At 57.5% G+C, this 56419-nt stretch carries 57 protein-coding genes and 1 tRNA gene (2 of these 58 cut by a window edge); 29 read left to right on the forward strand and 29 right to left on the reverse strand.

All coding sequences use genetic code 11. The annotated features are described in order from the left end of the window. From eno to BM320_RS05710, 7 genes are all read right to left on the reverse strand, one after another. Positions 1–717, reverse strand: partial view of a phosphopyruvate hydratase gene (gene eno, locus BM320_RS05680; protein WP_090197503.1) — the 5' portion only. Its footprint begins 561 nt before the window's first position; only the first 717 of its 1278 coding nucleotides appear in the window; the start codon lies at positions 715–717; its stop codon lies off the left edge, out of view. A 40-nt stretch (positions 718–757) separates the two neighbouring features. Further along, positions 758–1648, reverse strand: coding sequence for a DMT family transporter (locus BM320_RS05685; protein ID WP_090197505.1), 891 nt, complete (start codon positions 1646–1648; stop codon positions 758–760). 99 nt (positions 1649–1747) lie between these two features. Continuing rightward, entirely contained in the window at positions 1748–2161 is a 414-nt protein-coding gene (locus tag BM320_RS05690; RefSeq protein ID WP_090197506.1) for a Fur family transcriptional regulator, read from the reverse strand. 68 nt (positions 2162–2229) lie between these two features. Next, positions 2230–3186, reverse strand: coding sequence for a CorA family divalent cation transporter (locus BM320_RS05695; RefSeq protein ID WP_090197507.1), 957 nt, complete (start codon positions 3184–3186; stop codon positions 2230–2232). Next, positions 3176–4027, reverse strand: coding sequence for a PhzF family protein (locus tag BM320_RS05700; RefSeq protein ID WP_090197509.1), 852 nt, complete (start codon positions 4025–4027; stop codon positions 3176–3178). The genes BM320_RS05695 and BM320_RS05700 overlap by 11 nt, the downstream gene beginning before the upstream one ends. Beyond that, a complete protein-coding gene (locus BM320_RS05705) occupies positions 4024–5274 on the reverse strand; it encodes a cation:proton antiporter (RefSeq protein ID WP_090197511.1) in 1251 nt (416 codons plus the stop codon). The genes BM320_RS05700 and BM320_RS05705 overlap by 4 nt, the downstream gene beginning before the upstream one ends. Before the next feature lie 50 nt (positions 5275–5324). Next, positions 5325–6122 carry a GNAT family N-acetyltransferase gene (locus tag BM320_RS05710; protein ID WP_090197513.1) on the reverse strand — a complete coding sequence of 266 codons (798 nt, stop codon included), beginning with the start codon at positions 6120–6122 and terminating at the stop codon, positions 5325–5327. Positions 6123–6167: 45 nt separating this feature from the next. Between BM320_RS05710 and BM320_RS16360 the strand changes: the two genes are divergently transcribed. Continuing rightward, positions 6168–6308: a hypothetical protein gene (locus tag BM320_RS16360; RefSeq protein WP_165614958.1), complete on the forward strand. Its 141-nt coding sequence runs from the start codon at positions 6168–6170 to the stop codon at positions 6306–6308. Here the strand turns inward: BM320_RS16360 and tyrS are convergent. Beyond that, on the reverse strand, positions 6305–7555 hold the full coding sequence (gene tyrS / locus BM320_RS05715) for a tyrosine--tRNA ligase (protein WP_090197514.1): 1251 nt from the start codon (positions 7553–7555) through the stop codon (positions 6305–6307). The two genes, BM320_RS16360 and tyrS, sit on opposite strands and share 4 nt — an antisense overlap. A gap of 63 nt (positions 7556–7618) precedes the next feature. Between tyrS and BM320_RS05720 the strand changes: the two genes are divergently transcribed. Together BM320_RS05720 and BM320_RS05725 are read left to right on the forward strand one after the other, a co-directional pair. Continuing rightward, a complete protein-coding gene (locus BM320_RS05720) occupies positions 7619–8737 on the forward strand; it encodes an anhydro-N-acetylmuramic acid kinase (protein ID WP_090197516.1) in 1119 nt (372 codons plus the stop codon). 184 nt (positions 8738–8921) lie between these two features. Then, positions 8922–9545, forward strand: a complete 624-nt coding sequence (locus tag BM320_RS05725) for an outer membrane protein (RefSeq protein ID WP_090197517.1) — start codon at positions 8922–8924, stop codon at positions 9543–9545. 92 nt (positions 9546–9637) lie between these two features. Here BM320_RS05725 and BM320_RS05730 read toward each other — a convergent pair whose 3' ends face one another. From BM320_RS05730 to soxR, 4 genes are read right to left on the reverse strand one after another with little or no spacing between them, the layout of a single operon-like run. Next, entirely contained in the window at positions 9638–10444 is an 807-nt protein-coding gene (locus tag BM320_RS05730; RefSeq protein ID WP_090197519.1) for an isocitrate lyase/PEP mutase family protein, read from the reverse strand. Beyond that, entirely contained in the window at positions 10441–11502 is a 1062-nt protein-coding gene (locus BM320_RS05735; RefSeq protein ID WP_090197521.1) for a bifunctional transcriptional activator/DNA repair enzyme AdaA, read from the reverse strand. The genes BM320_RS05730 and BM320_RS05735 overlap by 4 nt, the downstream gene beginning before the upstream one ends. 50 nt (positions 11503–11552) lie before the next feature. Continuing rightward, positions 11553–12728, reverse strand: coding sequence for a pyridoxal phosphate-dependent aminotransferase (locus BM320_RS05740; protein WP_090200398.1), 1176 nt, complete (start codon positions 12726–12728; stop codon positions 11553–11555). Between the two features lie 31 nt (positions 12729–12759). Next, positions 12760–13203, reverse strand: coding sequence for a redox-sensitive transcriptional activator SoxR (gene soxR, locus BM320_RS05745; RefSeq protein ID WP_090197522.1), 444 nt, complete (start codon positions 13201–13203; stop codon positions 12760–12762). Positions 13204–13278: 75 nt separating this feature from the next. On the opposite strand from soxR, the gene BM320_RS16365 reads away from it, so the two are divergent. From BM320_RS16365 to BM320_RS05770, 6 genes are all read left to right on the forward strand, one after another. Further along, a complete protein-coding gene (locus tag BM320_RS16365) occupies positions 13279–13446 on the forward strand; it encodes a hypothetical protein (protein WP_165614994.1) in 168 nt (55 codons plus the stop codon). Then, positions 13443–13832, forward strand: coding sequence for a VOC family protein (locus BM320_RS05750; protein ID WP_090197524.1), 390 nt, complete (start codon positions 13443–13445; stop codon positions 13830–13832). Before BM320_RS16365 ends, BM320_RS05750 begins: the two co-directional genes overlap by 4 nt. A 57-nt stretch (positions 13833–13889) precedes the next feature. Then, on the forward strand, positions 13890–14414 hold the full coding sequence (locus BM320_RS05755) for a DUF1697 domain-containing protein (RefSeq protein WP_165614995.1): 525 nt from the start codon (positions 13890–13892) through the stop codon (positions 14412–14414). A 152-nt stretch (positions 14415–14566) separates the two neighbouring features. Continuing rightward, the gene (gene cysS / locus BM320_RS05760; protein WP_090197533.1) at positions 14567–16000 is read left to right on the forward strand and encodes a cysteine--tRNA ligase; all 1434 of its coding nucleotides are present in this window, start codon (positions 14567–14569) and stop codon (positions 15998–16000) included. After that, complete coding sequence (gene cimA, locus BM320_RS05765) at positions 15997–17616, forward strand: citramalate synthase (protein ID WP_090197535.1); 1620 nt, start codon at positions 15997–15999, stop codon at positions 17614–17616. The genes cysS and cimA overlap by 4 nt, the downstream gene beginning before the upstream one ends. A gap of 33 nt (positions 17617–17649) precedes the next feature. Further along, positions 17650–18417, forward strand: coding sequence for a squalene/phytoene synthase family protein (locus BM320_RS05770; RefSeq protein WP_090197538.1), 768 nt, complete (start codon positions 17650–17652; stop codon positions 18415–18417). Here BM320_RS05770 and BM320_RS05775 read toward each other — a convergent pair. From BM320_RS05775 to cobA, 3 genes are read right to left on the reverse strand one after another with little or no spacing between them, the layout of a single operon-like run. After that, positions 18414–19631: an MFS transporter gene (locus BM320_RS05775; protein WP_090197541.1), complete on the reverse strand. Its 1218-nt coding sequence runs from the start codon at positions 19629–19631 to the stop codon at positions 18414–18416. The two genes, BM320_RS05770 and BM320_RS05775, sit on opposite strands and share 4 nt — an antisense overlap. Before the next feature lie 24 nt (positions 19632–19655). Beyond that, entirely contained in the window at positions 19656–20921 is a 1266-nt protein-coding gene (locus BM320_RS05780) for a cobyrinic acid a,c-diamide synthase CobB (protein WP_090197544.1), read from the reverse strand. 1 nt (position 20922) lies between these two features. Beyond that, positions 20923–21774, reverse strand: coding sequence for a uroporphyrinogen-III C-methyltransferase (gene cobA / locus BM320_RS05785; protein ID WP_090200400.1), 852 nt, complete (start codon positions 21772–21774; stop codon positions 20923–20925). A 98-nt stretch (positions 21775–21872) separates the two neighbouring features. Between cobA and BM320_RS05790 the strand changes: the two genes are divergently transcribed. From BM320_RS05790 to BM320_RS05830, 9 genes are all read left to right on the forward strand, one after another. Next, positions 21873–22916 (forward strand): cobalt-precorrin-5B (C(1))-methyltransferase, encoded by a 1044-nt coding sequence (locus BM320_RS05790; protein WP_090197547.1) that lies wholly within the window; start codon positions 21873–21875, stop codon positions 22914–22916. After that, positions 22913–23635: a cobalt-precorrin-6A reductase gene (locus tag BM320_RS05795; protein ID WP_090197550.1), complete on the forward strand. Its 723-nt coding sequence runs from the start codon at positions 22913–22915 to the stop codon at positions 23633–23635. The genes BM320_RS05790 and BM320_RS05795 overlap by 4 nt, the downstream gene beginning before the upstream one ends. After that, on the forward strand, positions 23617–24261 hold the full coding sequence (locus tag BM320_RS05800; protein ID WP_090197552.1) for a DNA-3-methyladenine glycosylase family protein: 645 nt from the start codon (positions 23617–23619) through the stop codon (positions 24259–24261). Before BM320_RS05795 ends, BM320_RS05800 begins: the two co-directional genes overlap by 19 nt. Further along, a complete protein-coding gene (locus BM320_RS05805) occupies positions 24258–24926 on the forward strand; it encodes an alpha/beta hydrolase (RefSeq protein ID WP_090197555.1) in 669 nt (222 codons plus the stop codon). Before BM320_RS05800 ends, BM320_RS05805 begins: the two co-directional genes overlap by 4 nt. A 133-nt stretch (positions 24927–25059) precedes the next feature. Continuing rightward, the gene (locus BM320_RS05810) at positions 25060–25647 is read left to right on the forward strand and encodes an HNH endonuclease (protein ID WP_090197558.1); all 588 of its coding nucleotides are present in this window, start codon (positions 25060–25062) and stop codon (positions 25645–25647) included. An 87-nt stretch (positions 25648–25734) separates the two neighbouring features. After that, positions 25735–27189: a glucose-6-phosphate dehydrogenase gene (gene zwf / locus BM320_RS05815; RefSeq protein WP_090197561.1), complete on the forward strand. Its 1455-nt coding sequence runs from the start codon at positions 25735–25737 to the stop codon at positions 27187–27189. Positions 27190–27236: 47 nt separating this feature from the next. Then, positions 27237–27908, forward strand: coding sequence for a 6-phosphogluconolactonase (gene pgl, locus BM320_RS05820; RefSeq protein ID WP_090197564.1), 672 nt, complete (start codon positions 27237–27239; stop codon positions 27906–27908). Between the two features lies 1 nt (position 27909). Continuing rightward, positions 27910–29508, forward strand: a complete 1599-nt coding sequence (gene pgi / locus BM320_RS05825) for a glucose-6-phosphate isomerase (protein WP_090197567.1) — start codon at positions 27910–27912, stop codon at positions 29506–29508. A 36-nt stretch (positions 29509–29544) separates the two neighbouring features. Next, on the forward strand, positions 29545–30003 hold the full coding sequence (locus BM320_RS05830; protein WP_242650961.1) for a prepilin peptidase: 459 nt from the start codon (positions 29545–29547) through the stop codon (positions 30001–30003). A 23-nt stretch (positions 30004–30026) separates the two neighbouring features. On the opposite strand, the gene BM320_RS05835 is transcribed toward BM320_RS05830, so the two are convergent. Continuing rightward, entirely contained in the window at positions 30027–30377 is a 351-nt protein-coding gene (locus tag BM320_RS05835; protein WP_090197569.1) for a RidA family protein, read from the reverse strand. 115 nt (positions 30378–30492) lie between these two features. Between BM320_RS05835 and BM320_RS05840 the strand changes: the two genes are divergently transcribed. Further along, positions 30493–31413 (forward strand): sterol desaturase family protein, encoded by a 921-nt coding sequence (locus BM320_RS05840; RefSeq protein WP_090197572.1) that lies wholly within the window; start codon positions 30493–30495, stop codon positions 31411–31413. Here BM320_RS05840 and BM320_RS05845 read toward each other — a convergent pair. Together BM320_RS05845 and BM320_RS05850 are read right to left on the reverse strand one after the other, a co-directional pair. Next, a complete protein-coding gene (locus BM320_RS05845) occupies positions 31410–31637 on the reverse strand; it encodes a hypothetical protein (RefSeq protein WP_090197575.1) in 228 nt (75 codons plus the stop codon). The two genes, BM320_RS05840 and BM320_RS05845, sit on opposite strands and share 4 nt — an antisense overlap. A 106-nt stretch (positions 31638–31743) precedes the next feature. Continuing rightward, a tRNA-Gly gene (locus BM320_RS05850) sits at positions 31744–31817 on the reverse strand. Between the two features lie 123 nt (positions 31818–31940). On the opposite strand from BM320_RS05850, the gene BM320_RS05855 reads away from it, so the two are divergent. Then, positions 31941–32843 (forward strand): homocysteine S-methyltransferase family protein, encoded by a 903-nt coding sequence (locus tag BM320_RS05855; protein WP_090200404.1) that lies wholly within the window; start codon positions 31941–31943, stop codon positions 32841–32843. Here BM320_RS05855 and BM320_RS05860 read toward each other — a convergent pair. Next, a complete protein-coding gene (locus BM320_RS05860; RefSeq protein ID WP_090197577.1) occupies positions 32835–34856 on the reverse strand; it encodes an ASKHA domain-containing protein in 2022 nt (673 codons plus the stop codon). The two genes, BM320_RS05855 and BM320_RS05860, sit on opposite strands and share 9 nt — an antisense overlap. A 230-nt stretch (positions 34857–35086) precedes the next feature. Beyond that, positions 35087–36412 carry a competence protein CoiA family protein gene (locus BM320_RS05865; RefSeq protein WP_090197579.1) on the reverse strand — a complete coding sequence of 442 codons (1326 nt, stop codon included), beginning with the start codon at positions 36410–36412 and terminating at the stop codon, positions 35087–35089. A 438-nt stretch (positions 36413–36850) separates the two neighbouring features. Between BM320_RS05865 and guaB the strand changes: the two genes are divergently transcribed. The 4 genes from guaB (at position 36851) to BM320_RS05885 (ending at position 42625) form a co-directional block, all read left to right on the forward strand. Further along, positions 36851–38299 carry an IMP dehydrogenase gene (gene guaB, locus BM320_RS05870; RefSeq protein ID WP_090197582.1) on the forward strand — a complete coding sequence of 483 codons (1449 nt, stop codon included), beginning with the start codon at positions 36851–36853 and terminating at the stop codon, positions 38297–38299. Continuing rightward, entirely contained in the window at positions 38299–39081 is a 783-nt protein-coding gene (locus tag BM320_RS05875) for an MBL fold metallo-hydrolase (protein WP_090197586.1), read from the forward strand. Before guaB ends, BM320_RS05875 begins: the two co-directional genes overlap by 1 nt. Next, complete coding sequence (locus BM320_RS05880; RefSeq protein ID WP_090197589.1) at positions 39078–40238, forward strand: RsmB/NOP family class I SAM-dependent RNA methyltransferase; 1161 nt, start codon at positions 39078–39080, stop codon at positions 40236–40238. The genes BM320_RS05875 and BM320_RS05880 overlap by 4 nt, the downstream gene beginning before the upstream one ends. Before the next feature lie 95 nt (positions 40239–40333). Next, complete coding sequence (locus tag BM320_RS05885) at positions 40334–42625, forward strand: hybrid sensor histidine kinase/response regulator (protein WP_242650962.1); 2292 nt, start codon at positions 40334–40336, stop codon at positions 42623–42625. On the opposite strand, the gene BM320_RS05890 is transcribed toward BM320_RS05885, so the two are convergent. The 6 genes from BM320_RS05890 to BM320_RS05915 all read right to left on the reverse strand — a co-directional run bounded on the left by BM320_RS05890 (position 42622) and on the right by BM320_RS05915 (position 48600). After that, the gene (locus BM320_RS05890; protein ID WP_090197595.1) at positions 42622–43596 is read right to left on the reverse strand and encodes a glucokinase; all 975 of its coding nucleotides are present in this window, start codon (positions 43594–43596) and stop codon (positions 42622–42624) included. The genes BM320_RS05885 and BM320_RS05890 overlap by 4 nt on opposite strands. Before the next feature lie 8 nt (positions 43597–43604). After that, a complete protein-coding gene (locus BM320_RS05895) occupies positions 43605–44927 on the reverse strand; it encodes a GH1 family beta-glucosidase (RefSeq protein ID WP_090197597.1) in 1323 nt (440 codons plus the stop codon). Continuing rightward, positions 44917–45960 (reverse strand): LacI family DNA-binding transcriptional regulator, encoded by a 1044-nt coding sequence (locus BM320_RS05900; protein WP_090197600.1) that lies wholly within the window; start codon positions 45958–45960, stop codon positions 44917–44919. Before BM320_RS05900 ends, BM320_RS05895 begins: the two co-directional genes overlap by 11 nt. 317 nt (positions 45961–46277) lie before the next feature. Then, positions 46278–47345 carry a dihydropteroate synthase gene (locus BM320_RS05905; protein WP_090197602.1) on the reverse strand — a complete coding sequence of 356 codons (1068 nt, stop codon included), beginning with the start codon at positions 47343–47345 and terminating at the stop codon, positions 46278–46280. Continuing rightward, the gene (locus BM320_RS05910; RefSeq protein WP_090197605.1) at positions 47342–48274 is read right to left on the reverse strand and encodes a methylenetetrahydrofolate reductase; all 933 of its coding nucleotides are present in this window, start codon (positions 48272–48274) and stop codon (positions 47342–47344) included. The genes BM320_RS05905 and BM320_RS05910 overlap by 4 nt, the downstream gene beginning before the upstream one ends. Before the next feature lie 29 nt (positions 48275–48303). Next, a complete protein-coding gene (locus tag BM320_RS05915; RefSeq protein WP_090197607.1) occupies positions 48304–48600 on the reverse strand; it encodes a virulence factor in 297 nt (98 codons plus the stop codon). A 288-nt stretch (positions 48601–48888) separates the two neighbouring features. Here BM320_RS05915 and BM320_RS05925 point away from each other — a divergent pair, with 288 nt between their 5' ends. Together BM320_RS05925 and BM320_RS05930 are read left to right on the forward strand one after the other, a co-directional pair. Then, entirely contained in the window at positions 48889–50001 is a 1113-nt protein-coding gene (locus tag BM320_RS05925) for a Ppx/GppA phosphatase family protein (RefSeq protein WP_090197612.1), read from the forward strand. A gap of 15 nt (positions 50002–50016) precedes the next feature. Further along, a complete protein-coding gene (locus tag BM320_RS05930; RefSeq protein WP_090197616.1) occupies positions 50017–50748 on the forward strand; it encodes an RlmE family RNA methyltransferase in 732 nt (243 codons plus the stop codon). On the opposite strand, the gene BM320_RS05935 is transcribed toward BM320_RS05930, so the two are convergent. Next, complete coding sequence (locus BM320_RS05935; protein ID WP_090197621.1) at positions 50749–51345, reverse strand: gamma-glutamyl kinase; 597 nt, start codon at positions 51343–51345, stop codon at positions 50749–50751. It lies immediately after the preceding gene. Positions 51346–51537: 192 nt separating this feature from the next. On the opposite strand from BM320_RS05935, the gene recA reads away from it, so the two are divergent. The 3 genes from recA to BM320_RS05950 all read left to right on the forward strand — a co-directional run bounded on the left by recA (position 51538) and on the right by BM320_RS05950 (position 55714). Continuing rightward, a complete protein-coding gene (gene recA, locus BM320_RS05940; RefSeq protein WP_090197623.1) occupies positions 51538–52614 on the forward strand; it encodes a recombinase RecA in 1077 nt (358 codons plus the stop codon). Between the two features lie 158 nt (positions 52615–52772). Next, the gene (gene alaS / locus BM320_RS05945) at positions 52773–55430 is read left to right on the forward strand and encodes an alanine--tRNA ligase (RefSeq protein ID WP_090197626.1); all 2658 of its coding nucleotides are present in this window, start codon (positions 52773–52775) and stop codon (positions 55428–55430) included. Further along, positions 55427–55714 (forward strand): DUF1330 domain-containing protein, encoded by a 288-nt coding sequence (locus tag BM320_RS05950; RefSeq protein WP_090197629.1) that lies wholly within the window; start codon positions 55427–55429, stop codon positions 55712–55714. The genes alaS and BM320_RS05950 overlap by 4 nt, the downstream gene beginning before the upstream one ends. 31 nt (positions 55715–55745) lie before the next feature. Here BM320_RS05950 and BM320_RS05955 read toward each other — a convergent pair whose 3' ends face one another. Both BM320_RS05955 and typA read right to left on the reverse strand, forming a co-directional pair. Continuing rightward, entirely contained in the window at positions 55746–56306 is a 561-nt protein-coding gene (locus BM320_RS05955; RefSeq protein WP_090197631.1) for a VOC family protein, read from the reverse strand. A gap of 100 nt (positions 56307–56406) precedes the next feature. After that, a protein-coding gene (typA, locus tag BM320_RS05960; protein WP_090197634.1) for a translational GTPase TypA crosses the window boundary here: on the reverse strand, positions 56407–56419 show its 3' portion. The gene runs 1805 nt beyond the window's last position; the window shows 13 of its 1818 coding nt (coding positions 1806–1818); its start codon lies off the right edge, out of view; its stop codon occupies positions 56407–56409.

Raw genomic sequence — 56419 nt, forward strand, 5'->3', positions numbered from 1 at the left:
AAGATAGATATCCTCGCCCGGTTTGTATCCTGCTTTTTCGATAGATGTCATAATGAAATCAAGCGCTTCGCGGGTAGAGCCAAGGTTGGGCGCAAAGCCGCCTTCGTCGCCGATACCGGTGTTATGACCGGCGGCAGACAGTTCTTTTTTCAGCGTGTGGAACACTTCGGACCCCATGCGCACGGCTTCGCGGATATTCGCGGCCGATACGGGCATGATCATGAATTCCTGAATGTCGATCGGGTTATCCGCATGTTCGCCGCCGTTGATGATGTTCATCATTGGCACGGGCAGGGTGCGTGCGGATGTGCCGCCGATATAGCGGAACAATGGCTGTGCTGTGAAATCAGCAGCGGCTTTGGCCACGGCCATGGACACGCCCAAGATTGCGTTGGCGCCAAGGCGGGCCTTGTTGGGGGTGCCGTCCAGTTCGATCATCGCCATGTCGATGGCGACCTGTTCGGTCGCGTCAAAGCCAAGGATCGCCTCGGCGATTTCACCGTTCACCGCAGCCACAGCCTCGAGAACACCTTTGCCCATGTAACGGGATTTATCACCGTCACGCTTTTCAACGGCCTCATGTGCGCCGGTTGATGCGCCAGACGGCACAGCCGCGCGGCCCATTGTGCCATCTTCAAGGATCACGTCCACCTCGACGGTGGGGTTCCCCCGGCTGTCAAGGATTTCGCGGGCGTGGATGTCGATGATGGTGCTCATTGGGTGCTCCGTAGCTGGTATGTTAGCGGTATCTCGCGCTCTATAGCGCGGGTTGTGACGCAAGGGAAGAGCGGCGCAGCCGTGCCTCGCGCCAAAGCGTATAAATGCCCGATGTAACAATAATTGCAGCCCCGATTAGGGTCAATGCGTCGATGGTTTCGCCAAAGACAACGATCCCGATGGTCAGCGCAAAAACAAGCCGCGTATAACGGAACGGCGCAATCAGTGACATTTGCCCGATCCGCGTGGCCGCAACCAGCATGTAATAGGCGATCACGCCCACGACAATTGCCGCAACCAGCCGCAGCGCATCAACGCCGTTCGGCACGACCATTGCCGTGCCGCTGAATGCCATGACAACCGCCCCCACAGGGACCAGCACCAAAAACGCATAAGTCGAAATCTGGCGCGAAGTGACCCCGGCAGGCACCCGTCTGGTGGCCAGATCGCGGATCGCCAGACCGATCACGCCTTGAACGGCAAACAGGGAATTTGCATCAAACCCGTCCAGCCCCGGCCGCAGTACCAGCAAAACACCGCCAAGCCCGATACAAACAGCCAGCCAGCGCCGCCAGCCCACCGTTTCGCCCAAGAACAGCGCAGCCCCGATTGTGACGGCCAAAGGTGTGGCCTGCAAAATAGCAGAAGCCGAAGAAATCGGGGTCAGCGCGATAGCGGTGACAAACCCGAAAGTGCCGATAATTTCGCCGGCGTTGCGGATCATCACGATAGGGTGCAACAAATCGCGCGACCACAGTTTGTCGCCATAGCGGTGTGCGATTAAGGCAAAGATAATGCCGCCACCCGCACCCAGCATCATCAGGATCTGCCCGACATGCAGCGCATCTGCGATCAGTTTGATAAACATGTCTTCGAAGGCAAAGCCAAGCATCGCTGCTACCATCAAAATACTGCCGCGAAAGTTGTCCATAGCTGCGCCTTAAATGGGGGTTATGGAATCGCCATACGCGTCATTGCGCGCAATGCAAAGCCACGATTGTATCAAACCGCCATCTGTATTGGTGGCAATCTACTGCTTTTTGATCGGCACCGCATAAAGTTCAAGCCGATGCCCCTTGAGCTCGTAACCCAGTTTGGCAGCGATCCGTTCTTGCAAGGCTTCGATATCGGGGTCGACAAATTCGATGACTTCGCCTGAATGCATGTCGATCAGATGGTCATGATGGTCGCGGTCGGCGGTTTCATAGCGCGCGCGCCCGTCGCCGAATTCATGCTTTTCCAGAATGCCGGTTTCTTCGAACAGCTTGACCGTCCGGTAAACTGTCGCCAGCGAAATCCCTGCATCCGCCGCCGATGCGCGCGCATATAATTCTTCGACATCGGGGTGGTCTGTCGCCGCCTCGAGCACGCTCGCGATGGTGCGGCGTTGATCGGTCATGCGCAGGCCATTGGCTTCGCAGCGGTCAAGAATTGTAGGTTTCATCGGCAACTCGAACTTTGGTCATCTGGTGATACCGCCAATCGTGGCAGGATTCCAGCCGTCGCGCGTATCTAAAACCATTTGATCCAACGCAAAATTCCGTAAACCGCCGCACCCAAGACCACCATAAGCCCGCAAAGGACCTTAAACGCCTGCGGGTGATCAACACCGGGCACGCCGCCGACATTCACCCCCAAGAGGCCGGTGATAAACCCTAGCGGCAGGAAAATCGCGGCAATCACCGACAGCGTATAGCCGTTGCGCGCGACTTTTGCTTCGTGGGTTGTGTCGATATGCGCCGAAAGCGCGCGCAGCCTGTCGCGCACTTCTTCGACTTCTTCAACGGACCGCATGACCCGATTGGCCGCATCGCGTAGCCGGTGGCGGAGCGTGTCAGGAATAATGCCACTGTGATTGATCGCCAAAGCTGTCAGCGCATCCTTGAGCGGGCCGATATGGCGGCGCAGGCGAATGGCGGTGCGCTGTGAATCATAAAGCGCCGGCACCGCCGTGACGCCTGTGTCATAAACCTGATCTTCCATTGCGTCGGCGCGTTCCTCAAGTTCGACCGACACGGTTTCAATCCGTTCAACGATGTTTTCGGTGACACGCGCAATCAAATGGCCGGGACTGGCGGGGCAATCATTTTGGGCGATCTGTTGGGCAAGGTCTTCCATTGCGAAAATTCGCAAGCGCCGCACGCTGACCACCAGACGCGGTGCCACCCAAAGTCGCAGCGACACCATATCGGCCAGCTCTTGCCCGTCGTTCAGGTTAATCCCCCGCAGCGTCAGCACAATTCCGTTGTCGTCATCATCCATGTGCGGACGCGTTTTTGCAGCCAGCAGCGCGCGCGCTGCGCGTGGCGGCATGGCGGTTTCGCACCAACCGGAAAGGGCGGGATCGGCCAGATCGAAATGCAGCCAGCGATAGGCAATTGCATCATCAATGTCGGCAGAAACTGCCGCCGCCGGTTTTGCGGTGCCGTCGGGGTAGATATCGAACCCATGCAATGCTTTAGGTAACAAGCCGCCCCTCCATCATGCGCAGGGCCGTGCCGCTGATCGTGATCGGAACGGGACGTTGGTTTTTGGTCGCTGCCATGATCAGTGACGGTCGCCCCATGTCCACGCCCTGCTGGATCGTCAGGTTTTGCGGCATGTCCAGTTCTTGGGTCAAAAGACCCGCAAGTGTCGCGGCGGCGCTGCCTGTGGCGGGGTCTTCGGGGATGTCATCAAGTGGGGCAAACATCCGCGCGTCGATCTGGTCGCCATCACGCACATAGGCATAGATCGCAAAATCAAGCCCCGCAGGGTGTGCCCGCGCCCCCTTGCGGAATGCATCAAGTTGCGGCGCACAGGCGGAAAGGCTGGCCGCGCTGTCCAGCGCAACAATGACAAACGGCAGTCCGAGGCTTGCTTGCACGGGGGCATGGATTGCTGTGTCTATTGCGGTAGCGGGCAGGCCAAGTGCGGCGGCAACCAAACCAGTATCGGGTTTGCTAATCCGTTCTAGCGGGGCGCTTGTCACAAATGATGCAACGTCGCCGTCAAAGCTGCAAGGGATCGGCCCGACGCCAAGTTCCAACACCATATCCCCGCTATGCCCTTGATCGCGCAATGCAATCGCGGTGCCAATGGTCGGGTGACCGGCAAAGGCTACTTCCATTGTCGGGGTGAAAATGCGGACCTTGGCAGTATGCGCCGGATTTTCGGGCGGATAGACAAATGTGGTCTCGGAAAAATTGAACTCGCGCGCGATCTGTTGCAGATCATCTTCGGGGAGCGCGCGCGCATCCGGGATCACAGCAAGCTGGTTGCCGCCAAAGCGGGTCTTGGTGAAAACATCATAGACAAGATAGGCGGTCATTGCGGCAGCTCCGGTTCGCGGCCTACTTTTGCGGCCACACGGGTGATCGTCAACCCTTGGACAATAATCGAAAACACCACAACAACATAGGTCGCGGTCAGGATCAGCGGCTTCCATTCGCTATCAGGCAGCGACAGGGCCAGCGCGACCGAAATCCCGCCCTTGAGCCCGCCCCATGTCATGATCGGGATCACCCCTGATGCAAAGCTGCGGAATGGTTTGAGCATCAGCACCGGCACCGCGACCGCCGCCAGACGTGCGACCAGTGCCAGCGCAATAGATGCAACGCCCGTGACGATAAAGCTGGTATCAAAAGCCACGGCAAAGACCTCGACCCCGATCATAAGGAACAAGACCGCGTTCAGGATTTCGTCGATCAGTTTCCAGAACGCATCGACATAAAGCCGCGTTTCTTCGGACATGCCGTATTTCGTGCCGACATCGCCAATCAGCAGCCCCGCACAGACCGCCATAATCGGCGCGGAGACATGCAGGTAAACCGCCAATTCATAGCCGCCGAACGCAAGGCCCAGCGTGATCAGCACCTCTAGGGAATAATCGTCAATCCGGCGCATCACGCGAAATGTCAGCCAGCCCAGCACCACGCCAAGCAAGGCACCGCCCAGCGCTTCTTGGATAAATAATTCCGCTACCGCCGCGGCCCCGCTGCCATGGCTGTCACCATGCGGGAACGCCAGTCCGACAAGGATCAAGAACACCACATAGGCAACCCCGTCATTAAACAGGCTTTCGCCCGCGATCTTGGTTTCCAGCGATTTTTGCAAATCCGCCTCACGCAAAACGCCAAGCACCGCGACCGGATCGGTGGGCGAAATCAACGCACCGAACACCAATGCGGTCAGCAAAGGCATCCCCGTCAGCCACGAAAACCCGTAACCCACAATGGCCGTCGACAATGCGATCCCGATCGTTGCCATCAGCGCGACGGGCACCCATTGGGCTTTTAGGTCGGAAATCTTGACATGCAGCGCCCCCGCAAACAGCAAAAGCCCCAACATGCCCTCAAGCAGGGCATCGGAAAAGTCGATGCTCAGCACCGTGGCGCGCACCGTGTCCTCTAGCCCGAAACCGGGCACAGCTATATCAATCAGCATCACGACAAATGATGCAAGCAAGGACACAATCAAAATGCCGATCGCGGAAGGAAGCCGCAAAAACAGATAGTTGATGGATCCGAACGCGCCCGCAAGGACAATCAGAAGCGAGGTGATTTGCAAAAGGGACATGCGGACTCCGGTATTGTTTTTCAAGTGGTAACAGGTCACCCGCCCGCCCGCTAGAATAACCTGAGCCAACTGCCCCCAAGCTGACGCGCCCGTGCGCCTGCGCCCAGTTTGAACCGTGCCAGCCCTTGCTGGTTATGCGTGTCAATCGTGCCAAGGTCGATCTGGCGCACGCCCGTTTCGGCCAATGCGCATCCGGCCGCGATTAACAGACGGTGGTGTGCCTTGCACTGTCGTCCCGCGGTGTTTGCCCAGCCCAAGTGATAGGTCGCCCCAGCGCCGTGGCGCAAGAATATCATGCCTGCGACCACAGATTTGCGCTGCATCGCGGTCCAGACCATCACGTCTTTTGGGGCTGTGTGCGCATAGGCGCGCAGGATCGCATGGGGCAGGGCGCGAAACCGCTTTTGCCTTTGTTGCGCAATGTCGGCATCCAGCAACCACTGATGTTTGGCAGCGTGAAATGGCGCCGCGGAAATCGCAAGCGCGCTGTCTTGGGCGCGCCGCCAGCTGTTGCGCCATTTGCTCCGCATTTGGGTGACCATGTCTGATTGCTGCGCAAACACGGGCAATTCGGCCACCGTCGCGGGTGTCATCAGTTGCCGGTAGCCAGCATCATAAAGCGCCTGCGCGTCGCCGCCATTGCTGTTGATCAGACGCAGATGTGCGCCACGCAGCGCATGCGGGTCGGGTTCCCCCGTCCAGACCGGACCGCGCGACACAAAACGCACCCCAAAGCGGGTGATAACCTGCACCGGTGCGGCGTCGGGCAGGGTGACGGTGTCAACCCATGTCCCCAGCCCCATAAGCGCATCGGCAAATTGCGGATGTTGTTGCAATGGCAAAATCATAGCGCTGTTAAGCCATTGGAAACCTAAAGCATGGTTAATGGCACGATGAATAAGCAAAACAAATCTGTCGCCGGTGTTGATGCACCGCCGCCCCGCCCAACCGTATTGGGGGCGGCCGTTGTGGCCGCCCTGATCGCATTTCCCGTAGGGATCACGCTATTTACGGTGGATTTACTGCTGCTTTAGTCCAATTGCACCAGCGCGTGACGTTTCTTGCCCGCGCTCAGCTTGATCGGGTTTGCCAGCGCTGCCGCGTCGATGATCAGTCCCGGGTTATCCAGCGGCGCATCGTTCAGACGCGCCCCGTTTTCACCGATCAGGCGTTTGGCGTCCTTGCCGCTTTTGGCAAGCCCAGCGCGTACGAAAAGCTGCACAACGGAAATCCCGTCACCTAATTCATCCGCCGTCAGCGTCACTGTTGGCAGATCATCGCCAATGCCGCCCCTTTCGAACACCTCGCGCGCGGTGGCTTCGGCGGCTTTGGCCGCGTCGGCACCGTGCAATAGCGTCGTGACCTCATTGGCGAGGATGATTTTCGCGGCGTTGATCTCGGACCCTTCCAGCGCGCCCAGACGGTCGCATTCTTCGACAGGCAGTTCGGTGTAAAGTTTCAGGAAACGGCCCGTGTCGGCATCGGTTGTGTTGCGCCAGAACTGCCAGAATTCATAGGGCGAAAGCATATCAGGGTTCAGCCAGACCGCGCCCGATTGGCTTTTGCCCATTTTTTTACCGTCAGATGTGGTCAAAAGCGGCGATGTCAGACCGAAAATCTGGTGATCCAACACACGACGCGTCAGGTCGATACCGTTGACAATATTGCCCCATTGGTCAGAGCCGCCCATCTGCAACAGGCAACCATAGCGGCGGTTCAATTCTAGAAAGTCATAAGCCTGCAAAATCATATAGTTGAATTCAAGAAACGACAGCGATTGTTCGCGGTCGAGCCGCGATTTCACGCTCTCGAACGACAGCATCCGGTTGATCGAAAAATGCCGCCCGATGTCGCGCAGGAAATCAAGATAGTTCAACCCATCCAGCCATTCCGCGTTATTGATCATCAGCGCGCCGTTCGGTGCGTCTGAGTAGTCAAGGTATGCCGAAAACACCTGTTTGATGCCCGCGATATTGGCGTCAATCTGTTCTGGCCCCAAAAGCGGACGCTCATCCGCGCGAAACGATGGATCACCTACCTTTGTGGTGCCGCCGCCCATCAGCGTGATCGGTTTGTGGCCGGTCTTTTGCAGCCAGCGCAGCATCATGATCTGGATCAGCGACCCGACGTGCAGCGATTTCGCCGTCGCGTCAAAGCCGATATAGGCCGGAACAACCCCGTTGCTAAGCGCGTCATCAAGCGCCTGATAATCCGTGCAATCGGCCAAAAAGCCGCGCGAGATCATTACAGACATAAATTCGGACTTTGGATGGTAGGTCATTGGCTTGTTCCTGCGGTATTCACGGTGCACTCTATAGTCAGGTCATAGCCCAAGGGAAAGCGGATGTTGAAATCTGGAATAGTGCGCGCGTTGGGAACAATGTCGGGCACCTCGCTGGACGGCGTGGATGCCGCCGTGTTGGAGACAGACGGGCAGGTGATCGCGGGCTTTGGCGCGACAGCCTACCGCCCCTATACAGATGCAGAGCGCGCAGTGCTACGCGCGCACCTGGGGCGTTGGCAAAACGATGGTGTCGCGCGTTGCGCAACGGTTGTCGAATCCGCCCATATCGCCGTGATGGCCCCGTTCGAAGAAATTGATATCGCTGGGTTTCACGGGCAAACGTTGGCCCATGATCCGGGCGAGCGCGGCACCCATCAATGTGGCAACGGACAGCATCTGGCGGATGTCTTGGGCGTGCCTGTGGCGTGGGATTTTCGCAGCCATGATGTAGCCTCGGGCGGGCAGGGCGCGCCGTTGACTCCGTTCTACCATTTTGCCTTGGCGCAATGGATCGGCGCGACGGAACCTGTCGCATTCTTAAACCTTGGCGGCGTTGGCAATATCACTTGGGTTGACCCAACGCGTGCCGATCCTGCCGATGATGGTGCGCTTTTGGCTTTTGATACCGGCCCTGCCAATGCGCCGCTGAATGATTTGATGCAGGCGCGGCTGGGGCTGGGATATGATGCGGACGGGCAGTTGGCAGCCACGGGCACAGTCGAAGATGCGATTATCCAGCGGTTCCTTAACCACCCCTATTTTGCCCAGCCCGCGCCAAAATCGCTGGACCGCGATGCATTTGCTGGGCTTTGCGCGGATGTTGCAGGCCTAAGCGATGCGGATGCGGCGGCGACGCTGACCCATGCCATTGTCGCCAGCACCGCGCAGGCGTTCCACCTGTGCCCAAGCCCGCCTGCGCGCCTGCTTGTCTGCGGGGGAGGACGCAAGAACAAAACCGTGATGCGCGGGCTTGCGCAAGTGATCGCTTGTGATGTGCAAACGGTCGAAGCCGCAGGATTAGACGGTGACATGCTCGAGGCGCAGGCTTTTGCCTTTCTGGCAGTACGCGCGGCACATGGGCTTGCGCTTTCGGCGCCCGGGACAACGGGTGTTGCTGTTGCGACCTCTGGCGGGCGCATCGCGAAACCTGCCGTCACCCACCGCGTACCCGGGTTCTAGGGGCGCCCATCGCGCAAAAGTGACAGCGCGTGATCGCGATTGCGCGATTTTTTGCACGTAGTTTCAATAATTTACGCCCGTTCCCGCCGAGCCCGTTCACAGCCGCGTGAGAGGGTATTGAACCCCGCGCAATCATGCGCAGATGTAGGCGGACGACACAAACATTAACAGGAAAGAAACCAAAATGATGAAAACATTGAAACTGGTTCAATCGAGCATGATCGCAGCGCCATTGGTATTGGCAGCAGGTATGGCCTCTGCAGGGGGGCTATCAGAACCCGTGCAGACCGTGGCCCCGACACCCGTGCCGGTGGCCGCAGCGCCAATGATGCATAGCAGCGATTGGACAGGCTTTTATGCCGGTGGGCAACTGGGCTACGGACGCGTGTCATCCGATGATCTTGTCGAAAATATCGACGGGGTGACGTATGGCGTGCACGGCGGCTATCTGTATGATCTCGGCTCTTTGGTTATTGGCGGCGAGCTGGATTTCGAAGGCACAAACGGTGAATCTGTTGCCGATGATGTGCAGGTTGACACAATCGCGCGCGCCAAGCTGCGTGTCGGCTATGACGCGGGCGATTTCCTGCCCTATTTCACCGCCGGTCTGGCACAAGCTAACGTGACCTTCTCGGGGTCTGAATTGTCTGACACAGGTGGTTTTGCCGGTCTGGGCGCTGAATACCGTGTCAGCGACAGCATCCGCGTCGGTGCCGAAGTACTGCAACACCAGTTTGAAGATTTTGACGGCACTGGCTTTGATTTTGACGCCACAACTGCCGCTGCACGCGTATCTTTCCAGTTCTAATCCCCTCGGAACTGGATATCTGCGGGCGCGGCCAATATCCCCTTGACCGTGCCCGCACAACGACAGGCCCGCAGCACATGTTGCGGGCCTTTTTATGCCATCATCGCGTCAATGGTTGCCGCATCGATACCGTTTTGCAACTGACTGAATCCCCCGCCAAACATCTGCGTCGCGGCATCATAAATCGCACGGTGCGTCACGCGGGCAAGCGCAGAGCCAAGCGAGAGGCGCGCCACGCCGAGTGCTGCAAATTCTGCGGCTGTGTAGCCTGCAAAATGCCCCGCAACCAGCGCGTTCACCGGCTTGTCCACAGCGGCACAAATCCGGCCCAGCGCCGCCATATCAGGCGGCATCGGCGCATAAAGACAATCAGCACCTGCAGCAGAAAACCCTTGTAACCGTTTGATTGCGGCCGCGGTATCGTAGCGGCCGATCATGACCCCGTCCGCGCGTGCGGTCAGGACAAAATCTTGCGGCAATGCGCGCGCGGCACTGGCGGCGGCGCGGATGCGCGCGACAGCCAGATCATAGTCATAAGGTGCGTCACCGGGCAGCGCCGTGTCCTCGATACAAATGCCCGCCAGCCCGATCTCGGCGGCCAAGCGCACCGTTTCGGCGCAGTCTTCGGGGCTATCGCCAAACCCGTTTTCAAAATCGCCCTGCACCGGCACGGTTGCGACAGACAGGATATCGCTGGCGTGGGATAATGCCTCGTCCCTTGTCAATGTCCCGCCATCCACACGGCCCAGCGTAAACGCGTGCGCGGCAGATGATGTCGCGAGCGCCTTTGCGCCCAGCGATTGCAGCATCTTTGCGCTGCCTTTGTCCCAGACATTGGCCAGAATAAACGGGTCTCCGGAAATGTGTAATTCGCGGAAAATGGTGCCTTGGTGCGTCATTGGGCTGTCCTTTGTGCATAGGTCTTTTCAAGATCAATCAGCTTTTGCTTGCGCCACAAGCCGCCCCCGTAACCGGTGAGCGATCCATCTGCGCCGATCACGCGGTGGCAGGGGATGATCAGCGCAATCTGATTGGCCCCATTGGCACGCGCCACGGCGCGGCTCGCGGTTGGCGCACCGATGGTTTGCGCCAATGTGCCATAGCTACAGGTTTGCCCTGCCGGAATATCGCGTAGCGCAGTCCAGACCTGACGCGTGAACGGCGTGCCGTGCATAACCAGCGGCACGGTAAATGCCGCGCTGTCACCGTTAAAAAACGCGGCCAGCTCATGCGCCACCTGTTCCGTTACATCCGTGCGACCGATACCAATCTCGCCTTTGACCATTTTGCGCAGGCGGGCAAGCGCGTTTGGCAGCGCCTTGCGGTCGGCGAATTCCAGCAGATGCAGCGCGCGTTTGTCGCAAACGGCAATCATATCACCCAAAGGGGTCGGGATATGGGCCGCGCGTAACAGCGCGTCTTTGGCGAAATTGCCGGGGGCCGTGCCCATCAGTTTTGCAAAAGCCGCCCGAAAGGCGGCGGGGCTGTCAAACCCCGCGTCAAGCTGCGCGTCGATTACTTTGCCGGATGCAAGCGTGGTGAACCCGTTGGCCAGCCGCCGTTGGCGCGCCATGTCCAGAAATGTCATGCCAAAATGGCGCTTGAACGCGCGCCGCACTGTGGACGGGTCCAACCCCATGCGGGTCAGATCGGATTCGGACCAGCGGCGCATCGGGTCCGCGTCCAATGCGGCCAGCAATCCGGTCACGCTTGGGTCACTTTGCGCGGCAGGCGTCAGCGGGTGGCAGCGTTTGCAGGGCCTGAACCCCGCATGAATGCAATCCGCGACATCGCTGTAAAAATGACAGTTTTCGCGTTTGGGTTTGCGCGCGGGGCAGGTCAGGCGACAGAATATACCGGTCGAGGAAACGCCGACAAAAGCGCGACCATCATAGGCATCATCGCGGGTGACTAAGGCTTCATAAAGCACGTCATCAGGGGGAAGGGTCATCAACATGGCCCCAACCTATGCGATTCGCATCCCCTTTGCCGCCTGAAATCGGGCGTCTATTGATTGATGCAGCTTGCCGCAAAATCCAGCACTTGCCCGAGCGCGGCGATATAGCGATCATCATCAATCGTCATCGCGATCCGGATATGCCCCGCCGCCGCCTGACCAAAGCTTTCGCCGGGCATCACCGCGATATGGGTTGCATCCAACAGCGCGTTGGCAAAGCCTTCGCCCGACATGCCCGTCGCGCGGATATCCAGCATCAGATACATCGCGCCCTGCGATGGGACCGCCTTAACGATGTTTTGCCCTGCAAGCAGATCCATTGACAGCGCGCGCCGCCTGCAAAAGGGGGCCGCGACCTGTTCTTCGACGCTTGTCCCCTGGCCCAGCGCAAATTGCGCCGCGTCCTGAATATAGCCCGCAACCCCATAGGTCGTATGTGTGGCAAGATCTGTCAGATGCGCGATCACCGGTTCAGGCGCGCAGATCCAGCCGACGCGGCTGCCGGTCATCGCGTGGCTTTTGGACATCGACCCGACGACAAGCGTGCGGTCCGCCATATCCGGCAGGGCGCGCGGGCTGATATGGTCGCCTTCCCAGACTTGGGTGTCGTAAACTTCGTCCGAGATCAGCCAAAGATCATGGTCACGGCAGGTGGTCGCAATCGCCTGCATTGTTTGCCCGCTATAAACGGCACCCGTTGGGTTATTGGGGCTATTCACCAACAGCGATCTTGCGCCGCTTGCCGCCCTTTGCAAGGCGTCCAATGTCGGCTGAAATCCGGTGTCGGGTGAGGTGATAATCGGCTTTGGTACCGCCCCAACAGATCGGATCGTGCCGGGGTAGGTCACATAATAGGGATCAATAAAAAGCGCTGTATCGCCCGGATTGCAGGTGGCGTGATGCGCGGCAAATAGCCCAGCTTGACCACCCGGCGTGACCAGAATATTGGCGGCGGTGGTAGGCACGCCTGTGCGTGTGGCGATCCGCGTTGCAATCGCGTCGCGCAAAGCATCGGTGCCCGGCACCGCCGCATAGCCAGTGTGCCCAGCCAATGCCGCCTTGTGCATGGCGTTCAAAATATCGGGATGGGTGCGGATATCATGTTCACCGATGTTCAGTTCGGTCACGGCGATGCCATCCGCGATCATCCGGCGCGCGCGGTAAAACGTGTCCCACCCGTCAGAGCCGCCACCCGTGATATGTGTAATGTGATCAGAAAGTTGCATAGCGCATGGCAATCCCAGTACGGCGTAGATGTCAACCATCCAGACCGGTCAAATTGCGCGGGCCTGTGCCTTCGGCGGATTTGACATCGGCGGGATTATAAAGCGCGCAGCTTTGCAAACTCAGACAGCCGCAGCCGATACAGCCATCCAATTTGTCGCGCAGATCCGTTAGGGCGGCAATGCGCGCGTCAATCTTGCGGCGAAAGCCTTTGCTGATGCGGGTCCAGTCGGCCTTGCTGGGCGCCTTATGGGCGGGCAAACCGCGCAGATGGTCGGCGATCTCATCGAGCGAAAACCCCAATTTCTGGGCGGCCATCACAAATGACAGCCGCCTGATATCCGCGCGCCCATAGCGGCGATGCCCGCCCGCATTGCGCAGCGGGGCCACAATGCCGTGGGTCTCATAAAACCGTATAGCCGAGACCGCCAAACCCGTGCGTGCGGCCAGATCGCCAATCGATAGTCCAGCGGCCATGAAAATAATCCTTGATCTAAAGTTAACTTGAGAAATTAGAACTGAATACACGCAAGAAATCCAGAGGAATCATCAATGACCCATGCCAGCCACCGCTATTTTGTTAACGACCCGCAGACCGCCGCAGCACTGCGCCGTGACGGCATTGGCTGGGATCATGATCCGCAAAGCCTCATCTTGCCACGGCTTGCGCGGCCCCGGTTGATCGCGCGCATTTTACACAAAAAAGGAACCCGAAAATGAGCCAGCTTGAACACGTCAACATCACCGTTTCAGACCCCAAAGCCACTGCAAGAATGCTGGAACAAATCTTTGGCTGGCATATCCGTTGGGAAGGCGCGGCAATGGGCGGCGCGGGCTATACGCTGCATGTGGGCAATGATGATTGCTATGTCGCGGTTTATTCCGGCTCTGACCCCACGCAGACCGTGCCCAAGGCAGATGCCAGCTATCAAACCCGCGGCGCGATGAACCATATTGGTATCGTCGTGGATGATCTGGACCTGATCGCCGAAAAGGTTAGCGCGATGGGTTTCAATGCCCATAGTCATGCCGATTACGAGCCCGGCCGTAGGTTCTATTTTCACGACGATGACGGCGTTGAATTTGAGGTTATCAGCTATGCCTGACACCAAGGCTTGACCCTGCCTGCCGCCCTGCCATTCTATCCGCGAATGGGGGGCGGTATGGCACAATACATCGCATTTTTGCGCGGCATTAACGTCGGCGGGCATCGCAAGATTCCAATGGCGGATTTGCGCGCGCTTTGCCTGAAACGCGCGGGGGTGACGGCTGTGCGCAGCTATATCGCCTCGGGAAATCTGGTGATTGATGCGGACCGGTCGGGTGCGGAACTGGCTCTGGAAATCCAAAACGCCATTGCTGATACTTTTGGGTTTGACGTACCGATTGTTGTTTTTGACGCAGATGCGATGCGGCAGGTTCTGGCCAATTGCCCCTTTCCCGATGGCAAAGGCAACCAGGTGCACGGGTTTTTATGTCTGGATCAGCCCGCGCTGGATCAGGGCCGGATTGATGCGCTCGGGCGCGCATCAGAGGCCTTGGTTTGTGTAGACCGTACTGTTTGGGTGCACACGCCCGAGGGTGTTGCGACCTCGAAACTGATGGCGGGCATGGAATCATGTATCGGCCCCGCCACGGCCCGCAATTTGAATACCCTGCGCAAAATGGTGGAAATGCTGGACGGCTAGGCATTTGCCTGCTACGCATCCCCTATGAAGAGCATGAGCATCATTATTTGCTGCATTATTACCTGCTGACATCTGTCGCGGGCTGCTCTTTCACGTTTCAATTGAATGCTGAACTTGGTAAGCCCGCCGGCAAAACCCGTGCGTGAGGCGTTATGACAACTATCCGGCTACAAAATACAAAATCCCGCAAGCGCGAGGATTTTACCCCGATCGACCCGCAAAACGTGCGGATGTATGTCTGTGGGCCAACGGTTTATGACCGCGCGCATCTTGGCAATGCGCGACCAGTGGTTGTGTTTGACGTTCTTTATCGTTTGCTGCGCCATGTTTACGGACCTGATCACGTCACCTATGTGCGCAATTTCACGGATGTGGATGACCGGATCAATGAAACCGCGCAAAAACGCAAAGCCGCCGGTGTTACAGGTACGCTCGAAGAGCTGATCCATGCGCGTTCTGACGAAACAATTGCGTGGTATCATGCCGATATGGATGAGCTGGGTGCGCTGCGCCCAAATGAGGCGCCGCGCGCAACCACATTTGTACCACAGATGATCGCGATGATCGCAGACCTTATTGCCAAAGGGCACGCCTATGCGGACGGTGCAGGCCATGTGCTGTTTGCGGTGAAATCCTATGCCAAATACGGCGCGCTTTCGGGTCGTTCCACCGATGATATGATCGCAGGCGCGCGGGTGGAAATCGCGGATAACAAACGCGATCCGATGGATTTTGTGCTTTGGAAACCTTCAAGCGACGATCTGCCCGGCTGGGATAGCCCTTGGGGGCGGGGCCGCCCGGGCTGGCATATCGAATGCTCGGCCATGGCGCATGATCTGCTGGGCGAAAGCTTTGATATTCATGGCGGCGGCAACGATTTGATGTTCCCGCACCACGAAAACGAGATCGCGCAAAGCTGCTGTGCCGCGGGCCATGCCGATGATGGGACGGGTTTTGCAAATTATTGGCTGCACAATGAAATGCTGCAGGTCGAGGGCAAGAAAATGTCCAAGTCACTGGGCAATTTCTTTACCGTGCGCGATCTGCTGGATCAGGGCGTGCCCGGCGAAGTGATCCGTTTCGTGTTCCTGCAAACGCATTACCGCAAGCCGATGGATTGGACGGCGGAAAAGGCGGAACAGGCGGCTGCGACACTTAAAAAATGGCGCACACTAACTGCGGGCCTTGAACCCCATAGTGAAGCCGATGACCTTGTTGTTGAACATTTGTGCAATGATTTAAATACGCCATCTGCAATCGTGCAGCTACACCGCCTTGCGCAGGACGTTTCATATGACAAATTAGGTCTTCGTAAGCTTCTGACGTCGGCGCGGTTGCTCGGGTTGCTGCAGGACGAAATGGGTGATTGGGCTGCCTCACCCCAGATAAGTGAAAACATAAATGTGTTAATTGGTCGGATTATGGCTGAGCGCCAGCAAGCTAAAGACCTGAAGGATTGGGGGCGTGCAGACGAATTGCGAGGCCGGTTGATCCAAGCAGGAGTGAAAATTAGCGAAAGTAAAGATAGTTACACGTTCGAAATTGGTTCGGATTTTGACGCTTCCAAACTGGAGGGGCTGCTATGAGCAAAGAACGTCTTTACCTTTTTGATACGACGCTACGCGACGGCGCGCAGACCCAAGGTGTGCAGTTTTCGGCAGATGAAAAACGCAAGATTGCGGCGGTGCTGGATAATCTCGGGCTTGATTACATCGAAGGCGGCTGGCCCGGCGCGAACCCGACAGATACCGAATTCTTTGCTGACGCGCCCAAGACTCGCGCGACGATGACCGCTTTTGGCATGACCAAACGGTTGGGCCGGTCGGCCGAGAATGACGATATCCTGGCCGAGGTGATCAACGCCGGCACGCCTGCCGTCTGTCTGGTTGGCAAATCGCATGATTTTCATGTGACCACGGCGCTTGGCATCACGTTGGAAGAAAACACCGAAAACCTGCGCGCAAGTTTTGCCTATCTCAAAACGAAGGGCCGCGAAGCCCTGTTTGACGCCGAGCATTTCTTTGACGGCTATAAATCCAATCCGGAATATGCGCTTGAGGCGATCCATGCGGCCTATGACGCGGGCGCGCGCTGGATCGTACTGTGTGATACCAATGGCGGCACCCTGCCACATGAGGTCAGCGAGATTGTCACTGCGGTGATTGCCAGTGGTATTCCCGGTGATCATCTGGCGATCCACACGCATAACGACACCGAAAACGCAGTCGCCAACACCTTGGCCGCTGTTATGGCCGGTTGCCGGCAAGTGCAGGGGACGCTGAACGGTCTTGGCGAGCGTTGCGGCAATGCGAACCTGACGACCCTGATCCCGACGTTCTTGCTCAAGGAACCTTTTGCCAGCAAGTTCGAAACCGGCGTTAGCCTTGATGCGCTCAAAGGTCTGCGCAAAGCCTCTCGGATGCTCGATGATATTTTGAACCGTGTGCCGGCCAAACAGGCGGCCTATGTCGGGGCATCGGCCTTTGCGCATAAATCGGGCTTGCATGCTTCGGCCATCGCCAAGGACCCGTCCACCTATGAACATATCGACCCCGCTTCTGTCGGCAATAGCCGCATTGTGCCGATGTCGAACCAAGCCGGACAATCGAACCTGCGCGCCCGTTTGGCGGATGCCGGAATTGATGTTGATCTGGGCAATCCCGCGCTCGCCCGTATTGTTGAACGGATCAAGGAAAAGGAAGCCCAAGGGTTTTCCTATGACACCGCCGCCGCCAGTTTTGAGCTGCTTGCGCGGGCCGAGCTGGGCACATTGCCCAAGTTTTTCGAAGTCAAACGCTACCGTGTGACCATTGAACGGCGCAGGAACAAGCGCGGCAAAATGGTGTCGCTGTCCGAAGCCGTGGTCGTGACCAAGGTGAACGGCGAACGGTTTTTGAACGTCTCCGAAAGTCAGGGACCGGACGGGTCGGATCAGGGGCCGGTCAACGCGCTTTCGCGGGCCTTGTCCAAGGATCTCGGCCCGTATCAGGCCTATATCGAAGACATGCAGCTGGTTGATTTCAAAGTGCGGATCACCAATGGCGGGACCGAGGCCGTGACCCGCGTGATTATTGACAGCGAAGACGGGCAGGGGCGGCGTTGGTCCACTGTCGGGGTCAGCGCCAACATTGTGGATGCATCATTTGACGCATTGGTGGATGCGATCAATTGGAAACTGATCCGTGACGGGGCAAAGGGCTGAATTTTTGAGTATTTTTGGCAAGATGATATTGATATGAGCTTTCATGCCTGTGCGGCCCTTGTGGAAAAGGCGGACCCCGAGCGGTTTCGTGCCGCGATGGCGGCACCTGTGCCCGCGCGTAAGATTCTGTTCCCGCTTTATGCGTTGAACGTCGAAGTTGCGCGTGCCCCTTGGGTGACCAAAGAGCCGATGATCGCGGAAATGCGTCTGCAATGGTGGCGTGATGCGCTCGAGGAAATTGCGCAAGGCGTGACCCCGCGAAAGCACGAGGTTGTGGATGCTTTGGCCGCCGTCTTGGATGCTGAAGGGGCCACGTTACTGGATGGTCTGATCGCGGCGCGCCGGTGGGATATTTACAGTGATCCGTTTGAAGATCAGACCCATATGGACGCCTATATCGATGCGACATCGGGCCATTTGATGGTCACCGCTGCACGGCTGTTGGGGCAGGGTGATCAAATTGCGGTACGCGATTTCGCCTATGCGGCCGGTGTTGCAAATCTGTTCCGCGCCATTCCCGACCTCGAGGAACGCGGACGCATGCCTTTGCTGGACGGATCCGAAGCGGGTGTTCTGGCGCTTGCACAGCGGGCGCAGGTGCGGCTGGATGCTGCGGTGGAGGCCCGCCGCCAGATTTCCCCGCTTACCGCACCCGTTTTATTCGCCGGTTACCTTGCGCGCCCTGTCTTGCGCCAGATCCTAAGTGACCCAGCTAAGGTGGCGCGTGGCGCACTTGGCCTGCCGCCATTTCGCGAACATCTGCGATTTGCCCATCTGGCATTGCGGGGGTGGTGGCGCTAGATCGCTGTGCGCGGTTGCCGCACGAGCCAGATAAGCGCGCCACCTGCGAGGACAAGAAACGGGACCATCGCGAGGTTCACGGCGGTCCAGCCTTCGACAGCGGTGCCGCCCGAGCAATTCATCAACCCGCCAGACGCAAGTGATGCGAAGGTCACCATACCAAAGACAATCATATCGTTCATGCCCTGCACAACGCCGCGTTCTTCGGGGCGGTGCGCGCCGGCCAGCATTGTGGTTGCGCCGATAAAGCCGAAATTCCAGCCGAGACCGAGCAAGATCAGCGTGATATAGAAATTTGTCAGCGTCACGCCCGAAAGTGCAACCAGCCCTGCGCCGCCAAGGATCACCAGCCCGGTAGCCAGAATCCGCTGTACCCCAAATCTGGCAATCAGATGGCCGGTAAAGAAAGACGGGATATACATCGCCAAAACATGCGCCGAAACGATGTCGTTGGCGGTGTTCTTATCAAAGCCGCAGCCAACGACGGCCAGTGGCGTCGACGTCATCACAAGGTTCATCAGCGCATAGGTTACCATGCCGCAAATGATCGCGACGATCACTTGCGGGTCTTGCAGCAATTGCCTCCGGCTTCGCCCGACGGGGGCGGTGGCTGCGGTGGTATCGGCGCGCGACCCTTTGGGCAGGGTCAGCAGGAAAAACAGCAACATCCCGCCAAGGTTAAGCGCCGCAACTGCCAGATATGTTCCCATGAATGGCACGGCATAGGCGTCCTGAACCAGCTTGTTTAGCTGTGGCCCGACGATAGCCGACAAAAGCCCGCCTGCCATGACATAGGAAATCGCTTTGGGGCGGAACGCATCGGACGCAACATCAGTCGCCGCAAAGCGGAAAAACCCCTGCGACGACATATAGATACCAGTGAAATATGACCCGCAGAGCAGAATGGCAAACGACCCGACATATAGCCCGTAGGCCGCAATCAGCGCACCGATCGCCCCCGCAAAAGCCCCGATAAAGAACCCGAACCGCCGCCCGTTGCGTTGCATCAGCGGGCTCAGCCACGGTGCTGTGGTCATGGACCCGAAAACAATGAACGAAATCGGCAAGGTCGCAAGGCAGGGGTTGCTGGCCAGCATCCCGCCCGCCAAGCCACCGATCACAAAGATCATCGGCATTTGCGCGCCAAGGATTGCTTGGGCCAAGACCAAAACGGCGACATTGCGTTTGGCGATTTTATCGTTTGTCATATCCATGCGCGTATCGGTAAGCCGCCGAAACTAGACTTGCAATGGGCGAAGTGCCGCGTCGATGACATGGGCAAAAGATCCCGAAACATTGCCGTTGACCAACCCCATCGGGGTCAGCGCGGTGCCTTCGGCGTCTTTGGCATCAAACAGCGGGGTGCCGCGCGCCTTTCGGGTCGTCGCATAGTGGAATTCATGCCCCGCCCAACTGCCGCGCATCGGCCCTTGGGTTGCTTGCAAGGTGCGGTAACCAAGGTGCAATTTGCGGCTGGCAAACGAAGTTTCAAGCCCCAGCAATCCGGCCATTGTATGGGATTGTCCGTCGGCATCCGTGATTGTTTGCCCCAAAACCATATAGCCGCCGCATTCGCCGTATATTTGCGCGCCCGACTGCCGCAAACTGTCAAGAAAGCACATATTCGCGGCCAGCCTTCCCGCATGTAATTCGGGGTAGCCACCGGGCAGATAGATGAAATCTGCCGCGGGGGCTGGCTCATTTGCGAGCGGGGAAAAGAAGCTGAGATTCGCACCCGCGTTGTGCCAATCTGCAATCATATGTGGGTAGCAAAACGCAAATGCCGCATCGCGGGCGATGGCGATGTTTTGCGCAGGCGGCGTGCAGCGGTTTGCAGTGCGGGCAGGCAATCGGGCGGGATGCAGTTGCAAAAGCGCCCCAAGATCGACAGTGCCCGCAATCAGGTCTGCGGCTGCGTCCAGATAGGCTTCCAGATCGGGGCGCTCAACGGCCTGCACCAGCCCCAAATGCCGCGAAGGCTGCGCCAGATCGGGCCTGCGCGGCACGGCGCCAAATATCCGAATGTCACCCAATGCGCGGCGCAGCATCGCCTCGTGCCGCGCAGAGCCGACATTATTCAGGATAACACCTGCGATATTCACACGCGGATCATGGTTGATGAACCCTTGGGCAAGTGCGGCAACCGATCCGGCCATGCGTCCGGCGTCGATGACCAGAACCACAGGCAACCCCAGAATGCGTGCGAGGTCTGCCGTGGCGCCTTTGCCGTCAGGGGGGGCGCCGTCAAACAGGCCCATCGCGCCCTCGATGATCAGCGGGGTTTCACCGGCGGCAAGCGCAGCAATCCGTTCCGGTGTCATCGCCCATGCATCAAGGTTCACACATCGCGCCCCGCAGGCCGCCGCGTGGAATTGCGGGTCGATGTAATCGGGCCCTGATTTGGCGGCGCGCACGGGGCGCATCCGGCTTATCGCGCGCAAAAGCCCCAAGGTGATCGTGGTTTTGCCGCTGCCGGACGCAGGGGCTGCGATCACAAAGCTCATCTTACGGGGTTTCGGCAGGGCGTCCGCGCCCCAATGGATCAAGATTGCGCGGCTTTTTCCCCGCTGCGATCCCTTGCCAGTCCAGCACCTGACGCATCAGCACAGATTTGCCGACACAGATGATCGCGGGCGGTTCCAGTGCGGAACTGGCAACATCATCAACCATCGTTCCTAGCGTGGTTTCGAGCACCTTTTGATCCGCCGTGGTGGCAGATGTCACAATCGCCACGGGTTCATTGGCAGGGCGTCCGGCACCGGTCAATTTATCTGCGATCTGGGCGATGTGCTTCATTCCCATATAGATCACAATGACTTGCGACCCCTTGGCAATGCTGTCCCAATCCAATGATCCGGGTGTTTCGCCTGATTGATCATGCCCTGTCACAAAGGTCACCGATTGGTTCACATCGCGGTGGGTCACGGGAATACCCGCATAGGCCAGCCCGCCGATGCCTGCTGAAATACCGGGGATAATGCGCACGGGGATATCGTGCTGGATCAGGGTTTGCGCCTCTTCGCCGCCGCGCCCGAAGACAAACGGATCGCCGCCTTTCAGCCGCAACACCTTTTTGCCAGCGCGGGCCAGATCAACCAGTTGCAGCGATATATCACGCTGTTTGGCCGAAGGTTTACCGCCGCGCTTACCTGCATAGATGTGTTCAGCCTGCGGTGCCCAATCCAGAATCGCTTCTTGGACAAGCGCGTCGTAAATCACCACATCCGCCTGCCGCAGCGCGTTGGCCGCGTGCAGCGTCAATAGCCCCGGATCGCCGGGGCCTGCGCCACAAAGCCAAACCCAGCCAGGTTGTAAAACCGGCCAATCAAATGCGGGAAGTGTCGGTGTCTGTGTCATAGCGCCTTTATGGCGCTGAATGCGGGGCTTGGAAAGGTGCCAAACGACCACCGATTGCGGATTGGCGGCATTCAATTGCGCGCCTATAGTCGGCCCCGATGACACGTAAACCAACCGGAGATTTGCGCCGTGGCTGGACCACAGGTGCCTGCGCGACCGCCGCGACCAAGGCGGCATTGATCCGCCTTTGGGGCGGCGCGTTTCCGGATGCTGTGTCGATCACCTTGCCCAAAGGCGAAGTGCCGGTGTTTCCGCTGGCCTTGGCTGAATGCGGTGCAGGCTGGGCGCGTGTTGGCATCACCAAAGACGCAGGCGATGACCCTGATGTCACCCATGGTGCGTTGATAATTGTCACGGTGCGTGCAGGTGTCGGGGTGCAGTTCAAGGCCGGAGAGGGCGTTGGCACTGTGACCAAAGCGGGCCTGCCCATCGGTGTTGGTGAACCTGCAATCAATCCGGTGCCGCGCCAGATGATGCGCGATGTTGTGGCGGAAATGGCCGAAGAATTTGGCCAATCCCCCGATGTACAAATCGAAGTCGCCATCCCAGACGGTGCTGAAATCGCAAAAAAGACATGGAACCCGCGTTTGGGGATCGTGGGTGGATTGTCGATTTTGGGCACCACAGGTGTCGTGCGTCCGTTTTCCTGTGCGGCATGGATCGCTTCGATCCACCGCGGCGTTGATGTCGCGCGCGCGGACGGGCTGACCCATGTTGCGGGCTGCACCGGCGCGACCTCGGAAAAGATCGTGCAAGCGCTGTTCGACCTCCCTGACCACGCCATGTTGGATATGGGTGATTTTGCGGGCGGGATGCTGAAATACCTGCGCCGCCATCCGGTTGCGCGCGTCACCATTGGCGGTGGCATTGGTAAAATGGCGAAACTGGCGCAGGGCGCGGTTGATCTGCATTCGTCACGCACTCAGGTGGATTTTGCACAGCTTGCGGAATGGGCGGGCGACCCAGCCGTGGGCAAAGCCAATACCGCACTCGAAGCATATGAAATCGCGGGCGCGCCCTTGGCCGCGCGGATTGCGCAACAGGCCCGGTCCGCTGCCCAAGCACTTGTCGGGGATCAATCGTTGATCGACACGGTCGTGATTGACCGCGCCGGAAATATCATCGGGCGGGCAGGGGTATGACGTTGCTAATCCTTGGCGGCACGGGCGAGGCGCGCCGGATCGCGCAGGCGCTTGCAGGCACGGATGCGATTGTCTCGCTCGCGGGGGCCACGCGCGCGCCTGACCCTTTGCCGCTGCCCACGCGGATAGGTGGCTTTGGCGGCGCGGAGGGGTTTCGCGCCTATGTGGCCAAAGAAAACATAACCGCCGTTCTGGATGCCACACATCCGTTCGCTGACCGGATCACGCGGCGCACGGCCCGCATTTGCGCTGATCTGAACCTGCCTTACCTGCAAATGCTGCGCCCCGGCTGGACGGCCGAACAGGGCGATAATTGGACAGAAATCGCGCGCGAGGAAGAGGCCGCCGCGCATATCCCAATGGGCACTGTCGTGTTTTTGGGGACAGGGCGGCAGACGCTCGACCGCTTTGCAAATCTGACGGGGCGCGATGTCATTTGCCGCCAGATTGATCCGCCAGATGGCGCGTTTCCGTTCAAAGGCGGGCGGTTTCTGGTCGGGCGTCCACCGTTTTCTGTCGCGGATGAAATGCAGTTATTTTCTGCGCTTGGCGTCACGCATCTGGTGGTAAAAAACGCTGGCGGCGCGGCTAGCAGGACAAAGCTGACGGCAGCAAATCATCTGGATATCCCCGTCTTGATGATCGCGCGACCAATGTCCGGCGATTGGCAGAGGGTCGATTCTGTTGATGCCGCATTGGCATGGGTGCGTGCGCTGTGACAGGGCGGATCATTCACAGCCTTGATTGCGTTGCCGAAGGGGTGGCGTGGCTTTGTGCGCATGAGCCGCGCTTTGCGGTTGCCATGCAAGGCCTGCCACCGCTTCCGCTTCGGCGCAAGCCCGACGGGTTTGCCGAATTACTTAGCGCAATTACCAGCCAGCAGGTCAGCGTGGCTTCGGCCAATGCGATCTGGGGTCGGCTTGAGGCCGCGGGGATGGTCACGCCAGAGGCGGTTACACAAACATCAGAGGACGACCTGCGCGCATTGGGGCTAAGTCGCCAAAAAGCGAAATACGCCAAAGCCTTGTCCGATGCGCAGATTGATTTCATTGCTTTGCGCGCCATGCCAACGGAACAGGTGATCAAAACGCTGACGGCCGTTTCGGGGATTGGCACATGGACGGCGGAAATCTATGCGATGTTTTCGCTGGGGCGCGCCGATGTCTTTGCCTGCGGTGATCTGGCGCTGCAAGAGGCGGCAAAGCTGATTTTTGATCTGGACGCGCGGCCAAATGAACGGGCCATGCGGGCAATAGCGCAGGAATGGTCGCCATGGCAATCGGTTGCGGCGCGGATCATGTGGGCCTACTACAAACACAACAAACAAAGAGAAGGTATCAGATGACACGGGCACTCGAGGCGCAGCGGCGCGAACCAATTTCGGGGGAAACGCGGTCTTGCGTTGTGTTCTTGCACGGCTATGGCGCCAATGCGGCTGATTTGATCGGGCTTGCGGACCCATTGGGCGAACATATGCCCGACACGCTGTTTATCGCCCCAGATGCGCCCGAAGATTGCGCCGGATCACCGATGGGGTTCCAATGGTTTCCGATCCCGTGGATCGACGGATCATCCGAAGAAGAAAGCCGCGCAGGGCTGGACCGTGCCGCCGCTGATCTGGATGCGTTTCTGGACGGGGTTATGGTCGACGAAGATCTGCTGCCCGAACAGGTGATTGTGCTGGGCTTTTCGCAAGGCACGATGATGGCGCTGCATGTGGTGCCGCGCCGCGAAGATCCTGTTGCGGGAATCGTTGCATTTTCGGGGCGGCTCTTGGAACCGGAATCGCTGGTGGACGAGGTACAGTCGCGCCCGGCCGTGTTGCTGATTCATGGTGACGCAGATGACGTTGTGCCGCCACAATCGCTGCCGCAAGCCGCCGAAGTGTTGCAAGGTGCGGGCTGGAAAGAAGTATACGCGCATATCATGAAAGGCACAGGCCACGGGATCGCACCTGACGGGTTGCAAGTGGCGCTGGCGTTCATGCGCGACCGGCTGGGAATGAGCTAAGCAAATCTGCCCAAAATTTGGAAGATGTCGGGGCTTGTCACATTTCTGACGCGATATATAGTCTTAACTGAAGGAGACTGCGGGAACGCCGTTTGACCCCGGCGCCCGCGTTTCACGATGTGGGATGTAAGATATGACGCAGGCCGATTTCCGAACTGATTTTACGCATGCGCCTGCAGCGCTCAGGCAATATCCGGCCTTGGTGCTGAACGCGGATTACCGGCCTTTGTCGTATTATCCGCTGTCGCTATGGCCTTGGCAGGATGCGATAAAAGCGGCCTGGTTGGACAGGGTGGATATTGTCAGCGAATATGACGCCTATGTGCATAGCCCGTCGACGCAAATCCGCATTCCCAGCGTGGTGGTTCTTAAGGATTATGTAAAACCGCAAAAACAGGTCGCCTTTACGCGGTTTAACCTATTTCTGCGCGATTCCTTTTGCTGCCAGTATTGCGGGGCCAAAGGCGAATTAACCTTTGATCACGTGGTGCCGCGTGCGGCGGGTGGGGTGACAAGCTGGGAAAATGTGGTGGCTGCCTGTTCGCCATGCAACCTGCGCAAAGGGTCAAAATCATTGCGCCAGTCGGGCATGAGCCTGCGCAAGCCACCACGCCAACCGGCTGCAGAGCAGCTGCATAACGTCGGGCGCAAGTTTCCGCCCGGACATTTGCACGAAAGCTGGATTGATTTTCTGTATTGGGATGCAGAACTGGAAGCATAGGGCGAACTGGTGCTAGACTTGCGAAGCAGTGCGCGTTAGACAGGCGGCGTTAGCGCTAACGTAACTGAGCAAAAAGCGGAGTAAGCAATGGTTTCTCGCGTCATTCCCGTCGAAACATTTGATCTTGTCATTTTTGGCGGGACCGGCGATCTGGCGCGCCGGAAAATCTTGCCTGGATTGTTTCGCAGGTTCAGATCAGGGCAAATGCCCGTAGGGTCACGGATCATTGGGGCCGCGCGTTCTGAAATGGATACCGCCGCTTACCGCTCAATGATCGCCGAGGCCGTGGCCGAATTTGGTGGCGATGAAAAGAATGATACCAAGAGCCTCGACGCTTTTGTTGCGGCACTTGATTATGTCGCGATTGACGCAAAAGGCGATGGCGGCTGGGTCGAACTTGCCGGACTGGTGCGCAGCGACGTGGTGCAGGCATTCTATTTTTCTGTGGCCCCGTCGCTGTTTGGCGATCTGGCCGAACGGCTGCACACCCATAAGATCGCCAATGCCCAAAGCCGGATCGTGGTGGAAAAACCTTTTGGCCGTGATCTCGAAACCGCGCGTGCGTTGAATAAAACGTTGGCCGCGCATTTTGACGAAAGCCAGATCTACCGGATTGACCACTATCTGGGCAAGGAAACCGTGCAAAACCTGATGGCTGTGCGTTTCGGGAATATGTTGTTTGAGCCGCTTTGGAACAACCATTACGTCGATCATATCCAGATTACGGTGGCAGAAACTGTCGGTGTTGGCGGGCGCGGCGGCTATTATGACAAATCCGGTGCGATGCGCGATATGGTGCAAAACCACCTGATGCAACTGTTGTGCCTGATCGCGATGGAGCCGCCAAACCAATATGGCCCCGACGAGGTGCGCGACGAAAAACTGAAAGTTATCCGCGCGCTGCAACCTGTTGCGCCCCACCATATTGTGCGCGGCCAATATGATGCGGGCCCCGATGGCCCGAGTTACCGCGAAGATGCGGAAAATCCCCGTTCATTCACCGAAAGCTTTATCGCGATGAAATGCGAGATTGCGAATTGGCGGTGGGCCGGCGTGCCGTTCTATTTGCGCACGGGTAAGCGGATGAAAGCACGTTCTTCCGAAATTACCGTCTATTTCAAGGACCTTGGCCATACGATTTTCGAAGGCGACGTCGCGCGTCACCGCAATATTCTGTCAATCCGGCTGCAGCCCAATGAAGGCATGGACCTACAAGTCACGATCAAAGAACCAGGACCGGGGGGCATGCGTCTGATCGATGTGCCGCTTGATATGACATTTGCCGATGCGCTCGGGCCCGATGCCGAAGAAGTGCCGGATGCATACGAGCGGCTGATCATGGATGTGATCCGTGGCAACCAAACGCTGTTCATGCGCGGTGACGAGGTAGAAGCCGCTTGGGGCTGGACCGATCCGCTGATCAACGGCTGGGAAGCGCGCAACGATGTGCCAAAGCATTACGAAGCCGGATCAGCAGGACCAGAGGATGCGCTTGCCATGCTGCATCGTGACGGCAGAAAATGGCGTGAACTCAAGGCGTAATGCCGCATAGTTCATGCAATACATAAATAGAGAAAAGGCCTGTATTGATGGAATTACGCGAATATCCTGATGCGGAAATGATGATGATGAACTTGGCGGATACCCTTGCGGGCGAGCTCAAGAACACATTGTTGACCCATGATACGGCCTCTTTGGCGGTGCCAGGTGGCACAACGCCGGGCCCGATTTTTGACAGTCTTTGCGGCGTTGATCTTGATTGGGCGCGCGTGCATGTGATGCTGACCGATGAACGCTGGGTGCCCGAAAGTTCTGACCGCTCGAACACGCGGCTATTGCGCCAGCGCTTGCTTGTGAACCGCGCGGCGTCGGCGCAATATATGCCGCTTTATGCGGATGCGCCTACTCCCGAAGAAAAACTGCCCGCGCTTGCCGCCGATCTGGACGCGGCGCTGCCGATATCTGTCTGCCTGCTAGGGATGGGCGCGGATATGCATACCGCGTCTATTTTTCCGGGCGCGGATCAGCTTGATCTTGCGCTGCATGGCAATGACCGGCTTGTCGCGATGCGCGCGCCCGGCGCGCCAGAGCCGCGCATTACCTTGTCGGCCAAAGTATTAAACGCGGCAATCAAACGCCATATCGTTATCGTTGGCGCGGAAAAACGCGCTGCATTGGAAAAAGCGCAACGGTCCAGCCCTGAGCTGGCGCCCGTTGCCGCGATCCTGAACGGTGCAACCGTGCATTGGGCGGAGAAATAATATGTGGGATGACCTCAAGAAACACCACGCGACGATTGCCGCGCGCCGCTTTGAAACGCTGGTCGACGCAGATCGCGCAGCGGATTTTTCGGCGCGTGCGGGTGATATGTTGCTGGATTATGCCAAGACAAATATCGACGCGGACGGGCGCGCGCTGTTGATTGAATTGCTTGAAAAAACGGGCGTGGCGCAAAAGCGTGCCGCGATGTTTACAGGCGCTGCGATCAATGAAACCGAAGGGCGCGCGGTACTGCACACGGCGCTGCGCAATCTTGATGGCGGTCCGGTCATGGTCGATGGCGCGGATGTGATGCCGGGGATTTTGGACACGCTTGACCGCATGGCGCAGTTTGCGCAGGCGGTGCGTGACGGCAGTTTTGCCGGACAGGGTGGCAAGATCACCGATGTGATCAATATCGGGATCGGCGGGTCCGACCTTGGCCCTGCGATGGCGGTCAAGGCATTGGCACCTTTTCACGACGGCCCGCGTTGCCATTTTGTCAGCAATGTCGACCCAGCCGATATCGCCGCCGCGATGCAGGTCTGTGATCCGGCCACAACGCTTGTGATCGTGGCCTCAAAGACATTTACCACGATTGAGACCATGACCAACGCGCGCACGGCGCAGGCGTGGATGGGGCAATCGGTGACTGATACGGGCGCGCAGTTTGCGGCCCTGTCGACGGCCGCGGATAAGACCGCGGATTTTGGCATCGCCCCCGAACGTGTGTTCGGTTTTGAAGACTGGGTTGGCGGCCGTTATTCCATGTGGGGGCCGATTGGCCTGTCACTGATGATCGCCATCGGGCCGGATAATTTCCGCGCGTTCCTGCGCGGTGGACAGGCGATGGACCAGCATTTCAAGGCCGCCAAATGGGAAGAAAACCTGCCGGCCATGCTGGCGCTTGTGGGGATTTGGCACAATCAGATTTGCGGTTTTGCAACCCGTGCTGTGCTGCCTTATGATAATCTTCTCAGTCGCTTGCCTGCCTATCTTCAGCAGCTAGAAATGGAAAGCAACGGCAAGGGCGTCAGCATGGATGGCGCGGATTTGCCTGTGGATTCCGGCCCCGTTGTCTGGGGCGAGCCGGGCACAAACGGGCAGCATGCGTTTTACCAGCTGATCCACCAAGGCACGCGGGTGATCCCGTGTGAATTCCTGGTCGCTGCGCGTGGCCATAATGATGATCTGCATCATCAACACCAGTTGCTGGTGGCCAATTGTCTGGCCCAGTCAGAGGCGTTGATGCGCGGTCGTGATCTTGACGCGGCGCGCAGCAAGGTCGCTGATAAATTCAGCGGAGACGAATTGGAACGCCAAGCCAAGCACCGCGTTTTTGCAGGCAACCGCCCTTCGGTCACAATCGCCTATCCGCAGCTTGATCCGTTTATGCTGGGCCAGATTATCGCGCTATATGAACACCGCGTGTTTGTCGAAGGCGTTGTGCTGGGGCTGAATTCCTATGACCAATGGGGTGTTGAGCTGGGCAAAGAGCTGGCGACGGCGCTGCAACCTGTTGTCGAAGGGACGCAATCCGCGCAAGGCAAGGACGGATCGACTGCAGCGCTTGTCGGGTTCTTGCAAAACAACGGGGTTTAGCGCAAAGCTGCACCAGATTCAGAGGATAGTTTTGCAATGATCGCCCAATACATTCCCTATGCGATGGCCGCCATTTTGATGATCGCGGTCGCGATTGATATCCGCACGGCGCGGATGCCCAACTGGCTGACGCTGTTGCCTGTTGTCCTGTTTATCGTGCAAATCGTGACCGCGGGCGACCCGTCTGCCTATGGCTGGCAACTGGCGCAGGGCGCAATTGTGTTTGTGCTGGGAATCGGGCTGTTTTCGGTCGGTGGAATGGGGGCGGGCGCGGTCAAACTGCTGGCAGGAACCGCGCTGCTGATCCCGACGGCAAACGGCTGGTACGCGCTTGCGGGATTTCTGGGCGTGGTCTTTGTGCTGTTCCCGATCATCATTTCCCTGCGCAAGGCGTTTGGATCCAAGGATAGCAAATGGGCTGTGATGGCGCGGCAGATCCTGCCGATGAGCCTGCCGATTGCGGCGGCAGGGCTCTTGGGGATGTTCGCAGGGTAGGGTGGATCAAGATCCACCTTACGTTAGATCGCGGCGGTGACGATAATCTCGACGTTATAGTCCGGTGTTGCGAGCTTGGCTTCGCCGGTCCAGCGCGCGGGCGCATGGCCTTCGGGAACCCACGCATCCCAAACCGCATTCATTTCGGCAAATTCGGATGCAATGTCGGACACCCAGATTTGCGCGGTCAGCAGTTTTGTTTTGTCTGTGCCTGCTTCAGCCAGAAGCGCGTCGATTTTTGCAAGCACATCAACGGTTTGTTCGGTCGCGGTGCCGCCGGGTGTGCCGACCTGTCCGGCCAGATAGGCGATCCCGTTGTGAATAACCATTTGGCTCATACGTGCATTTGTGTGTTTGCGCAGAATCTCGGGCATTTGTCGTCTTTCCTAAGGTGTTTGTTCGTGATCTATCTAAGCTGGTTTGCGCGCCGCGCCAAGCTGAACATATGCGCTGAAAACGCGCGTGCGCCCCGCAAGGAAAGATTGCGATATGACTGACGCCATCTGGCATTTTTTCGCCCGAGTTTTTGACGGCTATACGCTTGTTACACCGCATTATCTTGCGTCATTTATTGTGATCGCATGGGTGGTCTACCGTTGGCGCGCGGTGCGCGGCGGATTTGCCGACTGGCTGTTTCCGGCGGCAATCTGGCGCCATGCTTCGACGCGCATTGATCTTGTGCTTTTCGCGGTCGGCAAACTGGTCACGTTGCTGGGTATTTCAGCGCGGTTTGCAGCAACGCCGCTTGTCGCGGCCGCTGTAGTTGCACAGATCGACATTGCGCCGCTGCGCGCGACCCCGATGCATCCTGTCTGGCTGGCATTCTATCTTTGGCTGCTCAGCGACTTTGCCACCTATTGGTCACACCGCGCACATCATTCGGTTGCCTTGATCTGGCCCTTGCATGCCGTACACCATAGTGCATCCGTTCTGACCCCGCTGACCGCATATCGCCAGCATCCTTTGGGGTCATTGGTTTCCACCAGTATCCAGACGGTGATCGTCGGTGTCATACTGGGGTTGCTGGTTGGTGCCTTTGATCCCGATGCGCCGCTGTCGACAATCGCAGGGGCCAATGCCTTTGTCGTGGTGGTGAATATGACGGTCGCAAATTTCCACCATTCGCATATCTGGATCAGTTTCGGTCCGGTATTCGAGCGTGTGTTGATTTCACCTGCGCAACACCAAGTCCACCACAGCACCAATCCGGCGCATTTCAACAAGAACTACGGGCAGACGATTGCGCTTTGGGATTGGTTGTTCGGGACTCTTTATATCACCGGCGCGGACGAACATATTACGGTGGGTCTGGATGAAAAAGCCGATGCACCATTGATGACGCACCGGCTGGTTCCGATTTTGCTTGATCCTTTGCGCCGGATGGCGCGCGCGGCAATCTGGCGTAATTAATGCCCTGCGTTTTCGTCAATATCCGTGGGCGCGATTTCCATTGTGCTATTGTTGCGCGTGGCCATGCTGCCGATTGCGCTTGACGCAATCACAACGCCCAAAAGTGCCAGCAGGATAATCGCCCCTTCGCCAGAGCCGCCATCACGCACTGGTTCGACAAAATCGCCTGCCATTGCAGAGGTCGCTGCAAACAGGGTCGCACCGGTGAGGAAAATCGATTTCATTGTTAACTCCCTATGTTTTTGTAACTTATGCATAACAGTCTCTTGCGCGATTGAAAGGATAACCCCGCAACGGCGCGCGAAAATCTGAGAATTTCAAAGAAGGGAGTGGAGCGGGTAACGAGAATCGAACTCGTAACTGAAGCTTGGGAAGCTTTCGTGATACCTTTTCACCATACCCGCATCACAGGCTTGCAGGTAATCAGCGCCGTGCGCGCCGTCAAGACTGATCTACAAATGCGTCGCAGAAATTGTCGAATAATGATAGGCATGCCGCATCATGCCGGATTGCACGAAGGGCGCAGCATGTCAGACAGCTTGCCACATCTTACGGATCGCCTTTATTTGACCCATACGGGCGCGGAAACGGATTTGATCTTTCGGCGCGGGGTTGATCTACCCGAATTTGCGAGCTTTCCGTTGCTTGAGACTGACGCAGGGCGCGCTGTTCTATCGGCAGTCTATGCAGATCAAATGGCGGCGGCCCGCGGGTTTGATTGCGTCACGATCTTAGAAAGCCCCACATGGATGGCCAATGGCGCCCGCGCGGAACCTTTGGGTTATGACAAAGCGCAATTGCAGCGCGCAAATATTGCGGCGGTCGCTTTTGTCGCCGATATGGCCGGTGCGCAAACATTGATCAGCGCCAACCTTGGCCCGATGGCTGATGCCTATGGGCCGGCCGCGCACCAAGATCCTGATATCTATCACGACTATCACGCGCAGCAGATCGGCTGGTTTGCCCAGACCGCCGCCGATATGGTCTCCGCCTATACGGTCAACCATATCCCCGAGGCCGTGGGCATCATCCGCGCCGCCCAAGACTTGCGCCTGCCCGTGGTCATGTCATTCACAGTTGAAACCAACGGCTACCTGCCCGATGGCACGCCATTGGCGGCGGCGGTTGCGCAGGTTGACCAGCAAACCGGTGCCTATGCGGCCTATTTCATGGTGAATTGCGCCCATCCTGATCACCTGCCGCCCGATTTCACGGCTTTGGAACGGGTCCGTGGGTTGGTGGCCAATGCGTCGCGCTGTAGCCATGCAGATCTCGACAATGCGACCGCGCTTGATGACGGCGATCCGGCGGAACTGGGCGCGCAGCTGGCCGCATTACGCGCCCGTGCGCCGCATCTGAATGTATTGGGCGGCTGTTGCGGTACAGACGCGCGGCATTTGCGCGCCATCGCAAGAGCGGTTCTAGCGTGAACGCCGCCGCCTTCCGCCGCCTGTGTTGTGGTTTACATCGGGCAAGGTCACAATTGAATTGAGGATCGGAAAGGGTTCAACCGCGTTGGGAATGGCCGAAGCATTTACAAAATGCTCTTGGAACCTTGGTTCAATCGCGGTTTCGATCTTGTGGATCTGGCGCACGGTTTCTTCGATCTCGGCACGCGCATCAACGTTCAATAGCGCGATCCGCGCGCCTGTCCCTGCCGCGTTGCCCGCACTTGTCACCTTGTCCAAGGGCGCATCGGGGATCATGCCCAGCACCATCGCATGTTTGGGGCTGATATGCGCGCCAAAGGCCCCCGCAAGCACCACACGGTCCACGTGATCCACGCCGAATTTGTCCATCAAGAGCCGCGCACCGGAATAAAGTGCCGCTTTGGCCATCTGGATTTGCCGGATATCGGTATTGGTCACGGTGATTTTGGGGCCGCCATCGGCCGTGCCATCATAAAGCAGATAAGAATTGGTGCGCCCGTCCGTGAAACAGTTGGGCGAACCTGTCTGCTCCGCCGTGCCAATCAGCCCTGGCGCATCTACGATGCCCGCCATGCGCATTTCGGCGACGACCTCGATAATGCCGGACCCGCAAATTCCTGTGACACCGGTTTGCGCGATCGCCGCGTCGAAACCTTCTTCGTCCGACCACAGATCAGAGCCGATAACCTGAAATTTTGGCAGTTTGGTGACCGGATCAATCGCCACATGTTCAATCGCACCAGGGGCGGCACGCTGACCGGAACTGATTTGCGCGCCTTCAAAGGCGGGTCCGGTGGGTGATGAACAGGCCAGCACCTTTTCGCGGTTGCCAAGGATGATTTCGGCATTGGTGCCGACATCCACGACCAGCATCAGATCGTCAGATTTTCCGGGGGCTTCGGATAATGCCACGGCGGCCGCATCTGCACCCACATGGCCTGCGATACAAGGCAGGATATAGACCCGCGCCGCAGAGTGCAGTTGCAGGCCCAATTCGGACGCGCGCAGTGACAGGCTGTCAGATGTCGCCAATGCAAAGGGCGCTTGCCCCAATTCATATGCATCAATCCCCAAAAACAGATGGTGCATCACAGGGTTGCAAACAAATACCGCATCGACGATCAGCGCAGGGTCAATCTGCGCCTCGGATGCGATCTGGGTGAAAAGCGCATTCATGCCTTCGCGCACGGCGGCGGTCATCTCGGTTGATCCGCTGGCGTTCATCATGCCATAGCTGACGCGGCTCATCAGATCTTCGCCAAAGCGGATTTGCGGGTTCATGATGCCCGATGACGCGACAACCTCGCCCGTGCGCAAATCACACAGATGGCCGGCAATGGTGGTGGACCCCAGATCAACGGCCAGTCCGTAAAGCGTGCCCTCATAAAGCCCCGGCCAAATCTGAATGATGCGCGGGCTGAATGTGGTGTCGCCTAAATGCACGGCTACGGAGACTTTCCACGCGCCTTTGCGCAGGGCTGTTTGCAGCGTTTGCAGCACGCTTAGATCCGCCTCAAGCGCGGGCAGGTCCCAGTCTTTGCGCAAGGCCGCGATCAACCGTTCCAGATCGCCAGACGGGTCATGCATATCCGGCTCGGCGACCTCGACATAATAAAGCCGCGTTGACGGGTTCTTGACGATTTCGCGGGCCTCGGCGCGTTTGCGCACGACTTGTTTATGCACTTGGCTTTCGGCGGGCACATCAATGACCACGTCTTTTTGGACGGTGGCCTGACAGCCCAAACGCCGCCCCTTTTTAAGGCCGCGAATATCGTCATAACGTTGTTCAACACTGTTCCATTCTGACAGGGCATCGTCAGCGACGGTGACATTATGTTTGGAAAACTCACCATAGGACGGGGTGATCTGGCATTTAGAACAAATCCCGCGCCCGCCACAAACGCTATCAAGATCAACGCCCAACTGCCGCGCCGCCGTCAGAACAGGGGTGCCAACCGGAAAGCGGCCACGTTTGCCGGAAGGGGTGAAAATCACAAGAGGGTCAGTGGACATGAATGCAGCCTTGGTCTGTTTGCCCCTCAATACCCTGCCGCGCGCCGATTGTAAGGTCCGAACCCGTCATAATGATTATGTGAAACGGCATAGACGGGTTTGTCGGGCGTGGTCGCTTGTTTTTGGACCGGGTATTCAAGTATTGCCCTGCACTATCGGGCTCCGAACGGGCAGGGCGGGCAATTGAACCAAGCGGCCGTCCGTGCGCCGCAGGGGGGTATGTACTATTACTAACCTTTCGGAGGATGGCGAGGGAATGGGGTAGCCAAATTCGACAGCGAATTCGGGCCCGATTCAGGTCTGGCCAACGCTGCCCGTTCTTCAGCGTGTTGTTCAATCTCTTCTGATTGTTTGCTTCTTTCTTGCTCGTGCGATGCAATAATCTTGTTCAGAGGGGGGTGAGGGCAATATCTGGATGTTTCGGTGCAACTTGGGTGTCCGCTGCACCCCCAAAAAAGTTGCTCTTTGCTATTCCTTCGCAGTACCATCTTTTTATGGCACTTGGTGCAGTTTGGATGCGCGGAAATGAAAGCAATCGTGAATGCCTTATCTTTTTCCCAACGATTAGGAAGGCACGCCAGTAGACCCCCTTTGCGTCCCAAATCACTTCCCGCAAGAAGCCGGACAAAGTCTTTCTGTCTTTCAGTTGGCAGGTCATTAGGGTCGCCCTTGTGTGCACAGAGCATAGCGCTTTCATCCGCGCGTCTTATCTTTTCACTAAGCATGTTCCAAATTGGCGTTTCCTGGAGATTGCCAAGATGTCCTCCCGAAAAATCGCAGTCGAGGCACGGATAGACATCCACCGACGCAAAATCTGGTTCATTTCTCCGAGGGCAGGCATTGACGTAAAAACGCGTCGTCAGATCGCGCGGAACCATCCTGTTCAACCTTGAGGCTTCACTCTCAAGTCTTTTTTTAAACTGGGCTTCTTGTTTAACCCATGTTTCCGGCCGACCAGTGATCAGCCATTCGCGCGGGGCCTCCGAGACTAAAAGCTTCTTCAGGTCATCAGGTGAGGTGTTGCGGTCCGTCTTCGAGAGGTCGATTTCAATTGTACCAAGTCCTACTTTCCACATGCGTCTACGCTTTTCTGTGTCGACCCCATGTGTAACGCGAATTTCGATCAGCAAGGCCTGGTCGTCTCTTTCCATAACCGCATCCGGCTGAAACCCTTGATCCGTCCAATCTCGTGGTTCAATCCGTACTTTGGATTTTGAAGCACGACGTTTGGGGATCACATAATTCATCAGATCATCAAGTTTTGCCATAGCTTTGCTGGAGTGCCCGTTTGGGATTGGCCAGCCTTCCTTGCGAATGGTTTCCGCCGGGATGAATATCCGCCCATTGAGGTCCGCAAGAGTTTGCTTGGCAGCGATGTGTAGCGCGGTTTCGCCCGCAGTGCCGCAATCCTCATCTGGCTTATGCGCAAAATGCCAAGTACGGCGTTCGCCCTGTCGTGCGATCAAGGGCGCTTCGCATTCTGGACAGACACATCTGCATTCAAGACCCTTGGGCACATCGTTAACATGTACCAATCGACGATCAGACGCGCGCATACCCCATCCTAAGCAGTATTCGTGGGTCCCGGACAAAATTTCGCCTCCTGGATATCTGTAAAATATGCGCGTTCTAAGTTTTTACACATTGAGCGCAAAGTCTAGTCCACGATGCGCAAACAGCCACGACGAAGTGCCCATTGCCCTGTGGGCCTGACCTTGTCGAATGAACTGACGGGCTTCGGATTGGGGAGTGGTCGGCTTTGTCTTGTTCAAATGCCATTTTGTCTTTCTGGGCATGCGCGCGATAGCATATGCTCACCACGCCAGATGGGTAAAACCTGCGGACGCACCACTTTGGTATCGTTGGGCCGCAAAAAACTGGCGCCTCGCAGTGCCTTTTCCGATCAGCGTTGCTTTTGCCGCTTTTGGGGCTTTTGCTGGACCCGTTTTCGTGCAATAGCGCAGTGCCAACGATGCCACCCAAGGAGACGGTTGATGGAAATTCGCGAGGCGCTTACCTTTGATGATGTGTTGCTGGTTCCGGGGGCTTCGAATGTGTTGCCGTCCACGGCTGACACCAAGACATTTGTCACCAAATCCATTGCTTTGAATATTCCGGTGCTGTCCAGTGCGATGGACACAGTCACCGAAAGTAAGATGGCCATTGCGATGGCGCAAGCGGGCGGCATGGGTGTGATCCATAAAAACCTGAACGTCGACGATCAGGCCAAAGAGGTCCGTCGCGTCAAACGGTTTGTGTCGGGCACAGTCTATAATCCGGTAACATTGCGCCCCGAACAGACGCTTGCGGATGCAAAGGTTCTGATGGAACGCTACCGCATCACCGGTTTTCCGGTTGTCGGCGAGGGTGGCAAGATTGTCGGCATCGTGACCAACCGCGACATGCGTTTTGCACAGGATGACAACACGCCCGTTAGCGTGATGATGACCACCAAAGACCTTGCGATCCTGCAAGAACCGGCCGATCTGGACGAGGCCCGTTCCCTGATGCAAGCCCGCCGGATCGAAAAGCTGCTGATCACCGACAAGACCGGAAAACTGACCGGACTTTTGACGCTCAAGGACAGTGAACAGGCCGTATTGAACCCCGTTGCCTGCAAAGACAAATTGGGGCGGTTGCGCGTTGGTGCGGCCTCTGGGGTTGGTGATGCAGGGTTTGAACGCACGATGGCCCTGATCGAAGCGGGTGTTGATCTTGTTGTGATCGACACAGCGCACGGGCATTCCGAAGGGGTTGCGCAGGCGGTTGAACGCGCCAAAGCCTATGCGAACGGCGTGCAGATTGTCGCGGGCAATATCGCGACCGGCGCGGCTGCCAAAGCGCTGATTGAAGCGGGTGCCGATGCGGTCAAGGTCGGGATCGGACCAGGGTCCATTTGTACCACGCGGATGGTGGCCGGTGTTGGCGTGCCACAATTGACCGCGATCATGGATTGCGCGGCAGCGGCCGGCGATATCCCTGTCATCGCGGATGGCGGGATCAAATTTTCCGGCGATTTCGCCAAGGCCATCGCGGCAGGTGCGTCTTGCGCCATGGTCGGATCGATGATCGCAGGCACAGACGAAAGCCCGGGCGAGGTGATCTTGTATCAGGGCCGTTCGTTCAAATCATACCGTGGCATGGGCAGCCTTGGCGCGATGGCGCGCGGCTCTGCGGACCGCTATTTCCAAAAAGATGCGGCCAGCGATAAACTGGTCCCCGAAGGGATCGAAGGTCAGGTGCCCTATAAAGGTTCCGCAAGCGCGGTGGTGCATCAGATGGTCGGCGGTTTGCGCGCGGCGATGGGCTATACCGGCAACGCAACGATTGCCGAGATGCGCAAGAATTGCACCTTTGTAAAGATCACCGGCGCAGGGCTGAAGGAAAGCCATGTGCATGATGTGCAGATCACCCGCGAAAGCCCGAACTACCGGATCGGTTAATGGAACATATCGCGCATCATAAGGTCGGTCAGATCGACGTTTTCTGTTTGACCGATGGCGGCGCGGTATTTCCCACAGACGTGTTTCCCGGCGTGACGGATGCGCGGCGCGACAAGCTGCTGCTTGCAGCGGGACTTGGCGATTTGCAGACCGCATTCAACTGTTATGTGCTGCGGTTTGCGGATGGCAGGGTTACGCTGTTTGATACCGGATGCGGGGCCGCATTTGGCGCAAACGGCGGGCAGATGCACAATCTTTTAACGCAGCTTGATATCGCGCCCGAAGATGTTTCGCGGATCATCTTTAGCCATTTGCACAGCGATCATTGCGGCGGCGCGCTGCGTGATGGGACGCTGGTATTTCCCAATGCTGAAATCGTGCTGCACCGGCGCGAGGCCGCTTTTTGGGCTGGCCAAGACGCGATCGCTGCGCGTTTGCTGGATCTTGTGCCCGACGTGACCACGGTGCGCGGCGGTGATGATCTGGGGGACGGGCTGCGCATATGGTCATTGCCTGGACACACACCCGGGCATATCGGTTTGCGGATCGGTGATCTGGCGCTCGTCGGTGATATTGTGCATTCCGAAGCGTTGCAGCTTGCGGACCCGATGCTTTGCCCAATTTATGATGAAGATGCAGTTAAGGCGACCCAAAGCCGCAAGATGGCGTTAAGCACGATCGTCGATGACGGGCTGGTCTGGTCCGGCTGCCATATGCTTGGCCCCGACAAATTTGCAAGGTTGCGCCGCTGGAACAACGGTTTTGAAAGAATAGCACAATGACACCTGGGGCAAGGGTCGCTGCTGCGGCTATAATTCTGGATACGATCCGTGACGGGATGCCTGCAGAACAGGCGCTGACAACTTGGGCCCGTGGCAGCCGATTTGCCGGATCCAAAGACCGTGCGGCCCTGCGTGACCTTGTGTTTGATGCACTGCGCGCGCGCCGGTCGTTGGGCGATGGTGACGGGCGCGCATTGATGATCCAGCTGGCACAGCGCGACGGCGGTGATCTTGACCAGCTGTTCAGTGGCGATGGCCATGCACCCGCGGTGATCTCGGTCGAAGAGCGCGCAGCCCTTGCAAACCCGCAGGCCCAAAGCCCCGCCCAAGCCTGCGATCTGCCAGACTGGCTCTGGCCGTTGTGGGAACAAAGCCTTGGTGCTGCGGCCGTTGAAACCGCATTGGTGCAACAGCGGCGCGCGGATGTATTTTTGCGCGTTAACCAGCGGCGCACCACAGTGAATGCGGCCATTGGTGCGCTGAAAGAAGACCAGATAGAAGCCGCTCAACATCCTGAAATAAAAGGATGTTTACGGGTTATTGCCAATCCGCGCCGGATCAAGAACGCGGCTGCATATCTGGATGGCAGGGTTGAACTGCAAGATGCGTCGTCGCAATTCGCCGTTAACCAATTGCAACTGCGCGCAGGCGCACGGGTGCTAGACTATTGTGCCGGTGGCGGTGGCAAGGCGCTTGCTATTGCAGACCAGTTCGACGCGCAGGTTTATGCACATGATATCAACCCGCAGCGGATGACCGACCTTGGAGTGCGTGCGGCGCGGGCAGGGGTGCAAGTGACCCAGATCGAAACCGCCGGACTGGCGCAAAACGACCCCTTTGATCTGGTGTTTTGCGACGCGCCCTGTTCGGGCAGCGGCACTTGGCGGCGCACGCCCGATGCAAAATGGCGACTGACACAGGCGCGGTTGGACGCGCTGCGGGAAATGCAGGCGCAGGTCATAGCTGCGGGCGCAAATCTGGTCGGTACGGGTGGGGCTTTGGTCTATGCGACCTGTTCGGTTCTTGCAGATGAAAACGACGCGATTGTCGACGCATTTTGTGCGCAGGACCCTGCGTGGAAAATCCGGGCGCGACATCAGCTTTTGCCTGGTGCGGATGGCGACGGGTTTTTTCTGTGCGTGCTAGAAAAGTTTTAGCAACCTATAATTGCAATATTTCTCGCATCATGCCACGTTAGGAAGCGGTTAACCCTTTTACGGTAAACCCGACTTACGCAGGTATGAGGTTGAGAGTGTTCAACGGGCAAGTCTCTGAAATTTTACGTATTTTTGGGACTGCCCCGCATTGGAAACGGGCGCTGATTTTTACGGTTTCCCTGCTTTTCCTGCTTGGATCAATCGTTGCGGAACAACTCGCGCTGCGTTTTGCGCTGGTTGTTCTGGGGGGCGGTTTTGGGTGTATTGCCTTGCTGCCCGTGGGGCAAAAGGCCCGCGTTATCCGGCAAATCACGTATGATCCGGATCATGCGTTCATCACGAATGCAGAAAATATTGTGCAATACTGCAACCCGATGGCGATCGGGCGGTTTGGCGACTGCACCGGACGCGATATCGAGACGGTTTTTGAAAACCTCATTGCGGATCCGTCGGCGTTGTTGGCGCGCATGCGCGCGACCGCGCGGTCCGAATATTCGTGCAAAGAATATATCATGACCCGCCGTGCGCATTTCCGGCTGCGACTGACCCGATTTGCATCTGATCTTTTGCTTTGGCGTCTTGATGAACTGGGTGGAATCGACGCGCTCAAGGGTGAAGGGCTTGCTGTTCCGTTGCTAAGTGCCGGATCGGATGGCGTTATTTCCTACCAAAACAAGGCGTTTCGCGATCTTTACGGGGCCGCGGCAAATAGTCTGGGCGAACTGTTCGATCACAAGCCAATTGTGCAGGCCACGCCCACGGAAATGTCTACATTGACGGGGCGAACCAGGGTGATGGTGTCCGAAATTGCGGGGCATGCGGGACGGCGCGACATTGTTGTCATGCCTGCACCGCAAGAAAATCCGTCAACGCCCTCGATCGGCGTCGGTTGGGACGCGATTGAAGATCTTCCCGTGCCACTGCTGAAAATTGCACCAAGCGGTGATGTGCTTGCCGCCAACCGTGAGGCGCGGCTATTGCTGGGCATCGAAGGCGAGGTGCCGCAGCATATTGGTGAATTGCTTGACGGGCCGGGGCGGCCGATTGCTGATTGGCTGCGCGAGGCGGCAGAAGGGCGCGGGTCGCAGGTGTCGCAATTCTTGCGTGGGCGCGGCAAAATTCACGATACATTTGTGCAGGTTACGTTGAATATGGCCGCCACAGCACCTGATCCGCAGCTGATTGCCGTGCTCAATGATGTCACCGAGATAAAATCGCTGGAAGCGCAATTTGTGCAGGGCCAGAAAATGCAGGCGATTGGCCAGCTTGCCGGCGGGGTTGCGCACGATTTCAACAATCTGCTCACCGCGATATCGGGCCATTGCGATCTGCTGCTGTTGCGCCATGACGAAGGCGACCAAAATTATGGTGATCTGATCCAGATCCATCAAAATGCCAACCGCGCCGCTAGCCTTGTCGGGCAACTGCTGGCGTTTTCACGCAAACAAAACCTGCAACCCGAGGTCATAGACCTGCGCGACACGCTTTCGGATCTGACGCATTTGCTGAACCGGCTTGTCGGCGAAAAGGTGACGCTCTCATTGCATCATGACCCTGCTCTGGCGCGGATCAAGGCGGATAAACGCCAGCTAGAACAGGTGCTTATGAATCTCGTGGTTAATGCGCGCGACGCGATGCACGGGGCCGGTGAAATTCAGGTCGAAACCGAAAATCTGACCCTGACAGAGCCGATGGTCAAAGACCGTGCCATCGTGCCGCCCGGGGACTATGTGGTCGTGAAAGTGATTGATCACGGCCATGGCATTCCGCCTGAAAAGCTTCCTAAGATATTTGAACCCTTTTACACGACCAAACGGACCGGCGAAGGTACGGGTCTGGGGCTTTCGACGGCATACGGGATCGTCAAACAGACGGGCGGCTATATTTTCGCCGACAGCGCGGTCGATAACGGCACAGAGTTTTCACTGCTGTTCCCGCGCTGTGACCCGCTGAGCGTGCCGCCCGTCATGCATCGGCCGCATGCGGCGCCACTTTCGACGGATCCGGCAGATGGTGTGATTCTTTTGGTCGAAGACGAGGCGCCGGTGCGCGCCTTTGCCTCGCGCGCATTGCGGCTGCGGGGGTATTCCGTGCTCGAGGCGGACTGCGCCGAGGCCGCGCTTGATTTACTTTCGGACACAGAGCTGCGCGTTGATCTATTTGTGACCGACGTCATCATGCCGGGCATGGACGGCCCGACATGGGTGCGCAAGGCATTGGAAACGCGCAAAAATACGCGCGTTGTTTTTGTGTCGGGCTACTCCGAAGACGCGTTCAGCGACGGTCAGCCACCGATACCGAATTCCGTATTCTTGCCCAAACCGTTTTCACTAATTGCGCTGACCGAAACGGTCCAAACCCAGTTGGTCACGGCCGCGGCGGTCTAATCGGGTTGCGCCAAACTTGCCAGATGCGCGGCGGATCCGGTCAGGGCGGCGTAATCGTCATGCACGACATAAACGCCAAAATTCCCCATGAATCCGGCAAAGCGGCCCTTGTCACGGAATGCATCCCCAAAGCCAAGCGCGCCCAGATGCCCCGAGATCGCCCGCGCAACACCGCCCACCAGATAGACCCCGCCAAAGGGCAGTTGGATCAACGAAAGATTGCCGCAAACCGTCCCGAGAACCCGGATGAACAATTGCACTGCCGCGCGCGCACGCGGATCGGTGCCATTGTCGCAATGTGCCATGATATCCTTGGCCGAAAGCTCGCGCGGGTCACCCGCCTCGACGCCAAGGAATGCAAAGACGCGTTCCAGCCCTCGCCCCGAAAGAACATCTTCGACCGCAGGAAACCCATGCGCGTTTGAAACAAACTGACACAGGCGCAGCTCCATCTCGTTGCGGATCGGCAGGTTCGCGTGACCGCTTTCCGATGGCGGCACAACCCGACCATGTTCCAGATCATAGACCGGTGCCGCGTTAAAGCCGGTACCAATGCCAACCACCAATTTGGCTGCATTATCAGGTGCTTGTGGACCTTCTAGTACGGTTTGCACATGGCGCGGGTCCAGATGGCCGAGCGCATGGCCCTGCGCCTGCAAATCATTCAAAATCGCGACCGTTTGCGCGCCGGTTGCACGGATAAGTGTTTCGCGGTCAATGGTCCAATCAAGATTGGTCATCGTTGCCTGCCCGTCGCGCACGGGGCCCGCCACCGCCACGCAAGCCGCCATCGGGGTCGCGCCATCTTGGTCCGCAATGTATTGGCGCAGTACCGTTTCAAGGCCGGGATATTTTTCGTTGCTATAGCGTTTGATGGAATCGGTCAGAATCTCGGTTCCGTTTGCCAGCGCAACGCGGGTATTGGTCCCACCGATATCGGCAACCAGCGAAAGAAATGGTGTCGTGGTCATTGGTTTTCCTAACGTGCAATTGCGGCTTTGAGCGCGTGGTAAGATGCTTTTGGCGTCCGCTTGAGGCTATCAAAGTCGACATGCACCATGCCAAAGCGTTTTTCATAGCCGAACGCCCATTCATAATTATCCAGAAGCGACCAGTAAAAGAAGCCTTTCACATTGGCGCCAGCGTCAATGGCATGTTTGGCCGCCATAATGTGATCCGACACATATTGCATCCGCACAGGGTCATAAACCGCGCCGTTTTCCACGTGATCATCCCACGCCATGCCATTTTCGGTAACATAGATCGGCATATCCCCGACATAGTCGCGGGCCATACGGATCAGGATATTCTTGAGCCCTTCAGGGTAAATTTCCCAGCCCATTTGGGTCACGTCCAATGTGGTTTCGGCGGCTTTCAGGCTTGGCCAGGGGATTGTCGGATCGGGCAGGATTTCGTGGCGGGTGTAATAATTCACGCCTAGCCAGTCCATTTTCTGACTGATCTGCGCCATGTCATCCTGCCAGCCAGCGGGCATATGGTCGCCGAACCCGTCCAGCACCTCTTGGGGGTAGGTGCCTTTGGTCGCGGCTTCGATAAACCAGCGGTTATAGATCGCGTCTTGCAATCTGGCCGCGGCAATTGTTTCGGGGGCGTCATTTGCGGGCGGGCTATGTTCGAAATTCAGCACAATGCCGCAGTTTTTCATACCCTTGGCACGTAGCCGCGTCATGGCTTCGCCATGGGCGAGCATGATGTGGTGCATGGCGCGCGCAGTGGCGCGGATGTCGCGCAAACCCGGTGCGTGGGCGCCGATGAAATGCGACAGGAACGACACGCACCAAGGTTCATTGATCGTCGCAATCGCGGCCATGCGGTCACCGATTTTATCAGTAATAGCATCGGTGTAATCGCCAAAATATTTGGTCGTGTCGCGGTTGGTCCAGCCGCCCTTGTCAGCCAATGCTGATGGAAGTTCCCAGTGGTAAAGCGTCTGGTATGGTTTCAAACCGCGTTCCAAAATCGCATCGGTCAGACGGTCATAAAAATCAAGCCCTTCGGGGTTCACGGTGCGCCCGTCGGGCATCACCCGCGCCCAAGAGGTGGAAAACCGGTAGGCATCCATGCCCGCATCCTTGAGCAGATCGAGATCTTCGGGGAAGCGGTGGTAATGGTCACAGGCCAGCGCGCCATCTTCGGCGCGGATCACATTGCCCGGAGTTGCGGCAAAAGTATCCCAATGGGTGGGTCCGGCACCGCCGAACTTGTGACCCTCAATCTGATAGGCGGCAGTTGCTGCGCCAAACAAAAAATCTTGTGGGAAATCAGAACGTTTAAAGTCCATGTTCATCCTTTCGCGGGGCCGGCCCCGTTGAGTGTCCGACCACAAATGCGCAGTCCAGTATGGTTTGTTGTGGTGCGGAGTTGGGGTGCTTGATAGCGTGCAAAAGGCTTTGCGCCAGTTGCCGCCCCGCGCTGCGCACACAAGAACGCACCGCTGTGAAAATTGGGGTATCCCCGCCGTTTTGCAGATAGGGCAGCATATCGTCATGGGTGACGACCGAAACGTCTTTGCCCATCACCAGCCCACGTTCTTCAATCGCGCGGCGAACGCCAAGTGCGGTGATCAGTGAGGCGCATAAAAACGCGGTAGGGGGCATTTTCGCCCCCAGCAGATGGCGCGCGCAATTATAGCCATTCGTTTCGGTCATTTCGGCTGTATGCATCAAAGCGGGATCAATCCCGATCCCGTGCGCGTGCAGCGCGGCCTCGTAACCCTTTCGCCGACGCTGTGCAAAATCCATCACCTCAAGCCCGTTCAAAAGCGCAATGCGCCGATGCCCAAGCGCAACCAGATAGCCGGTCGCCTGCGCAAACGCGTCATGGTTGTTCACGTCTAAATAGGTATAGGGACGATCATATCGGGAAACACGGCCATGCACCGCAAAGGGCAGGCCGATGTCGGTCAAAAGCGCGGGACGCGCATCGTCAAAACGCGGGCCGTGAACGATGACACCATCGACGGCGCGGCGCTGTTTGAGCCGGCGATAGGTCTCGTGCTCGTTTGTTTTATCAACAATCGACAGGATCATTTCATAGCCGTTTTGCGCATATGTTTCGCCTGCACCTGCAATGAAATCCCCGAAAACCGGATTCACCATATCATGTTGGTCGGACATGGGGATCACATGGCCAATGGCCAGCGCGCGACCGGTCGCCAGGCCTCTGGCGCGTGAACTGGGGTGGTAATTGTATTTTCTGGCAGCCGCCTCGACACGGTGACGGGTTGCTTTGCTCACCTCCGGATAGCCGTTCAGCGCGCGGCTGACGGTGGTTTGGCTCAGGCCAAGCGTAGCAGAGAGTTGTTTGAGATTCATGTGGCTTCGAAATCGCGGCGCTGCGGGGCCTGCTTGGCAGTGTTAAGCCCGAAAATTGGGGCGGGAATGTCGACGTAATCGTTTCAGTAACGGGCATTGTGTCAAATTCCAAGACATTTTTATGCCATGGGCATTGATCCTATCAATTCCGGATCGACCGATTGCAATGAAGGCCAAAGCGCTTTGGGCAATAGATGCACTGCGTGATCAAATTGGTGCCGCGCAAAACGCCCGGGTACGGAAAATAGTGTTCACAGCGATGTGCAGCGTCAAAGTCTCACATGAGACTTTGACCCAAATTCTATTCTAGAATTTGCCTACCCGCGACGGCGGCGTCCTGTACGCGCGCGCCCTTGACCTTCTTTGACGGGTGCGCGGTTGAACTTGATCCAATCGCCGCCCGAAGGGTCGTTGTTTGTCAGGAAGTTGGCCGCGCGAATAGCCGCCATCTCGGATCCGGCTTTTGCCTGCGTCGATCCCATACCCAGCAGGGTGACAAAAACCTCGTCATCGATATCTTCGGGCAGAATTATTCCTGCCGCAGCCAATTCGGCCTTCTTTTCCGCGATCTTTTGCGGTCCGACGGGCAGGCTGATCGGGTTCATAATCGCAGAGGTCATGCCAGAAGCGATTGCCATCGGCAGGAATGCGTTATTGATGCCGTGCCGGTTTGGCAGGCCAAAGCTGATATTGGACGCGCCGCAGGTTGTGTTTACACCCAGTTCGTCTCGCAGACGCCGCACCAGCGTAAACACCTGCAATCCTGCCGTGGCCATCGCGCCAATTGGCATGACCAGCGGATCAACCACGATGTCATGCGCAGGGATGCCAAAATCGGCGGCACGTTCCACGATCTTTTTTGCCACTGCGAAACGTACATCGGGATCTTCGGAAATGCCGGTGTCATCGTTGGAAATAGCCACAACGGGAACATTATATTTTTTCACCAATGGCAGCACCAGCTCGAGCCGTTCTTCTTCGCCGGTGACAGAATTCAAAAGTGGCCGCCCTTCGGCAGCGGCAAGACCGTTTTCTAGCGCACCAGGCACAGAGCTGTCGATACAAAGCGGAATATCAACAACCTTTTGCACCCTTTCGATCAGTTCTTTCATCAGTGGCGGTTCGACAAAGTTATTGTCGGCATAGCGCGGGTCTTCGGCCATTTTGTTGGAAAACACAGCGCCTGAATTGACGTCCAGAATGTTGGCGCCAGCCGCAGCTTGGGCAATTGCATCGGCTTCCACACGGCTGAAATCGCCCCTTTCCAGTTCGGCGGCCAGAATCTTGCGCCCCGTCGGGTTAATCCGTTCGCCGATCACGCAAAAGGGTTGGTCGAACCCGATGATGGCTGTTTTTGTTTTTGATTCAACAATCGTGCGGGTCATTGGTATTCCTTGGTCAAATAGGCAGGGGCCGCGGCTTCGCCCCCGTTCTGGATTGCCCACTGCGCATTTGCCTTGATCCCGCCAAGCGGAAAGAAATGCACATTGGTGATGTTAAAGTCCGGCTGCGCTGCTTTATGGGCGGCAAGTTCGGTCAGCACATCGGTCGGCTCATAAGGCAAAAGCAGCTTTGTCACGTCCATCGCCCGTTTTTGGAGAACCTTTAGCGACGGCCCCACGCCGCATGCAATGGCAAATTTGATCAGGGTTTGCAACTTGGCAGGTCCCGCGATCCCGATATGAACCGGAATTGTGATCCCTGCGTCGCGTAACGCATCCGCCCAAGCGATAATCGGCGCGGCCTCAAAGGCAAATTGCGTGGCCAGCGCCATTTTGGCGTCAGAGGTTTCAGAGAAACGCTGTTTCCAGCGCAGTGCTTCCATGACGTTTTTGTCAGAGCCGTCTTTGTCGATGTCGCGATTGCCCTCGGGGTGGCCCGCGACATGCAAACGTTTGAAGTCACGGAACAAACCGGTTTCCAAAAGCTGCATCGCGCTATGAAAATCGCCATGGGGGGTGGCAATGCCGCCTGCCAGCAAGAGCGCCTGATCAACGCCCGCTTCGCCACTATAGCGCGCGATCCAATCGGCCAGCATTGCCTGATCGGCGATAATGCGCGCCGGAAAATGTGGCATGACGGCAAAGCCGTCACGGCTAAGCCGTTTGGCTGTCGCGACCATGTCCGCGATCGGGGTGCCGTCGATATGGGCGACGTAGACGCGTGTGCCGGCGGGCAGCAACTCTTTGAAGTCTTCGACCTTTTCGGCAGTGCGCGGCATGACCTCGATCGAATAATCTTGCAAGAACGCGGCAAGCTCCGGGTTCGTTTCGGGCAGCGGGTCTTTGCGTTTCATGAAAGGCAGCAGCGACATGATGGTCTCCGATATGCGCAAAAGGGTGATCAGGCCCAGCCGTCGTTTGCGATCAGGGCTTTTAGACGGGTCTGGTCGAATTCGGTATCAATGCGGGCAGCTTCGGCCTGTGCGGCTTCTTGGTCGGTGCCTGCAACGGTGTAGGGGGGCGCCTTGCGAAATCCGGCAAGATAATCGTCTGATTCTGCGGCGCCGGATTTCATTGCGGCGCGGTCGATCGCCTGTTCGAACCGTTCGGGCAGTGGCGCCTTTGCGCCTTTGCGGCCGCGGCCGACGATGACTTGGGCTGGCATATCGCGCCAATAGACGATGGTTACTTCGGGCATCGGGTGATTCCCCCTTTGTGTTAGGTCGGTTTTAGCACTCGGATTCGGCGCGCAGCGTCGGTTTTCGACATCACAGCGCCATTCCGCGACTGTGGTTTGCTAACGCGTTGCAGATGCACGGGCCAGTGCTGCGGGCGGCCATAATTTTCATGATCCAGATGTGCGCAATTCAGGTTGGGTGGCCGCGCGGATGAAACCTGCATGAAACTGACGACAAGCGACTTCGCCCCTTGCGCCAGCGCGCGGCGCGGCCTAGCTTGGGGGTAACTCGAAATGGAGGGCGTAAAGATGGCGCCCAAGCGTCCCACAGGTGCGGGCGCGTTCCCTAAAGCGGTCGAAACCCCCGCGCCAAATCCGCCTGATCCGGCGTCCCTCTATGCGGCGTTGGATTTAGGTACAAATAGCTGTCGCATGTTGATTGCCCAACCCAAGGGCAGTCAGTTTCATGTGGTGGACAGTTTTTCCAAATCTGTCCAGCTCGGGCACGGGCTGGAAAGCACAGGCCGGCTTTCGCGCGGCTCGATGAATCGCACTATATCGGCGATGCGCATTTGCCGCGAGAAACTGAAACGGCATGGCGTCAAACATATGCGGCTTGTCGCGACAGAGGCCTGCCGGCGCGCCCAGAACGGCAGCAATTTCATTGCGCAGGTCAAACGTGAAACGGGGCTGACGCTTGAAATCATCAAGCCGGAAGAGGAAGCTAGGCTTGCGGTTATTTCCTGCGCACCGCTTGTCAGCGTGAACACCGAACAGCTGCTTGTTGTGGATATCGGCGGCGGATCAACCGAGCTTGTCTGGATTGATCTGACAAATGTGCCTAAACGCGAAAGACCGCGCGCAATCATGCGGTTACACGCCGGTTTTAAATCTGATCCGGGCCCATTTGCGGCCGCCAAAGTCGTGGATTGGATATCCGTGCCTTTGGGCGTTGCCACATTGCGCGACCAGTTTGCAGATGTCGAAGATGACGCCGCGCGCTTTGCACTGATGAGCTGGTTTTTTGAAGAAAACCTCGAAGAATTTTCCCCCTATGCCGCGGCGCAAGCGCGCGAAGGTTTCCAGATCATTGGCACCAGTGGTACGGTCACAACCGTCGCTGCAAGCCACCTTGGGCTTAAACGTTATGACCGCACCAAGGTTGACGGTCTGCGCATGACAACCGACCAGATTGATACGGTGATCCGCGATTACCTGTCGCTTGGCCCGATCGGGCGACGTGCCGACCCGCGCATCGGCAAGGACCGGCAGGCGCTGATCATGTCGGGATCCGCAATTTTGCAAGCGTTGATGCGGCTTTGGCCGACAGACCGGCTGTCGGTCGCCGACCGTGGCCTGCGCGAGGGGCTGCTTTATGCACAAATGTCGGCAGATGGGGTCTTGGAAGACGCGCCATTTTAGGCGATAGGCAATAGTATGGCCAAGAAAACAACAAAAAACACATCCGGACGCGGACAACGCGACCTGACCGTTAAGGTAAAAACCGCCAAAGGGCGCAGGATCAGTTCGACGCTGTGGCTCCAGCGGCAGTTGAACGACCCCTATGTCAAACGTGCGCAGGCCGAAGGCTATCGCGGGCGCGCGGCTTATAAGATATTGGAACTAGACGATAAGTTCCGCTTTCTTGTGCCAGGTGCGCGGATTGTCGATCTTGGCTGCGCGCCGGGTGGCTGGCTGCAGGTTGCGGTCAAACGCGCCAATACGCTGGGCGAACGCAAGAGCAAGGCCCAAGGCTATGTGCTGGGTGTCGACCTGCAAGAGGTCGAGCCGATTGCAGGTGCAGAAATCCACCAGCTTGATTTTCTCGAAGACGATGCGGATCAAAAGGTGATGGGCTGGCTTGGTGGCACTGCAGATGTGGTGATGTCGGATATGGCGGCCTCTGCATCGGGGCACAAGCAAACCGATCACCTGCGCATTATCACACTTTGCGAGGCGGCCGCCCATTTCGCGTTTGACGTGCTGACCGAAGGCGGCACATTTGTCGCCAAAGTGCTGGCCGGCGGCGCAGAGGCGGAATTGAACAAACTGCTGCGGATGAATTTCACCAAGGTCGCGCATGTCAAACCGCCTGCGTCACGGTCCGATAGTTCCGAAAAATTTGTTGTCGCAACAGGGTTTAAGGGCCGCCAAACCACGCAAGACTGATCAGCTTTGTGCGCGCTGCCAGATGTCGAATTCATCCTTGTGCTTTTCGCGCAGACGCGCGGCAACATCTGCCGAAAGCGTCAATGCCATCCGCGGAGAGACATTTTTTTGCGCAAGATCCAGACGCGTGTTTAGCCGTTTTTCAAGGAAGGCGGCAATCTCGTCTTGTGCCTCATAGCGAAACAGATGGTCCACGCCGATTTCACCGTCATTGCGGCGCACAAATTTGCTTTGCGAACCGACAGTTGCAAAAGGGGCGGGCTTGCCTTTGCAATATTCCAGCACGAATGCGTCAAAACTGATGTTGGCGGTGCTGTTTTCATGGCCATGCAATGCCGCGCGTGACCGGTAGCGATACCAGCTTCCCAGCCAGTCAACCGGCTCGCGCACGATTGCCATGATTTCGGGCGCGTGGCCGATCGAATTTTCTACAAATGGCCGCAAGAATCGGTGATAGCGCCGCATGTGGGCGTGTTTCATCGACGATGGCCCGCGCAAAACCATCGCGGCGCGTGGCGCAAGTGCCGCTGATATCGCTGTAGTGCCGGTTTTTGGCACCGCGAGAATAACCAGATTTTCTTTTGCGAAAACAAGCATTTAAAATGTGACTTTCATTTCTTTTGCAAGGAACTATAGGTCATCAACACATTTTTAACCACTCTCGTCAAAGCTGTTGATAGGAAAATTTTAGTTGCAATGTTCCTATTTTGATCTCATGTAAGAGAGAACATAAAAAGAACAAAGCAGTGATTGCCGCCCTGACGGGCGCATGAAATAAGGGTTGGAAACATGGCAACGGCAGAGCTTCTCAAAATGGCAGACAAGAAAACCGCGGATAAAGAAAAAGCGCTCGAAAGCGCGCTGGCACAGATCGAACGCCAGTTCGGCAAGGGCTCGATTATGAAGCTTGGCGGTCAAAATCAAATGGCCGACATCGAAGCGACTTCAACGGGTTCGCTCGGGCTTGATATTGCGCTTGGTATTGGCGGGCTGCCCAAAGGCCGCATTGTCGAAATCTACGGTCCTGAATCGTCAGGGAAAACCACGCTGACGCTACATGTGATTGCCGAAGAACAGAAAAAAGGCGGGGTTTGCGCCTTTGTTGACGCCGAACACGCGCTTGACCCGCAATATGCAAAAAAGCTTGGCGTGAACCTTGATGAACTGTTGATTTCGCAACCGGATACCGGTGAACAGGCGCTTGAAATCGTTGACACATTGGTGCGATCGGGTGCGGTGTCACTGGTTGTGGTCGATTCTGTTGCCGCATTGACCCCGAAATCCGAACTCGAAGGTGATATGGGCGATAGCAGCGTTGGCGTGCATGCGCGTCTGATGTCGCAGGCGATGCGCAAATTGACCGGATCCATTAACCGTTCCGGCTGCATGGTGATCTTTATTAACCAGATCCGCATGAAGATCGGCGTGATGTTCGGCTCTCCGGAGACCACGACAGGTGGGAACGCGCTGAAATTCTACGCATCGGTGCGGCTGGATATCCGCCGGATCGGCGCGATCAAGGACCGCGAAGAAGTTGTCGGCAACGCCACCCGCGTGAAGGTTGTCAAAAACAAGGTGGCCCCGCCGTTCAAGCAGGTCGAATTTGATATCATGTACGGTGAAGGCATTTCCAAAATGGGTGAACTGCTGGATCTGGGCGTCAAAGCGGGGGTTGTTGAAAAATCCGGCGCTTGGTTCAGCTATGGTGATGAACGCATGGGGCAGGGGCGCGAGAATTCGAAATCCTTCCTGCGCGAAAACCCCGCCATCGCCGAAGAAATCGAAGACAAGATTCGCGCAGCGCACGGACTTGATGCAACCGGATTTGTCGGCGGTGCCGATGATGATGATCTGGTCGAAATCTAGGACCGCTGATCGCGTGACACATGCAAAAGGCGGCGCTTTGGCGGCGCCTTTTTCCGTTTCCGGCCCGCAACCGCCATAAGATATTGCGCGCCCTGTGGACAGTGGGCGGGTGCGGGGCTATTTCTGCTTGGATTACGCCGCATTTATGAAAGCCTGCCATGACAAGCCTTGCTGAAATCCGATCCACCTACCTGAACTATTTTAGCAAACAGGGTCACGAGGTTGTCGCCTCGAGCCCGCTTGTGCCGCGCAATGATCCGACCCTGATGTTTACCAATTCGGGCATGGTGCAGTTCAAGAACTGTTTTACGGGCGTTGATAACCGCGATTATACGCGCGCCACCACAAGCCAGAAATGCGTGCGCGCAGGCGGCAAGCACAATGACCTTGATAACGTCGGAATGACCGCGCGGCATCTGACATTTTTTGAAATGCTCGGCAATTTTAGTTTTGGCGATTATTTCAAAGAACAGGCCATCCCCTATGCATGGGAAATGGTGACCAAGGAACTCGATATTCCCGCCGAAAAGCTGTTGGTGACGGTTTACCATACTGATGATGAGGCGGCCAATCTTTGGAAAAGGGTTGCAGGTCTGCCTGACGACCGGATCATCCGCATCCCGACAGATGACAATTTCTGGCGGATGGGGCCAACCGGCCCTTGCGGACCATGCACCGAAATTTTCTATGACCATGGCGATCACATCTGGGGTGGCCCTCCGGGTTCGCCCGAGGAAGACGGTGACCGGTTTATCGAAATCTGGAACCTTGTTTTCATGCAAAACGAGCAGTTCGAAGACGGCTCCATGAAACCGCTGCCCAAGCAATCCATTGATACGGGTATGGGGCTTGAGCGGATTTCATCGTTGCTGCAAGGCACGAATAACGTCTTTGAAACCGACTTGATGAAGGCGCTTGTTGATGCTTCTGCCAACGCGACATCGACAGGCACGGATGACAGCATCATCACGCACCACCGCGTGATTGCCGACCATTTGCGGTCTACGTCGTTTCTGATTGCCGAAGGTGTCCTGCCATCAAACGAAGGCCGCGGTTATGTGCTGCGCCGGATTATGCGCCGCGCGATGCGTCACGCGCATCTTTTGGGAGCAAAAGACCCCGTCATGCACCAGCTGGTGCCTGCGCTTGTACAGCAAATGGGGGCCGCTTATCCCGAATTGGGTCAAGGCCAGCGTTTGATCGAAGAAACATTGCTGAACGAAGAAGTCCGTTTCAAGCAAACTTTGGACCGCGGATTGAAACTGCTTGACGACGAGGTAGCCGATCTGGCCGATGGCGCCGCTTTGCCCGGTGAGGCCGCGTTCAAACTATACGATACCTATGGTTTCCCGCTTGATCTGACGCAAGACGCGCTGCGCGAACGTGGCGTGAGCGTCGACACAGACGGGTTTGACACTGCTATGGCCGCACAAAAGGCCAAGGCGCGCGCCGCGTGGTCCGGCACAGGCGAGGCCGCCGATAGCACGATCTGGTTCGATGTGGCCGACAAACACGGCACGACTGATTTTCTGGGCTACGATTCAACCACAGCCGAAGGGCAGATCCTTGCGCTTGTCGCGGATGGCGGGCTTGTCGATAGCGCCGACGGGGCGGTTCAAATCGTGCTGAACCAATCACCTTTCTATGCGGAATCGGGTGGTCAGGTCGGAGACGCGGGGCATTTGAAAACCGAAACCGGCAGTGCGGAAATCACGGATACCAAAAAGGTCGAAGGCGTCTACATTCATTTTGCGCGCGTCACCTCTGGCACGATCAGCAAGGGCCAAGGCGCGGGACTTACGGTTGATCCGACCCGCCGTGACACGATTCAGGCGAACCATTCGGCAACGCATCTTTTGAACGAGGCGCTGCGCGCAACCTTGGGCGATCATATTGCGCAGCGCGGGTCGCTGAATGCGCCCGACCGTTTGCGTTTCGATTTCAGCCACACCAAGGCGCTCACATCGGATGAATTGGCCCGCGTAGAGCGCGAGGTGAACGCCGTGATCCGCCAGAACACGACCGTCGAAACCCGGATTATGTCGCCCGATGATGCCCGTGCACTGGGCGCGCAGGCACTGTTTGGCGAAAAATACGGTGACGAAGTCCGCGTGGTGTCGATGGGCCGCAAGGACGGGTCCGGCAAGGGCACGTCAGGCAATACCTATTCGCTTGAACTTTGTGGCGGCACCCATGTGAAGCGCTTGGGTGAAATCGGCGCCTTTGTCGCGCTTGGTGATAGCGCGTCAAGTGCCGGCGTGCGCCGGATCGAGGCGCTGACAGGGCAGGCGGCGCTGGACTATCTGCGCGCGCAGGATGCGGGGCTTGCGGCGACTGCGGCCGTTCTCAAGGCACCGGTGGCCGAGGTCGCCGACCGTGTGAAAGCCTTGCTGGATGAGCGCAAGGCGCTGGCCAATGAGGTGGCGCAATTGCGCCGCGAGGTTGCAATGGGCGGCGGCGCTGCGCAATCCGTACCGGCAGAGGCGATCAACGGCGTGCCGTTCCAGGCGCAAGTGCTGCAAGGTGTGACCGGCAAAGACCTGCCCGCCCTGATCGATGAGATGAAAGCGGCAATGGGCAGCGGCGTTGTCTTGTTGATTGCGGATACCGGCGATAAGGCGGCTGTAGCGGTTGGCGTGTCCAAAGACTTGACCGACCGTGTGTCGGCCGTGGATATCTTGCGCGCAGTGACCCCTGAATTGGGCGGCAAAGGCGGCGGTGGCCGCCCAGACATGGCCCAAGGCGGTGGCGCGTCCGCTGACAACGCCGAAGCCGCGATTGCCGCCGCGAAGTCTGTTTTGGAGGGATCGAAATGAGCGCACTCTGGATTGCCCATGTCACTGTGACGGATGACGTGGCCTATAAGAAATACGCCGAACTCGCGGGGCCCGCGATTGCCGATCATGGCGGCACATTTATCGCACGCGGTGGCCGCTATGTGCAGCTTGAAGGCAAAGAGCGCCCGCGCAACGTGGTCGCGCGGTTCCCGTCGGTTGAAGCCGCTGTTGAATGTTACAATTCCGCTGCCTATCAAGCCGCGCTTGACCACGCGCGCGGCGCGTCAGAGCGTGAATTGCTGGTTGTTGAAATCTCGGAATAACAAAAGGCGCGGCAATGACCGCGCCTTTTCCTTATACTCTGGTCAGGCTAGGCGCGCGTTCAGCGGTAAGCGCTTCGATCGCGTCGGCCAGATGCACCTTGTCGATACTTGCGTCAGCCGCGGCCACGCGGATTAGATGCGCGCGGTGTAGCACATGCGTGTGGGTGTAGCCCTGCGGCGGCTCAAACCGGTAGCAGGCTAGTTCGATCAACATGCCGCAAGGATCGCGGAAATAAAGGCTGTCCATAAACCCGCGATCCACAGGGCCAGAGTTTGGAATCCGGTGCTCTTTCAGCCGCTCAACCGCCTGATCAAAGCTGACCTTTGAGACGTTAAACGCTAGGTGGTGCAAATAGCCTTGGCTTTGGTCGACTATCTGGCGTTTGGGCGTGCGATCCTCTGAGGTAAAGACTGTAATGAGCCGCCCGTCACCCGGATCAAAGTAAAGATGACCAATACTGGGTTCATCCAGATTGGGCTGTTCAAACACAAATGGCATGCCCAGCACGCCTTCCCAGAAATCAATGGTCGATTGGCGGTCGGCACCCGTGATGGTGATGTGATGCACGCCTTGGCTTTGAAGTTTTTGCATGTTCGGCTCCTGTGCTGATTGCGACAAAGATAACATGTGCGCACAAATAGAAAAGGCGCCCCATGAGGGACGCCTTGTGCAAAAATGTAAAGCTCAGCAACTATGCAGAGCGG

The sequence above is a fragment of the Yoonia tamlensis genome, from assembly GCF_900115105.1.
Lineage (GTDB): Bacteria > Pseudomonadota > Alphaproteobacteria > Rhodobacterales > Rhodobacteraceae > Yoonia > Yoonia tamlensis.

Bases quoted from the DNA above. Each gene is read 5' to 3' on its own strand.
- BM320_RS05685 (WP_090197505.1), bottom strand. From the start codon at position 1,648: ATGGACAACTTTCGCGGCAGTATTTTGATGGTAGCAGCGATGCTTGGC.
- BM320_RS05690 (WP_090197506.1), bottom strand. From the start codon at position 2,161: ATGAAACCTACAATTCTTGACCGCTGCGAAGCCAATGGCCTGCGCATG.
- BM320_RS05700 (WP_090197509.1), bottom strand. From the start codon at position 4,027: ATGACCGCCTATCTTGTCTATGATGTTTTCACCAAGACCCGCTTTGGC.
- BM320_RS05705 (WP_090197511.1), bottom strand. From the start codon at position 5,274: ATGTCCCTTTTGCAAATCACCTCGCTTCTGATTGTCCTTGCGGGCGCG.
- BM320_RS05710 (WP_090197513.1), bottom strand. From the start codon at position 6,122: ATGATTTTGCCATTGCAACAACATCCGCAATTTGCCGATGCGCTTATG.
- BM320_RS16360 (WP_165614958.1), top strand. From the start codon at position 6,168: ATGAATAAGCAAAACAAATCTGTCGCCGGTGTTGATGCACCGCCGCCC.
- tyrS (WP_090197514.1), bottom strand. From the start codon at position 7,555: ATGACCTACCATCCAAAGTCCGAATTTATGTCTGTAATGATCTCGCGC.
- BM320_RS05720 (WP_090197516.1), top strand. From the start codon at position 7,619: ATGTTGAAATCTGGAATAGTGCGCGCGTTGGGAACAATGTCGGGCACC.
- BM320_RS05725 (WP_090197517.1), top strand. From the start codon at position 8,922: ATGATGAAAACATTGAAACTGGTTCAATCGAGCATGATCGCAGCGCCA.
- BM320_RS05730 (WP_090197519.1), bottom strand. From the start codon at position 10,444: ATGACGCACCAAGGCACCATTTTCCGCGAATTACACATTTCCGGAGAC.
- BM320_RS05735 (WP_090197521.1), bottom strand. From the start codon at position 11,502: ATGTTGATGACCCTTCCCCCTGATGACGTGCTTTATGAAGCCTTAGTC.
- BM320_RS05740 (WP_090200398.1), bottom strand. From the start codon at position 12,728: ATGCAACTTTCTGATCACATTACACATATCACGGGTGGCGGCTCTGAC.
- soxR (WP_090197522.1), bottom strand. From the start codon at position 13,203: ATGGCCGCTGGACTATCGATTGGCGATCTGGCCGCACGCACGGGTTTG.
- BM320_RS16365 (WP_165614994.1), top strand. From the start codon at position 13,279: ATGACCCATGCCAGCCACCGCTATTTTGTTAACGACCCGCAGACCGCC.
- BM320_RS05750 (WP_090197524.1), top strand. From the start codon at position 13,443: ATGAGCCAGCTTGAACACGTCAACATCACCGTTTCAGACCCCAAAGCC.
- BM320_RS05755 (WP_165614995.1), top strand. From the start codon at position 13,890: ATGGCACAATACATCGCATTTTTGCGCGGCATTAACGTCGGCGGGCAT.
- cysS (WP_090197533.1), top strand. From the start codon at position 14,567: ATGACAACTATCCGGCTACAAAATACAAAATCCCGCAAGCGCGAGGAT.
- cimA (WP_090197535.1), top strand. From the start codon at position 15,997: ATGAGCAAAGAACGTCTTTACCTTTTTGATACGACGCTACGCGACGGC.
- BM320_RS05770 (WP_090197538.1), top strand. From the start codon at position 17,650: ATGAGCTTTCATGCCTGTGCGGCCCTTGTGGAAAAGGCGGACCCCGAG.
- BM320_RS05775 (WP_090197541.1), bottom strand. From the start codon at position 19,631: ATGGATATGACAAACGATAAAATCGCCAAACGCAATGTCGCCGTTTTG.
- BM320_RS05780 (WP_090197544.1), bottom strand. From the start codon at position 20,921: ATGAGCTTTGTGATCGCAGCCCCTGCGTCCGGCAGCGGCAAAACCACG.
- cobA (WP_090200400.1), bottom strand. From the start codon at position 21,774: ATGACACAGACACCGACACTTCCCGCATTTGATTGGCCGGTTTTACAA.
- BM320_RS05790 (WP_090197547.1), top strand. From the start codon at position 21,873: ATGACACGTAAACCAACCGGAGATTTGCGCCGTGGCTGGACCACAGGT.
- BM320_RS05795 (WP_090197550.1), top strand. From the start codon at position 22,913: ATGACGTTGCTAATCCTTGGCGGCACGGGCGAGGCGCGCCGGATCGCG.
- BM320_RS05800 (WP_090197552.1), top strand. From the start codon at position 23,617: ATGGGTGCGTGCGCTGTGACAGGGCGGATCATTCACAGCCTTGATTGC.
- BM320_RS05805 (WP_090197555.1), top strand. From the start codon at position 24,258: ATGACACGGGCACTCGAGGCGCAGCGGCGCGAACCAATTTCGGGGGAA.
- BM320_RS05810 (WP_090197558.1), top strand. From the start codon at position 25,060: ATGACGCAGGCCGATTTCCGAACTGATTTTACGCATGCGCCTGCAGCG.
- zwf (WP_090197561.1), top strand. From the start codon at position 25,735: ATGGTTTCTCGCGTCATTCCCGTCGAAACATTTGATCTTGTCATTTTT.
- pgl (WP_090197564.1), top strand. From the start codon at position 27,237: ATGGAATTACGCGAATATCCTGATGCGGAAATGATGATGATGAACTTG.
- pgi (WP_090197567.1), top strand. From the start codon at position 27,910: ATGTGGGATGACCTCAAGAAACACCACGCGACGATTGCCGCGCGCCGC.
- BM320_RS05830 (WP_242650961.1), top strand. From the start codon at position 29,545: ATGATCGCCCAATACATTCCCTATGCGATGGCCGCCATTTTGATGATC.
- BM320_RS05835 (WP_090197569.1), bottom strand. From the start codon at position 30,377: ATGCCCGAGATTCTGCGCAAACACACAAATGCACGTATGAGCCAAATG.
- BM320_RS05840 (WP_090197572.1), top strand. From the start codon at position 30,493: ATGACTGACGCCATCTGGCATTTTTTCGCCCGAGTTTTTGACGGCTAT.
- BM320_RS05845 (WP_090197575.1), bottom strand. From the start codon at position 31,637: ATGAAATCGATTTTCCTCACCGGTGCGACCCTGTTTGCAGCGACCTCT.
- BM320_RS05855 (WP_090200404.1), top strand. From the start codon at position 31,941: ATGTCAGACAGCTTGCCACATCTTACGGATCGCCTTTATTTGACCCAT.
- BM320_RS05860 (WP_090197577.1), bottom strand. From the start codon at position 34,856: ATGTCCACTGACCCTCTTGTGATTTTCACCCCTTCCGGCAAACGTGGC.
- BM320_RS05865 (WP_090197579.1), bottom strand. From the start codon at position 36,412: ATGCGCGCGTCTGATCGTCGATTGGTACATGTTAACGATGTGCCCAAG.
- guaB (WP_090197582.1), top strand. From the start codon at position 36,851: ATGGAAATTCGCGAGGCGCTTACCTTTGATGATGTGTTGCTGGTTCCG.
- BM320_RS05875 (WP_090197586.1), top strand. From the start codon at position 38,299: ATGGAACATATCGCGCATCATAAGGTCGGTCAGATCGACGTTTTCTGT.
- BM320_RS05880 (WP_090197589.1), top strand. From the start codon at position 39,078: ATGACACCTGGGGCAAGGGTCGCTGCTGCGGCTATAATTCTGGATACG.
- BM320_RS05890 (WP_090197595.1), bottom strand. From the start codon at position 43,596: ATGACCACGACACCATTTCTTTCGCTGGTTGCCGATATCGGTGGGACC.
- BM320_RS05895 (WP_090197597.1), bottom strand. From the start codon at position 44,927: ATGGACTTTAAACGTTCTGATTTCCCACAAGATTTTTTGTTTGGCGCA.
- BM320_RS05900 (WP_090197600.1), bottom strand. From the start codon at position 45,960: ATGAATCTCAAACAACTCTCTGCTACGCTTGGCCTGAGCCAAACCACC.
- BM320_RS05905 (WP_090197602.1), bottom strand. From the start codon at position 47,345: ATGACCCGCACGATTGTTGAATCAAAAACAAAAACAGCCATCATCGGG.
- BM320_RS05910 (WP_090197605.1), bottom strand. From the start codon at position 48,274: ATGTCGCTGCTGCCTTTCATGAAACGCAAAGACCCGCTGCCCGAAACG.
- BM320_RS05915 (WP_090197607.1), bottom strand. From the start codon at position 48,600: ATGCCCGAAGTAACCATCGTCTATTGGCGCGATATGCCAGCCCAAGTC.
- BM320_RS05925 (WP_090197612.1), top strand. From the start codon at position 48,889: ATGGCGCCCAAGCGTCCCACAGGTGCGGGCGCGTTCCCTAAAGCGGTC.
- BM320_RS05930 (WP_090197616.1), top strand. From the start codon at position 50,017: ATGGCCAAGAAAACAACAAAAAACACATCCGGACGCGGACAACGCGAC.
- BM320_RS05935 (WP_090197621.1), bottom strand. From the start codon at position 51,345: ATGCTTGTTTTCGCAAAAGAAAATCTGGTTATTCTCGCGGTGCCAAAA.
- recA (WP_090197623.1), top strand. From the start codon at position 51,538: ATGGCAACGGCAGAGCTTCTCAAAATGGCAGACAAGAAAACCGCGGAT.
- alaS (WP_090197626.1), top strand. From the start codon at position 52,773: ATGACAAGCCTTGCTGAAATCCGATCCACCTACCTGAACTATTTTAGC.
- BM320_RS05950 (WP_090197629.1), top strand. From the start codon at position 55,427: ATGAGCGCACTCTGGATTGCCCATGTCACTGTGACGGATGACGTGGCC.
- BM320_RS05955 (WP_090197631.1), bottom strand. From the start codon at position 56,306: ATGCAAAAACTTCAAAGCCAAGGCGTGCATCACATCACCATCACGGGT.